This window comes from Streptomyces vastus (assembly GCF_039532825.1).
Classification (GTDB): Bacteria; Actinomycetota; Actinomycetes; order Streptomycetales; family Streptomycetaceae; genus Streptomyces; species Streptomyces vastus.
In genome coordinates this window covers 55,282-110,634 of the sequence record NZ_BAAASJ010000039.1, presented here as the reverse complement: position 1 = coordinate 110,634, position 55,353 = coordinate 55,282, and the positions used below count along the sequence as shown (strand labels likewise).

The following is a 55,353-nucleotide window of genomic DNA, read 5'->3' as shown; positions in this document are numbered from 1 at the left end:
CAGAACGCCGGGCGCGGGCGCCTGGACCGGCAGTGGACGGCCCCGGCACGCTCGGGCCTCTTCTTCTCCGTTCTGCTGAAGCCCGCCGAGGTCCCGGTCGAACGCTGGGGCTGGCTGCCGCTGCTCGCCGGGGTCGCCACGGCCACCGCGCTGTCCCGCACCGCCGGCGTGGACACGGCCCTGAAGTGGCCGAACGACCTGCTGCTCACCGTGGGTGGCGAAGAGCGCAAGGTCGGCGGCATCCTTGCCGAGCGCGCCGGAAACGACGGCGTCGTGCTCGGCATGGGCATCAACGTGACGCTCCGCGAGGACGAGTTGCCCGTCCCCACGGCGACATCACTCGCGCTGGCCGGATCCCCGGCCACCGACCGCGACCCGCTGCTGCGGGCCGTGCTGCGCTCGCTGGAGCGCTGGTACGTCGACTGGCGCGCCGCCGGCGGCGATCCCGCCACCTCCCGGCTCCAGGAGACGTACGCCGCGGGATGCGCGACGCTCGGGCGGACGGTACGGGCGGAGCTGCCCGGGGATCGCTCGCTGGTGGGGGAGGCGGTGGCGGTCGACGGGGACGGGCGGCTGGTGCTGGCCACGGGGGAAGGGGTGCAGCAGCCCATCGGGGCGGGGGACATCGTGCATCTGCGGGCGGAGGGTGAGAAGTGAGCGCGGAGCTGTGTTTCGGAGGGGCCATGAGGTGAGCGGTTCGACTGGTGGGGTACCCGAGCCCGACTGTTGAAACGGGGGCTTGACCGTGCCGTACGACTCTGGAGTGGGCCAAGGCGTACCGGGGCTCACCCGCGCAGGAGTGAGCCACAGCACACCTGCCGTGCTGTGTTTTCCCGGGGGACGCTGCGCCTGATAGCGGCTGCGCCGCGGGCCGGACCCCCGGCCGGAACGGCAGGTGGGCCCGCAGCGCAGGAGTGAGCCACAGCACACCTGCCGTGCTGTGTTTTCCCGGGGGGCAACCCCCGGACCCCCGGCCGGAACGGCAGGTGGGCCCGCAGCGCAGGAGTGAGCCACAGCACACCTGCCGTAGAGTTGAGGCCGGTCGAAAGTGACCGTGGCAGATCGGAAGGGCAGCAGGCGTGACCGTCGACGACACGGGCTCCGGCACGGGTGCACACCCCGCCTCCGACGGTGAGCCGGGGCGCAGCGCCGGTTCCGTCGCCGGCGCGTCGGCCGCGCGGGTCGACCGGGCCGGGGCACACGACCGGTTGGACGCGCACGTGGACGACTCCGGCGACGACCACGACCCGCTCGCACTCCGCCTGGAGCAGCTCATCCTCGGTGCCGAGCGGCGCTACACCCCGTTCCAGGCGGCCCGCAGCGCGGGTGTCTCCATGGATCTGGCGTCACGTTTCTGGCGGGCCATGGGCTTCGCCGACATCGGCCAGGCCAGGGCGCTCACGGAGGCGGACGTACTGGCGCTGCGGCGGCTGGCCGGTCTGGTGGAGGCGGGGCTGCTGAGCGAGGCCATGGCGATCCAGGTGGCCCGTTCCACCGGCCAGACCACCGCCCGCCTGGCCGAATGGCAGATCGACTCCTTCCTGGAGGGCCTGACCGAGCCGCCCGAGCCGGGCATGACCCGCACGGAAGTGACGTACCCCCTGGTCGAGCTGCTGCTGCCCGAGCTGGAGGAGTTCCTCGTCTACGTCTGGCGGCGCCAGCTCGCCGCCGCGACCGGCCGGGTCGTACAGGCCGCGGACGACGAGGAGATGGTCGACCGCCGCCTCGCCGTCGGCTTCGCGGACCTCGTCGGCTTCACGCGCCTGACGCGCCGCATGGAGGAAGAGGAACTCGGCGAACTCGTCGAGGCCTTCGAGACCACCTCCGCGGACCTGGTGGCCGCGCACGGGGGCCGCCTGATCAAGACCCTGGGCGACGAGGTGCTGTACGCCGCCGACGACCCGGGGGTCGCCGCCGAGATCGCCCTGCGCCTCATCGAGACCATGGCAAACGACGAGACGATGCCCGAACTGCGCGTCGGCATCGCCTTCGGCACGGTGACGACGCGCATGGGCGACGTCTTCGGCGCGACCGTGAACCTCGCCTCGCGGCTCACCTCGATAGCCCCTCGGGACGCCGTCCTGGTGGACAGCGCGCTCGCCGAGGAGCTGACGCGCACAGGTGACGCGCCCGCCTCCGAGGCGGAGGCCGCCGAAGCGGCTGCCGCGGCGGAGAAGGAGGGCGAGGAGCCACCGACGTACCGCTTCGCGCTCCAGCCGATGTGGCAGCGCCCGGTGCGAGGGCTCGGCGTGGTCGAGCCGTGGCTGCTGAACCGCAGGGATGGTTGAGCTTTAGCCGGGGTCGTCCAGGCAGAGGCCCACGATCGGTACGCACAGGTCCGGGTGGTCGCGGTCTGGGTCTGGGGTCGGTGGCTGGGGTGTCGGGGGCGACGGCTTTTCGCGGGCGGGCGGCTTCGCCGGCTTGGGTGCCGCGGTCGGGCCGTCAGGGGCGGCGGTACGGGAAGGCGTGGGTGGCGTCGCCGCGGGCGTGACGGTCGGGCGTGAGGCACGCTCGGGTTCGGAGCCCCCGCTCGGAGACGCAATGGCAGAGGGGGAGTTACGGGGCCTCGGGGCGCCCTCGGCCGCAGCCGATCCGGTGTCCGAGAACGGGACGGGAGTTCCCGTGGCCCCGACCGCCGTCGGCTCGACGCCAGCGGGCTCGATCTCGGCGGGTTCGATGTCCGTGGCCGTGACGCCCCCGTCCGTCCCGCCCGGCGGCTCCGGTGCGAGCCGCATCAGGGTCAGCGCCCCCGCCGCCAACGCCAGCCCTCCGACGGCGACGAGCATCCGCCGGGGCCGCGGCTTGCGATGACGCCCCCGAGACCGCTCCGCCCGGAACGGGGCCGCCTCGTGCACCGGTGTCTGCCCGTCGATCACCGGCTTGGTCCCCGCGTCCCGCATGTGCTCTCCCCGAAATGAACGCGCACCTGGGCGCGCTGTCGCGGTGCGCAGGTTATGCGCGCTGCGGGGCGGGTCGGTGGAGTTCGGTCCGCGTATCACCCGAACGATGTTGCTCCGCCGGCCGACCGGTTCAAAAACTGGGAGGAATCGCACATGTCACAGCCCCGCGCTCCTTACGGGGCGCGGACCTTCCCCCGGAGGGGCCCCGCTGGGATGATCAGGGGCGGAAGTTAACTCACGTTAACCAAGGAGGACGTCATGGCCGAGCGCAGCGCGGAGCAGCGGTTCGGGGAGTTCGTAGTCGTACGACGCCACGCCTACGTCGCGGAGCTCGCGCTCGACCGCCCCAAGGCCATGAACGCCGTCTCGACCGGGATGGCACGCTCGCTCGCCGCAGCCTGCGAGGCGCTGGCCGCCGACCGGGACGTACGCGTGGTCGTGGTGACCTCCACCCACGAGCGTGCCTTCTGCGTCGGCGCCGACCTGAAGGAGCGGAACTCGCTCACGGACGCCGAGCTGGTGCGCCAGCGGCCGTTGGCGCGGGCCGCGTACACCGGCGTATTGGACCTCCCGATGCCCGCGATCGCGGCCGTGCACGGCTACGCGCTGGGCGGCGGCTTCGAGCTCGCCTTGGCCTGCGACCTGATCGTGGCGGACCGTACGGCCGTAGTGGGGCTGCCCGAGGTGTCTGTCGGGGTGATCCCTGGCGGCGGCGGTACGCAGCTGCTGCCGCGCCGGGTCGGGGCGGCCCGCGCCGCCGAGCTGGTCTTCTCGGCGCGACGGGTGGAGGCCGCCGAGGCGCGGGAGCTGGGCCTCGTGGACGACCTCGTCGAGGCGGGCCGCGACCGCGAGGAAGCGCTCGCGCTGGCCGCGCGGATCGCCGCGAACTCCCCCGTCGGCCTGCGCGCAGCCAAACGCGCCCTCCGCCTCGGGCACGGCCTCGACCTGCGTACGGGCCTGGAGGTCGAGGACGCGGCCTGGCGTTCGACCGCCTTCTCGGGGGACCGCGCGGAGGGGGTCGCGGCGTTCAACGAGAAGCGCTCGCCGGAGTGGCCGGGGGAGTAGGAGGCGCCCTCGGACCGTCCGGAACCCCTGTTCGGCGCCCCGACATCCCAAAACACCGCAAACATCCTTAACCTGGAGTAATGGGCGGTGACGATATGCGGCTGAGGGCCGTGGTGGCGCTGGCGCAGGGCATGGCCGCCGCGCACACCCCGCAGGAGTCGTGGCGCGCGGCCGCCGTGGGGGCCTGTCATGCGCTGGCCGGGAGTTTCGCCGCACTGTCCGTGTGGGAGCGGGAACTCGGCCGGCTGCGGGTGCTCGTGAACGTGGGGGAGCGGGCGGCGGACGAGGAGGAGTACCCCGACGACGAGGCATACCCCGTGCACCAGTTCCCGGAGATCACGGAGTTCCTGCACGAGCGGTGGGCGGCAGGCGGCGGGCCCAACGCCTGGGTGGAGACGGCCGAGGGGCCGGCCGGGGGCCGCGCCGGGTACTGCCACCAGAGGGTCGCCGCGCTGCGCAGGCGCGGGCGCGGCTGCTGTGTCGTCGCGCCGATAGTGCTGCACGGCAGGGCCTGGGGCGAGCTGTACGTGGCCCGCCCGGCGGCAGCCCCCGTCTTCGCGCGCGCCGACGCCGACTTCGCCACCGTCCTCGCCTCGGTCGCCGCCGCCGGGATCGCCCAGACGGAACGCCTGGAGGAGGTCCGCCGGCTCGCCTTCACGGACGCGCTGACCGGCCTCGCCAACCGCCGAGCCGTGGACGTACGCCTGGACGAGGCCCTCGAGCGGCATCGTGCCGACGGCGCGGTCGTCAGCCTCGTGGTCTGCGACGTCAACGGCCTGAAGCGCGTCAACGACACCCGGGGCCATGCCGCGGGCGACCGGCTCCTGGAACGGTTCGGCTCCGTCCTCTCCCTGTGTGGCGCGATGCTCCCCGGCACGCTCGCCGCCCGCCTCGGCGGTGACGAGTTCTGCCTCCTGGCCGTGGGCCCGGCTGCCGACGAGGTCGTCCGCGTCGCCGATGAACTGTGCCGCCGGGCCGTCGAGTTGGAGCTCGGCGAGGGCGTCGCGTGCGGTGTCGCCTCCACCGGGGACCCCATCGGCGACGTCCGCTCGGCCCGCCGCCTCTTCCGCCTCGCGGACGCCGCGCAGTACCGGGCCAAGGCCGCCCGCGCCCCCAAGCCCGTCGTCGCAGGGCGCGAGGGCGGCCCCGAAGACCCCGTCGTCCGCCTCGCCGACCGTCCCCCGCCCGAGCTGCCCGGCGACCGGCGCCGCTTCAGGGGCAGGAACCCCGAGACCGGCCAGGGTCCCGGCCCGTTCGCCTACGGCGACGGCGACGGATAGAGCCACAGCCGCAGCAGGCGGCTCAGACGCGGCATCAGTACATAGGTCAGCGTGGGCAGCAGTACCGCCGGGAAGACCACCGCGCGCAGCGGCAGCGGCCAGCCGGTCGTGTGGGGCACCAGCAGCCACTGGACCAGCAGGACGAGCGGGTAGGCCGCGAGGAACGTGGTCAGCACCATCTTCCAGCGGGGCGGGGACTGCGCCGTCGTACCGGGCAGACTGAACCAGGTCTCCATCCCGGTCGTCGACTGCCGCTCGCCGCTGATCTCGGTGGCGATGCCCTCGATCCGTGCGTGCCAGTCCGCCCGCTCCCGCGACGTCAGCCACTGCGACAGCCGCTCCGGATCGGCGAAGTGCACCACCGCGTGGAAGCGGTGCCCGTCCTCGGGGCGCAGCCAGGCGACCCCCTGGTTCCCGGGGAACCGCGACGCGCTGCGGGTGATGCCATGGGTCCACCGCTCGAACTCGGCTTCCCTTCCGGGGCGTACCTTCCAGGTGAAGACGGCCGTGACCGGTTCGGTGCAGTGGGTGCTGTGGTCCGTACGGAGGGCGCTGTGGTTCATACGGACCCGCGTGCCACGGACTGCGCGCCTCATGCCTCGCGCAGGGCACTGTCAGGCTCCCCTGGGTCCTGTAAGGACCCGGCCCCGGCAGCGGTCGTGACAATTGGCGATTCACTCTCTAGGCTCCTGAATATGGATATGCATACTGTGGTGGTGGGGACGACCGGTGTCACCGCGGCCGACGTGCTCGCCGTGGCGCGGGGCGCGGCGCGCGTCGAGCTCTCCGAGGACGCCGTGGCGGCGCTCGGCGCCGCGCGCGAGATCGTGGACGCGCTGGCGGCCAAGCCGGAACCCGTGTACGGGGTGTCCACCGGCTTCGGCGCCTTGGCGACCCGGCACATCAGCCAGGAGATGCGCGCTCAGCTCCAGCGCAACATCGTCCGGTCGCACGCCGCCGGGATGGGCCCGCGCGTCGAGCGGGAAGTCGTACGCGCCCTGATGTTCCTGCGGCTCAAGACCGTGTGCTCGGGGCGTACCGGCGTGCGCCCCACCGTCGCCCAGACGATGGCCGACATCCTGAACGCCGGCATCACCCCGGTCGTGCACGAGTACGGATCCCTCGGCTGCTCGGGCGACCTCGCGCCGCTCTCCCATTGCGCCCTGACGCTGATGGGCGAGGGGGACGCAGAGGGCCCGGACGGTGTCGTACGACCCGCCGGGGAACTGCTCGCCACCCACGGCATCGAGCCCGTCGAGCTGCGCGAGAAGGAAGGCCTCGCCCTCCTCAACGGCACCGACGGCATGCTCGGCATGCTGATCATGGCCCTGGCCGACCTCGACACCCTCTACAAGTCCGCCGACATCACCGCGGCCCTCTCCCTCGAGGCGCTGCTCGGCACCGACAAGGTCCTCGCTCCCGAGCTGCACGACATCCGTCCGCACCCCGGCCAGGGCGCCAGCGCCGCCAACATGCTCGCCGTGCTGAAGGGCTCCGGCCTCACCGGTCACCACCAGGGCGACGCCCCACGCGTCCAGGACGCGTACTCCGTGCGCTGCGCCCCCCAGGTCGCCGGCGCCGGCCGCGACACCATGGCCCATGCCCGCCTGGTCGCCGACCGCGAGCTCTCCTCCGCCGTCGACAACCCGGTCGTGCTGCCCGACGGCCGCGTGGAGTCGAACGGCAACTTCCACGGCGCCCCGGTCGCGTACGTACTGGACTTCCTGGCGATCGCCGCCGCCGACCTCGGCTCGATCGCCGAGCGCCGCACCGACCGGCTCCTCGACAAGAACCGCTCGCACGGGCTACCGCCCTTCCTCGCGGACGACGCGGGCGTGGACAGCGGGCTGATGATCGCCCAGTACACGCAGGCCGCCCTGGTCAGCGAGATGAAGCGGCTCGCCGTCCCGGCCTCCGCCGACTCGATCCCGTCCTCCGCGATGCAGGAGGACCATGTGTCGATGGGCTGGTCGGCCGCCCGCAAACTCCGTACCGCCGTGGACGACCTGACCCGGATCATCGCCATCGAGCTGTATGCCGCCACCCGCGCCATCGAGCTCCGCGAGGGCCTCACCCCGGCCCCCGCCTCCCGCGCGGTCATCGACGCGGTCCGTGCGGCGGGCGTCCAGGGGCCGGGCCCGGACCGTTTCCTCGCACCGGACCTGGAGGCCGCCGACGCCTTCGTACGCGGGGGGCATCTGGTGGCGGCGGTCGAGCCGGTGACCGGCCCGCTGGCGTAGGAGTTCCGGGGGTCCCTCGGAAGGTGTGAGCGGGGGCACGTCGGCAGACCGTGCCCCCGCCGGGATCTGTGCTAGGGTTCGTAACGAAACGTTTTTGGTACCCATTAACTTTGTGCGCCTGAAAGGAATCCTCTCTCAGGCGCGTTTTGTTTTACCGGTCATTTCCGGATGGGGCCCACCTATCAGGAGAAATGACACATGGCAACTGGCACCGTGAAGTGGTTCAACTCGGAAAAGGGCTTCGGCTTCATCGAGCAGGAGGGTGGCGGCCCGGACGTGTTCGCCCACTACTCCAACATCGCCACCTCGGGCTTCCGTGAGCTGCAAGAGGGCCAGAAGGTCACCTTCGACGTCACGCAGGGCCAGAAGGGCCCGCAGGCGGAGAACATCGTCCCCGCCTAATTTTCAGGGACACGCTCAAATCGAGCCGGGGTCCGCACCTTCGGGTGCGGGCCCCGGCTCGTGCCGTCCGCGTGCCCAGGTGGTCCTCGAGGCCAGCCAGAGGAAGGAATTTCACATCAGCATGACTCGATTCGAACGCCCTGAACGACCCGCTGGTAAACGGCCGGCGAATTCTCGAGGTGCTCGCGGTTCCCGTGGCGCTCGCGGCGGGGCTCCCGCTGCTGCGAACGGCGGCGCCAGGAACGTACGCAAGAAGCCGTCGTCGCCCGCCACCCCGCCGCGGGAGTTCACGCTTCCGGTGTCCGTCACGCCCGCGCTGCCCGCCGTCGAGTCCTTCGACGCGCTGGACATGCCGCCCGCGCTGACGAAGACCCTGGCGGCTCAGGGCGTCATCGAGCCTTTCCCGATCCAGGGCGCGACCCTGCCCAACTCCCTTGCCGGGCGCGACATTCTGGGCCGGGGCCGGACCGGTTCCGGCAAGACCCTCGCCTTCGGTCTCGCGCTGCTCGCCCGCAATGCCGGCCGCCGCGCCGAGCCCAAGGCGCCGCTCGCCCTGGTCCTGGTGCCCACGCGCGAGCTCGCGCAGCAGGTCACCGATTCACTCACGCCGTACGCCACCGCCGTCAACCTGCGGCTCACCACCGTCGTCGGCGGAATGTCCATCGGCAGGCAGGCGGGCTCGCTGCGGCGCGGCGCCGAAGTGCTCGTGGCCACGCCCGGGCGGCTCAAGGACCTCATAGACCGCGGTGACTGCACCCTCGCCCGGGTCGGGATCACCGTCCTGGACGAGGCCGACCAGATGGCCGACATGGGCTTCATGCCACAGGTCACGGCGCTGCTGAAGCAGGTCGAGCCGGACGGGCAGCGGATGCTGTTCTCGGCGACGCTGGACAAGAACATCGACAAGCTCGTACGGATGTTCCTCTCGGACCCGGTCGTGCACTCGGTCGACCCTTCGGCCGGCGCGGTGACGACGATGGAGCACCACGTGCTGCACGTCCTCGACGAGACCGACAAGAAGGCCGTCGCCCTGCGGATCGCGGCCCGCGACGGCCGCGTGATCCTCTTCGTGGACACCAAGCGCGGCGCCGACCGCTTCGCCAAGCGGCTGCTGGCCAACGGCGTACGGGCCTCCGCGCTGCACGGCGGTCGCTCGCAGCCCCAACGCAACCGCACCCTCGACCAGTTCAAGAACGGTCAGGTCACCGCCCTGGTCGCCACGAACGTCGCGGCCCGCGGCATCCATGTCGACGATCTCGACCTCGTCGTGAACGTAGACCCGCCGACCGACCACAAGGACTACCTCCACCGCGGCGGCCGTACCGCCCGCGCAGGCGAGTCCGGCAGCGTGGTCACTCTGGTCCTGCCGGAGCAGAAGCGCGAGATGACCCGGCTGATGTCGGACGCGGGGATCAGCCCGCGGACGGTACGGGTCAAGTCCGGCGACGAGGAGCTGACGCGGATCACCGGCGCGAGGGAGCCGTCCGGCGTGCCTGTGGTCGTCGAGGTGCCGACGCCCGCGGCCGTGCAGCCGAAGGCGAAGTCCCGTCCGCGCAGGGGTGGTGGAGCGCGCCGGGGCGGCCCGCGTCCGCGCAGCCGAAGCTAGCCGTCTAGTACGCCCCTGACGCCCCGTCCCGCTCCCGCCGCACCGAATACACGACGAAGCCCGCGCCCAGGCCGAGGAACAGAGTTCCGCCGACCACGTACGGGGTCGTGTCGAAGCTGCCGGTGTCGGCGAGTTGCGTTTGGGCGGACTGGTCGGTGGAAGCCGAGTCGGTGGAGGCGGGCTTGGCCTGCGTGATGGTCGACGTCCGCTCTGCTCTGGCCTCCGCCGAGGGGCCGTCCCACGTCGCATTGGCGGACGGGACGAACCACAGGGCACCCAGGAGGGTGCCCGCGGCGGTGGCGGTCAGCAGCGATCGACGAGCGGCGGACACGGAGTATCGATCCCCTTGCGGTGCAGGCGAATTGGCCGTGAGGACCGATGCTAATGAAAGATGCGGGTCTCAGGAAAGTCACGGTACCTGTGCGCCCGGCGAACGGCCTCCGTGAGGGCACGGTGACGGTGCAGTGACGGAAGCCACTGTGACCCCGATTCGCCGGATCGGTACCGCAGCGAGGATGATGTCGCGGTGGACGAAAGAGTCGTGCTGGGCGATCAAAGCAAGGCCGCCTGACGCGATTTGGGGTAATCGTGACCCTGGGCGGCAACCGGACCCAGAGTTCTGTCGTCTCAGGGGTAGCGCTGACCGACACCCGCACCAGTCGTACGACGTCGTACCGACGTGGTGTGCCCCACACCGGCGACATAGGTGGAACGGAATGACTCGGTTCTAGCGTTTCTAGAAGTTACGGGGACTCTCAGGTGTCTTGGGGATTCGGCAACGATGGAGAAGCGTGTGATGACGAACAGTAAGCGGCGCAAAGGCCTGACGGTCGCGTCCGCACTGCTCGGAGGGGTGCTGGTGCTCTCTGCGTGCAGCGGGAGCGGTGACGACGGCAAGGCCGGCGCCGAGGGGGACGGCACCTCGCAGTCCAAGGTCGACGAGGCGGCGGCCGAGAAGAGCTCCGAGGCCGAAATCAAGATCACGCCGAGGGACGGCGCCGACAACGCCTCCATCAACAACGCCGCCAAGGTCACCGTGAGCAAGGGCACGCTCACCGACGTCACCATGAAGACCTCGGCCGGCGACGCCGTCGAGGGCGAGATATCGGCCGACAAGAAGAGCTGGTCGCCCAGCGTTCAGCTGGAACGGTCCACCACGTACAAGCTCACGGTCGCCGCCAAGGACTCCGAGGGCCGCACCGCCCACGAGAACGCCTCGTTCACGACCGTCTCCCCGTCCAACAGCTTCATCGGCACCTTCACGCCCGACGACGGCGCCACGGTCGGCGTCGGTATGCCGGTCTCGATCAACTTCGACAAGGAGATCACCAACAAGGAGGCCGTGCAGAAGGGGATCACGGTCACCTCCAGCAGCGGCCAGGAGGTCGTCTGCCACTGGTTCAACACCCAGCGCATGGACTGCCGTCCCGAGGAGTACTGGAAGAGCGGCTCCAAGGTCACCCTCAAGCTGGCCCTCGACGGCGTCGAGGGCGCGGAGGGTGTCACCGGCGTACAGCAGAAGACGGTGTCCTTCACGGTCGGCCGCAACCAGGTCTCGATCGTCGACGCCAAGACCAAGCAGATGAAGGTCACGCGCGACGGCAAGACCGTCAAGACCATTCCGATCTCCGCCGGTTCGCCCGAGAACAAGACGTACGAGGGCCAGATGGTGATCTCCGAGAAGTTCAAGGAGACCCGGATGAACGGCGCGACGGTCGGCTTCACCGACGACGACGGCAAGGGCGAGTACGACATCGAGAACGTGCCGCACGCCATGCGCCTGTCGACCTCCGGCACCTTCATTCACGGCAACTACTGGGGTGCCGACTCCGTCTTCGGCAACGTCAACACCAGCCACGGCTGTGTCGGTCTGAACGACACCGAGGGTGCGAACGACCCGAACACCGAGGGCGCCTGGTTCTACAACAACTCGATGATCGGTGACGTCGTGGTGGTCCAGAACACCGGCGACAAGACCATCACTCCGGACAACGGCCTCAACGGCTGGAACATGGACTGGGCGCAGTGGAAGGCGGGTTCGGCGATCTGACCGCCGGCTCCGCGGGCTGCGCGGCGCGGATGTGACGCGTCCGGTTCTTACGCGGTGGGCATAGACGGACGACGGCCCGCCGGGACCTCATGGTCCCGGCGGGCCGTTCGTGTTTGTGTGGGGGTATGACTGTTCAGACCGTCGAGTACATCCGGTACCGCATTCCCGAACAGCAGTCGGCTCAGTTCCTGGCCGCCTACACCCGTGCCGCCCGCCACCTCGCCGCGGCCCCCCAGTGCGTCGACTACGAACTGGCGCGCTGCGAGGAGGACTTCGAGCACTTCATCCTGCGGATCACCTGGACCTCGACCGAGGACCACCTCGAGGGCTTCAGGAAGTCGGAGCTGTTCTCCGACTTCCTCGCCGAGATCCGGCCGTACGTCGGCAACATCCAGGAGATGCGCCACTACAAGCCGACCACCGTACGCGGCACGGGCGCATCCGTGCCGACGCTGTACGCCTGGGCGGGCGGCGCCGAGGCCTTCTCGCGGCTCACCGAGGTGTTCTACGACAAGGTCCTGGGAGACGACGTCCTCGCCCCCGTCTTCGCCGGTCTCGCCCCCGAACACGCCTCGCATGTCGCGCTCTGGCTCGGCGAGGTCTTCGGCGGCCCGCCCGCCTACTCCGAGACGCAGGGCGGCCACGGCCACATGGTCGCCAAGCATCTCGGCAAGGGCATCACCGAGGCGCAGCGCCGCCGCTGGGTCAACCTCCTCCAGGACGCGGCAGACGAGGCGGGCCTCCCGACCGACGCAGAGTTCCGCTCGGCCTTCGTCGCGTACGCGGAGTGGGGGACGCGGCTCGCGGTGTACTTCTCCAGTCCGGACGCCGCGCCTCCGGCCGAGCAGCCGGTGCCGAAGTGGCATTGGGGGGCGGCTCCGCCGTATCGGCCTTAAGGACTTGTGCGACTGCAGCGGCCGGGGGCTACGCCCGGGGAGCGGTCCGGCCCACGTGCGTGGCATCCGTGCCCCAGCTCGCCAGGAGCCGTAGTGCGTCCGCCGAGGGGGAACCCGGCTCCGCGTGGTAGGTGATCAGCGACTGCTCGGCGTCGTCGACGATGCTGAACGTCTCGAAGGACAACGTCAGCTCGCCGACCAGCGGATGCCTCAGATGCTTGACGCCGTGGCTCTTCTCCTTGACGTCGTGCGTGGCCCACAGCCGCCGGAATTCCTCGCTCTTGACGGAGAGTTCGCCGACCAGGGCGGACAGCCGCGGGTCCTCCGGATGACAGCCGGCGTCCATACGCAGATAGCTGACCATGTCGGACTGCTTCTGGTCCCACTCCACGAACAGCTCGCGGTACGCGGGGTTCAGGAACACCAGCCGCGCCCAGTTCCGCTCCTGCGGCGGCAGCTCCGCCCAGTCGCCGAAGAGCGCCGCGGCCATCCGGTTCCAGGCCAGGATGTCCGAGCGGCGCCCCACGATGTACGCAGGGACACCGTCGATCGAGTCCAGCAGCTGCCGCAGCGCGACCCGCACCTGCTGGGCCCGCGCGGCCGGCTTCTTCTTGTGCTGCTTCGGCTTCGCCAGGTGCATGAGGTGCGCGTGCTCGGCATCGGTCAGGCGCAGGGCGCGCGCGATGGAGTCGAGCACCTCCGCCGAGACGTTCTGGCCGTTGCCCTGCTCCAGGCGCGTGTAGTACGCGACGGACACCCCGGCGAGCTGCGCCAGCTCCTCGCGGCGCAGTCCCGGCACCCGGCGGTGCCGCCCGAAGTCGGGCAGCCCCACGTCCTCCGGCTTCAGCCGGGCACGCCGGGTGCGCAGGAACTCGCTGAGCTCGGCGCGGCGGTCCAGGCCGGTGCCGGGCTCGTGTGCGGGGTCGGGCTGTGCGTCCATGCATCCAGTATTCACGCTCGATTCGCGGTCGTACGCACAGGAGCCTGACCCCGCCAGTGGTACGCACGGCGTGCGTACGCAGAACTGTGGTCTGGGTGGATGTTGAACGGTCCGGCAGGCTGGACGCCGTGCCCGGACGGAAAGAAGGCAGCCGGGCACGGAACCCTCGCTAGGAGAACCCCCGGCATGACCACTGTTGCCGCATACGCCGCACCCGCCGCCAAGGCTCCGCTGGAGCGCACCACCATCGAGCGCCGGCCGGTCGGCGAGTTCGATGTCCTGATCGACATCAAGTTCGCCGGCATCTGTCACTCCGACATCCACCAGGCCCAGGAGGGCTGGGGCGAGGCGATCTTCCCGATGGTCCCGGGCCACGAGATCGCGGGCATCGTCTCCGAGGTCGGCCCGGGCGTGACCAAGTACAAGGTCGGCGACCGCGTGGGCGTCGGCTGCTTCGTCGACTCCTGCCGCGAGTGCGACAACTGCAAGGCCGGTCAGGAGCAGTACTGCGTCACCGGCAGCGTCGCCACGTACAACGCCATCGGCAAGGACGGCGAGCCCACCTACGGCGGCTACTCGCAGAAGATCGTCGTCAACGAGAACTACGTCCTCCGCATCCCCGACGGCCTCTCCCTCGACGTGGCCGCGCCCCTGCTGTGCGCCGGCATCACCCTCTACTCCCCGCTCAAGCGCTGGAACGCCGGCCCCGGCAAGAAGGTCGCGATCCTCGGCATGGGCGGCCTCGGCCACATGGGCGTGAAGATCGCGCACGCGCTGGGCGCCGAGGTGACAGTGCTGTCGCAGTCCCTGCGCAAGCAGGAGGACGGCCTGAAGCTGGGCGCCGACCACTACTACGCCACCAGCGACCCGAAGACGTTCCAGGAACTGCAGGGCACCTTCGACCTGATCGTCTCGACGGTCTCGGCCCCGCTGGACTTCAACGCCTACCTGACGCTGCTGAAGACGGAGGGTGCGCTGGTGAACGTGGGCGCCCCCGAAGAGCCGATCTCCCTCAACCTCTTCTCGGTGATCGGCGGTGGCAAGACCCTCGCCGGTTCCATGATCGGCGGCATCCCTGAGACCCAGGAGATGCTGGACTTCTGCGCCGCGCACGGCATCGGTTCCGAGATCGAGCTGATCGAGGCGTCCGAGGTCAACACCGCGTACGAGCGGGTGCAGAGCAGCGATGTGCGGTACCGGTTCGTGATCGACACCGCGACGATCTGAATCGGTCACCTCCGGTCATCCCGCGCCCATCAGCAACCCGAAGCCAGGTAGCGTCTGTTCACGTCAAACGGAAGCTCATAGGCAGCCGACTCGTGACCTTCGTGGCGGAGAGTGGGGTGGGAGCGCAGACCGAGGGGAGACGCCACATGACGAAGCCGGCGACGGGCGATTTCGGTGCCGGCCACGTTGGAGTCGGCGACAGAGTCGGCCCCTACCGGCTGCTCAGAAACCTCGGCGCGGGCGGAATGGGCCGGGTCTGTCTGGCCCGCTCGGAGGGCGGGCGCACGGTCGCGGTCAAGCTCATCAAGCCGGAGCTGGCCGCCGAACCCCAGTTCCGCGAGCGCTTCCGGCTGGAAGTGGCGGCGGCGCGCAGGGTGAGCGACCGCTGGACGGCGCCGGTACTCGACGCGGACACCGAGGCCGAAACGCCTTGGGTGGCCACCGGCTACATAGCGGGACCCTCGCTCGAACACATCGTCTCGCCGCGCGGGCACGGCCCGCTGCCCGCCCCGTCCGTACGCACCCTCGCCTATGGACTCGCCTGCGCCCTGCTGGACATCCACGGGGCCGGACTGGTCCACCGGGACCTCAAGCCCTCCAACGTCCTGATCACCATCGACGGCCCCCGGGTCATCGACTTCGGCATCGCGCGGGCGCTGGACGCGGTGCCCGGCTCGACCCTGACCAGCTCGGGCATGCTGGTCGGCTCGCCCAGCTTCATGTCGCCCGAGCAGATCAGGGACGAGCCGGTGGGCCCGGCCGCCGATGTCTTCTGCATGGCCGCGGTGCTGGCGTACGCGGCGACCGGGCAGACGCCGTTCGGCGGTGGCGGCTCCGGCGGCGTGCACGCCGTGATGTTCCGCATCGCGCAGGAGGAGCCCGACCTGACGGGGATCGAAGAGCCACTGCGGGGTCTGATCGCCGACTGCCTCGCCAAGGATCCGGCGGCCAGGCCGACTCCCGAGGACGTGGCCGCACGGGTGCAGCCGGCGGCGACCGGCACCTCGTCACCGCCGTGGCTGCCCGCCCAGATCATCGCCGAACTGGGGCGCAGCGCCGTCGAGTTGCTCGACACGGATACGCCGGCGCAGGCGAGTGCGGCGGTAGCTCCGGCTCCGGGCGCGTCTACGCAGTCGCCCGCCACCCTTCCCGTGACTTGGGAGGAAACTCCCGTGTCGGAACGGTCGGAGTGGGGCACGCAGATCGTGTCGAAGCCGGACCTCGGGCCCCCGGAGTCTGCTCCGGATCCGGCTCCGTCGCCGCGCCCTCGGCGCGCGGGCAGGGGCCGGCGGGTCGCGATCGCACTGGCGGCCGCCGCCGTGGTGGCAGGAGCCGCGTTCGCCGCGTCGGCCACCGGTCTGCTGCCCTTCGGGGGCGGCTCCGGTGACGAGGGCGCATCCGAGGTGCCCGAGGCATCCGATGTGCCCAAGGAGTTCGTGGGCATCTGGGTGGGCGAGGTCGAGCGGGACGGGAAGCCCACCGGTCAGTACCGCCGGTTCGCCGTCTCGCCGGGGCAGTTGGGCGAGATCGTCGCCACCAGCATCAGCCTCGGCAAGAACTACGAGTGCAAGAGCGACGGCAAACTCACCGCCAAGCCGTCCGCCGGTAGCGGTGCGCCACTGCGGCTGGACACCAAGGTCGTCAGCAGCGTCCCCGCGGACACCTGCTCGGCCCTCGGCGAGCACGTCCTCTCCCGGACCGCCGGCGACTCCCTCCGCTGGGAAGCGGCGGGGCGAACCGCCGAACTGCACAGGGTCGAGGGCCCGGAGAAGCTCCCCGAATCACTGCTCGGCACCTGGCAGCGGCCCTTGGACGGCGGTGGCACGCAGCAGATGACCATCGAGCAGAAGCCGGTGGGCAGCCCGGCCGCCGCACTGGTCTCGGACGGCGCCGGCAACCACTGCGAGGCCGACATGAACCTGGTCTCCACAGGCGAGACGAACAGCCCGATCCGCTTCGCCCCACCCCAGGCCGACCGCGCGAACTCCACCGGCACCTGCCGCTTCGGCGGCTCCTCCACGGTGCGCCGCGAGGGCGACACAGTCGTACGCGTGCTGGCGGACGGCGAGCGGCTCACTTATACGCGGGGGTGAGAGGCGGCCCTGGGCAAGGGGTCTGTCCGGTCACCCTTCGGCCGGCGCCACACCGGTCGGGCACGAAACTCCTGTCCCTACGAGTCTGTGCTGTCATGTGACCCATGGGCGACGGCGATCAAGGTGCTTCTGCACGGTTATTGTCCGGTCGCCGACCGCCGCGGGGTACCCGCCGGTCAGCAGCCGCCACCGCCCCCGGCGTACGTCACACCTCCGCGCCGACCTGAGCCCGCAGGTCGTGGAACTGGCGGGTCTGCATGACGAAGTGCGCGGGCTTCCCCAGCAACATGTCGAACGGCCGGGTGAGCGGTCGCGGGCGGCCCCGGCCGCGCGTACGGACCACCAGACGGGTCCTGTCGCCGGGCGCCGATCGCAAGGTGGAAGCCCAGATCCCCTCCATGCGCGCCCAGGGCGCCTGTCCCAGCTGTACCAGCCTGCGCGGTCGCCTCCCATCTGCACCAGCCAGGCCCAGACCTTGTCGGGGGGCGCCGGAAGGGTCGTGGTCATCGTCGACGAGCTGTCGGCATCGGGGACGAGCTCGTCTCGGGTCGCGCCCCAGGCCAGCAGGTGCGGCCGGATTCGCAGCGCGTAGAGCGCCGGCGCAGCGAAGGCGCCGAGAGGGGGAGCGGACGGGCTCTCGGTCGGTGTCCACTCATGTCCTCAACGTCGCACCGCTGCCCACACGCCGCCACGCGCCAACGGAGCTGGGCCGGTCGGCTGGCGGCGTGCAGCAAACGGGCCAATTCTGTGTGTACCCCGTCGGCTCGTGGGATGGAGGCAGTACCGCTTACGCGCAGACCACGGCTTGGAGGAACAATGCCGATAGACGTTCGCAGGCTCGCACAGCACGGTACGGCCCTCGCATCCGCAGCTACGGCTCTGGTCACCGCAGCCGCCGTCCTCACCGTGGTGGCTCCGGATGCCGATGCCGCCCGTCCCCAGGGAGGGAAGGCTGCTGAGAAGAGGCAGATCGCCTCCTCGGTGCTGGGGGAGGACTTCAAATTCACCCTGACCGCGCTGCGCTCCACGACCGACCCGCTGCGCGCCTCGGTGCGCCTGAAGGTTTTCGTCCTGCGTGACGGTGTCTGGTCGCTGTCGGACCAGGTCCCCGTCGGAAATCCCGACAGCTGGTTCTGGTTCCCCCTCACTGGTAGGGGAGCGATCTGTGAGTTCTCGACTGCCAGTACCAACCCCGCGCCCATCGTGGTGAGTTTGCTGATCACCCCATCGGTCGGCTGCTCCCCGACGGAAAACTTCGAGCTGCGGGATGGGAAGTTCTCCGTGGAGCAGAGCAGGGCGCAGAAGCCGCGAGGCGCGGTGGACACCGGAGACGGCGGCATGGCCGGTGTGGTGGCCACAAGGCTCTCACCGGCTCGCTGACGCTCGGCTCGAGCAGCCTCCGACCTGGCACCGCGAGGGGGCGGCGGGAAGCAACCCGGTCAGACCACTCCGAGGGAAGTAACCGCGCCCTGCGGCGGCTCGATCGCTGTCGGTTGTTCTGGGGCTTGCCCGTCATGGACGCAGGTGGGTCAGCAGTTCGTCGGATGTAGGTGGGCCGGCAGTTCGTCTGCAGCAGAGTAGGACGCTCCCGGGGCAGTAGCTGTGTCGCCGAGTCGAGGTCGCCGTTGCCGCACGCCTCAGCACAGCTACTTGTCCGTTGCCTCCGGCGCCGGTGCGAGGGCGCACGCTTCAACTAACGCTGCCGGCTCGCGGGGTAGCAGGAGTCAGCTGATGACGCCGCTCACCGCAGTGTCCGGGAAACCGATGAGTTTGGTCTCGCCCCACGGTCTACCTCCCTGCATGCCCGACACAAGCGCGCGGAAAGGTACGTCCCCATGAGCAAGGTGGTTTTGAACGTCACCATGTCACTCGACGGCTTCATGGCCGGCCTGGACATCAGCGTCGAACATCCCATGGGCCGGGGTGGTCTGCGCCTGCATGAATGGATCCTGAACACACCGACCAGCGATGTGGACACCACGGTGGCACAGGAGGTTACGGCCTCGACAGGTTCCGTCGTGCTGGGCAGAAGGACATTCGATGTAGGCGTCGACGTCTGGCAGGACACGCCCCACCCTGTGCCGTGCTTCGTGCTCACGCACAACACTCGAAACCGGCGCGTCATGAAGAGCGGAACCTTCACCTTCGTCACCGGCGGCGTGAAAGAGGCGCTGCAGGAAGCGAAAGCGGTGGCGGGCGGGAAGGACGTCTTGCTGATGGGGGCGGACATAGCTCAACAGGCGCTCAGCGCGGGACTCCTCGATGAAATCAACCTTCAGATCGCACCGGTGCTCATGGGCGACGGACGCCGGCTGTTCGAGCATCTGGGAACGGAACGTATCGAGCTGGAACGGACCAGGATCCTCGCCTCGCCGCACGTCACACATCTGCGTTTCCACGTCGCTCAGGACCAGACCACGTCGGCGGGCGCGGCGCCGGACCAGGGCGTGGATGGCTGACACCCGCGCGCACCGATATCGACCACTCGATCGGGACTCGCGCGATCCGCTGAACGTGGCGAAGCCCATGCCTTGACCCACATCATCCGGTCTCGCTTCCCTGCGGCGGTGAAGCGGCCCCGGCGGGATGGTCCGGTCACGGGCGGGCGCAGGGCCCAGGGCTCTCGCTGGGGCCCGGGAGGGTCAGTCGCCGCGGCCCTCGACTGACGAGGCAACGTCGTCGAGATCCTTGGCGATGGCTCTGGTCACTGCCCGTGCGCCCACGCCGCCAAGAATCCTGGCGAGCAGGCCCATGACGCCGCCTGGTGCCACGGCACTGAACGTCATGCGGACGGTCGTCGCCGACGGGCCGTCCGCCCGCAGCAGCCACTCCGACACGTAACGGGTGCCACGAGATCGGGCCTCCACCACATAGCGCTCGGTCGGTTCGCTGGCGGTCACCCACATCTCCTCGGTGGCGTCCCTGCCGAACATGCGCCGGGTCTCCCGCCACCGCGTGCCGACGTCGAAGGTCCCGTCCGTGAGGATTTCGACCTTCGAGACGCTGCCGAGTACGCGATCCATGGCCCCGAGGTCGGTCAGAGCTTCCCACACACGTCTCTGGCCTGCGGCGATGCGCCGCTCCACGACCACGCTTCTGCCGGTCATGCCACCCATCGAAGCATCGGGCTCCGACAACTGCATCGGCTTCCCGCCGGCGTTCTTCCCGAACGGCACGGAAGCCGTATGGGAACTCGCGGAACATCTGTACGTGTGCATCGAGCAGCAGGTCAGCGACATGCAACGAGGCTTATGAAACCCTGAACTCGATCTGGCTGATGGCCGGTCCATCGCCGGTGACCTGGCCTTCACTGATCGCTTCCGTCCAGGAGCCCTCCGTTTGGAGTTTCGCCAAAACCATCGGAGAAAGACTGACCGTGATCTGGATGCCGCCCCCTGGTGCGGGCGCGCGGTCTATGCGGACTTCATCACTCATACCGACGACGCTACTTGCAACAGGCCGGTCAACATTGGCCGTTGAGCTTTTACCCAGGGTCGTGAAGGTATGGGCTGATCGCTCCTGCCAGCGGAATGTCATACGCCTATGTCATGTCTTTCAAGATTCTCGGCACATACCTACCGTTCAGCGTCGTCGCGACGTCTAGCGAGAGGTTCTCAGCCATCTGCCTTAGCGACGCCGATCGGGCCAGGACACGCCGGTCCCCACCGAGCCCGCTTCCCCAGTTCGTTTCGAACGGGTCACTTAGCTCGACCCCCGTCCCGGCGAGCCTGTGCTGCTATGCAGCGCCCCGAGCCGACGGCCAGCAGTCCGGCGGGCATGTCCGGTCAGTGGTGCGGGGCGCAGGGCTGTCGCGGGGGCCCCGGAGGGTCAGTCGCTGCGGCCCTGAACTGCCGAGGCAACGTCGTCGAGATCCTTCGCGATGGCTCTGCTCGCTGCCCGTGCACCCACGCCGCCATGCGGAGTTCGTACTCCGCCATCGAGGGCGGCTGGGCCGGCTCACTCCTGCGTCCGCGTGGCCTGGCGACGCCCGCGCCTACCTCTGACCGCCGCCGCCCCCGGCGGGGATACGACCACCACGGAAGACGCTGAACGGACATCTCAGGCTCGGCCCGGCGTTCGCGGCCGCGTGGCGGAGCAGGCCATTCCCTCTGTGGCGGAAAAGTGATGGCGTGTGAACTCCTTGTGTATTGCCGCAGGTTGACAGGGTTCGGGGAGGAGATCCACCATGTGGTCGCACTGTGGCGCATGTGACCAATGAGCCCAGTGAGTCTTCGACCACTCACCCCGGTACGGCCGGCCGCCGCGTGCTGCCCTGGTGCCGTCACCCGGGTCCTGCACAAGCCAAGATGGGATCCGCATGTCCATAGCGAGACGTGTCACCCTGCGGCGCCTGCTGGGGACGGGCGCCGCAGCAATCACCCTCTGCGCCGCCTCTGCCACCGGCGCCTGGGCCACCGGTACACCCGGCGGCGACGGCTGGAAGTCCGGCGACGGCTACAAGCCCGGCACCGGCGCGGGCACGAAGACCGAGACCGATCGCTGCCAGTTCTCCCTCGACGGGACCAACTTCTACGACTCGGTCAAGGTCGACGACCAGAACCTCAAGCCCAGCGACGACGGCAAGGTCCACGTCACGGTCCGTACCGCCGGTGACGCCACCACCTGCACCGCCTCGCTCGCCGCGTACCGCGCCCACGGAGCCACCTTCGAGACCTCCGGCCTGCAGGTCTTCCACGACTTCGACAGCGTGACGGTCAAGCCGGGCGCCACCGGTGCCCTCGACATCGCGGTGCCGGACGCGGGCTGCTTCGCGCAGATCGACCTGTACCGCGGCGCAGTCAAGTTCGACGGCCACTTCGACGCGAACGACGGTTTCGAGCACGGCGACCTGCCGAAGGGTCCGGACCGCCCGGTCATCAAGGACAAGCTGATCGCTGCATGGAACGGCGGCACGCAGGACTGCACGCAACAGCCGTCCGAAACGCCGGGCACCCCGACTCCGACGGCCCCCGAGCCCGCCCAGCCGCCGACGCCGACCACCCCGGCATCCGAGACGCCCCCGCCCGCCTCCGAGACTCCGTCGAGCCCGACCCCCTCCGAGTCCGAGTCGTCCACCCCGCCGGCCACGCCGACGCCCAACGGCTCCAATCCGCCCCTCGCCGAGACGGGGGGCAGCAGCGCCACCATGCCGCTCGCGGCCGGCGCCGTGGTGCTCCTCGCGGGCGGTGGCGCGATCACCATCGCGACCCGACGCCGCCGCGCGGCCAAGACCGGTTCCTGACCCCGCGGTTCCGTAGTGCGCCCGCAGTTCCGTAGTACGTCCGCCCCGGCGATGTCTCCCACGAGGCCGCCAGGGCGGACGTGATCTTCGCCTAATGAGGCCTGGGCCATTAACGAAGATCGGTCGGTTCGCTGGCGGTCACCCACATCTCCTCGGTGGCGTCCCTGCCGAACATGCGCCGGGTCTCCCGCCACCGCGTGCCGACGTCGAAGGTCCCGTCCGTGAGGATTTCGACCTTCGAGACGCTGCTGAGTACGCGATCCATGCCCCCGAGGTCGGTCAGAGCTTCCCACACACGTCTCTGGCCTGCGGCGATGCGCCGCTCCACGACCACGCTTCTGCCGGTCATGCCATCCATCGAAGCACCGGGCTCCGACAACTGCATCGGCTTCCCGCCGGCGTTCTTCCCGAACGGCACGGACCGCCACAACCTCGACAAGCCCAAAGCCCCTCATGGCGGAAGCGGACAACGACCCGGGGGACCCAAGCGGCCACGGCACTAGCCGTGAACGGTGTTGAGGACGGCGGCGAGCTTTTCCGGCGCGCTGATCATCGCCATGTGACCGGTGTCGAGGTCGATGACGTCCGCCTGGAGCAGCGCGATGGATCGCTGCTGGAGTTCCTCGACGTAGCACTGGTCCCGGGTGAGGTGCACGTACGTCCGCGGGAGGTCCCGCCGGTAGCCGCTCAGGTCCACGGGCTCGCTCAGCAGCGCGGCTGAATCGTCGGCCAGCCGGTCCAGGGCGGAAGCGGCTGTCGCCTCGTCCATGTCGTTGCACAGCATCGCGGCAGCACCCTCGCGGGTCTGTTGGTAGACCCCGGCGGTGATGGACTGCTCGACCAGTTCCCGTACGCCGGGATCGATCTGGTCGAGCACCCGGGATCCGTCGGGGGGTACGACGGCCGACACGAGGACGACCTGACGGATCCGTCCGGGTATGAGGTTCAGGACGAGCGGCACCGTGACTCCCGCGAAGGAGTGGCCGACCAGCACCACGTCCCGCAGGTCCTTCGCCTCGATGTCCTCCCGGACCGCGTCGGCGCAGTCCGCGAGAGTGACCGTGCCCAGTTCGACTTCGGCCCTCGTGCCGCGGCCAGGAAGGTCGACCGCCAGCGCATCCGCACTCAGGTGAGGAATCAACTCGTTCCAGCAGTCCGCGCCGAAGCCGGCGCCGTGAATGAGAACGAAAGACATGTGCGACCTCCTAGTCGATGACGCGGAACACTAACTGAATTCAGGTCAGTCACCTAGAGGTTCTGACGGCCCGCTGAGATGGGTGGTTCAGTCTTCGGGCTGGGCAGGTGCGCTCCATGGCGCGGGGGTTAATACCCGGCATCGGCAAGCCGGCGGGCAGTGAGCCGATCACCGCGAGGTCATCAACATCTGCGAGCTGCTGATACCGGTATCCCCCGTCCCGGCGAGCCTGTGCTGCCATGTGACCCATCGGTCGCACCCGACTGTTGAGCGAAGCGGCCCGTCATCCCCGTAGGTGGGCAAGGAGTTCGTCTCCAAGAGGGTATGGGCGTACCGGGGGCAGCAGTCGGGCGGCGGAGTCCAGGTCACCGCCGCTGACGAGGGTATGGATCTTGCGGGCGAGCGTGGTCACGTCGCGGATGGAGACCGTCCACTCGTCCGCGTAGCGTCGTGCGGCCTCCCCGGAGAGGCCCAGTTGCAGGGAGCGGTACGGCAGAGGCTGTAGGTGAAGGTCCCGCTCGGGGTCCCACTGCACGCGAGCGGGCGCACGCTTCAACTGACGCTGCCAGGTGACCCGGTCGGCGTGTGCCCCGCGGACGTAGCTTGACAGACACGCGTGGCGCAGCGCCCACTCGGAGCCGTCACGGCTGATCTCGACAGCGAGGACGGTCTCCTGCCCCGCTTTCGCGCCCCAGCCGTAGCGGTACATCATCCACAGGAACGACGGCTTGATCCACGTCAAGCCGCGTTCGTAGTCCTTTGCGTTAGTCGTTGACTGCGGCTGGAGTCGCCAGCATCACCTTCACGCCAGCCTCCTTGAGCGCCGCGAGGGTCGCATCATCCGACGACGCGTTGGTCACTACCGTATGCAGGTCTTCTGGGCCGCAGATCTTCACCATGCCCGTTCCCGGGAATTTGCCTTGATCGACGAGGAGCACAACCTTTTCACTGGCAGCGATCATGGCGCGCCGGGCGGGCACCTCGGCGACTGTGGTGTCCATGACCTGCCCACCGGGACGGACGCCGCAAGCGCCCATGAACAGCCAGTCAGCGTGCACTTGGCGGAGATTGTTCTCGGCCATGAAACCGTCCAGCGAGCGCGACTCGCGTATGACCATCCCGCCGAGCAGCATCAGGTCAATGCTGTCATCCTCGGCGAGTTCCTCGTAGACGACGAGATTGTTGGTGATCACCGTGAGTCGGCGTCCGTGCAGTTGGCGTGCCAGCCGGTAGACCGTTGTGCCGGAGTCGAGGATGATCGACTGGCCATCCTCAATCATCGTGGCCGCTTGGGCAGTTATCGCGTCCTTGGCGGTCACCCGAACCTCGGCGGCCTCGATGAAGGGCGGATAGGGCTCCTCGATGACCGCACCCCCATGAACACGGGTGAGCAGCCCGACCTCCTCCAGTTTGAGGAGGTCACGGCGGATCGTCGCAGCGCTGACATCCAGCCGACCAGAGAGGTCGGGATCATGAGGATGCTCGTCGCGTTGTTACGGCATCCGTCGGCGCGTCCTCTGACCGGGGCCCCGCTGTAACGGGAGCCCCGCTCGTAACGAGACCCGCTCGTAACGGGAGCCCCGCTTGTAACCAAAGCCCCGCCTGTAACTGGAGCCCCGCTTGTAACCGGAGCTCGAAAGAAGGACCAGAGGAGCACCTGCGGCAGGCAGAGTGGTGATCACCATCGGGCTCGGCCGGCCGCTGGCAGGTGAGCGGGTCACAGGTCCACGCCTGCGGCCGGTGAGCCAAAGGGTTCTCCGGATTAGGGCACGGCGTGGGAAGGCAACAGGTGGGTGCACTCCTCGCGGCGGGCAACCGCAGGGCCGGTTGGACGGGCACGGAATCGCTTGGACCCCTCGTGCGTTGAGGGGAATGAGTATGGGAAGCCGGTGGTGTGCGAGCCGAGCAGCCCGAGACCGAGCTGACAGATATTGGAGGGCCGCAATGGCTGCGCAGACGCAGAGGGCCGTGCTGGCGGGCGGATGCTTCTGGGGGATGCAGGACTTGATCCGTCGGCTCCCGGGTGTGACGGCGACCCGGGTCGGATACACCGGGGGTGACGTGCAGAACGCGACGTACCGTAACCATGGCACGCACGCGGAGGCCATCGAGATCGTTTTCGACCCCGAGAGGACCGACTTCCGCACGCTCCTGGAGTTCTTCTTCCAGATCCACGACCCGAGCACCAAGAACCGTCAGGGCAACGACATCGGCCTCAGCTACCGCTCGGCGATCTACTACGTGGATGACGAGCAGAAGCGGATCGCTGAGGACACGATCGCGGATGTGGACGCCTCCGGGCTGTGGCCGGACAAGGTCGTCACCGAGGTCGAGCCGGTCGGCCCCTTCTGGGAGGCCGAGCCCGAGCACCAGGATTACCTGGAGCGTTACCCGGACGGCTACACCTGCCACTTCCCGCGCCCTGGATGGCGGCTGCCCGCCCGCGCGGCGGGCTGACTCGGGGAGGGCAAAACAACGGCACAGCGATCCCGGTTGAACTCTGCCGTATGGAGGAAGCAAAGACTGGCCTGACAATCACGGCGATCCGGCAGCGGAAAATGTGCTCTAGGAACGGTGGGCAGCTGCGGTGAACGGCTGGTGCAGGAACATGCGGTCTCCTCGGCGGTGGGTCCAGTGAGTGAACGTACGGGGCCGGTCCGGAATTCCAACTGGGGTGTCAGCGCGGCAGCGTCGCCGGGCTCCCTCCGTTCGCCTCGTATCCCGCGACCGCCAGCGCCCGGTATACCGCGTAGTCCGCCGCCGGGTCCGGCGTCAGCGTCCACGGCAGCGCCCCTACGTGGCCGTCGACATGCACGAGCTGGTTCATCGCCTCGGCCCAGCGCTCGCTGCGCACGAGGAAGAACACCAGGAGATGGCGTACGTGGGCGAGCATCGGATCGTCCGGGCGGGCCGCGTGCACCGCGTAGAGCGCGCCGTGGATCGCTTTGGTGACTACCTCGCTCTGGTAGAAGCTCTGGACGAGGTTGACTTCCGGCAGGTGCTCGAAGACCGCGAAGAGGGGCATCGCCGCGAGCAGCGACCCCTGCGGGGCGCGCGCTGCCGCCGCCTCCGCAAAGGCGTACGCCACCTCGCGCGAGCCGTGCCACTTCTCGCACCAGTAGTGCAGCGCCGCCAGATGCGCTCCCATGTGCGCGGGAGAGCGGTCGAGGATCTTCAGCCAGAGCTTTTCGAACTCCGCCTGTGGATAAGCCAGTCCGCGCGCCACGGAGAGCTCGATGATGTACGGGATCGGGTCACCGGGGGAGAGCAGCGCCGCCTCGTCGCAGGCCGACTTGGCCTCCTCCATGATGATCCGGAACTCGTCCGTGCCCGGCGTCGACGTACGCCACGCCTGCTGCACCAGGAACTCCGCATGCACGGCCGCGCCGCCCGCGTCCTTGGGCTTCTCGGCCCGCCAGACCCGCAGCCACTGCCCGCCGGGGCTCTCGCTGACCCCGCCGGGGCGCTGGTGCAGCTCCAGCGACGCTGCGCCCGCGAAGGCCTGCACGCGCTGCCAGCGCAGCTCGCCGTCTGTCTCCGTGCCGGCGAGGAGCTGTGACGCTCCCCGGTAGTCCTGGCTGCGCTGCACCAGGTCCAGGACCTCCAGCAGGTCCTGGTCGGGGCCGGGCATGCGGATGTCCAGCTCCTCCTGGCGCAGGAAGCCGTAGTTCGCCGGGTCGGCGGCGTCCGGGTCGCCGGGAGCGACCTGCTGGATACCACCGGCACGCCTGCGCATCAAGATCGGCCCGAGGACGAAGCCCATCATGACCAGCGCCATCAGGACCCAGAGAATCTCCATGTCTCAAGCGAACCAGACGCGTCCGACAATTGGCCAACGTGGTCGGCAGTTCCTGTGGAAAACCGGCGGTCGCACCGCCGCCCAGGCCCTGCCACAGCTTCCCGCCGTCACAATCCGCGCGGGCGCACTACCCTCGGTGCCCATGAGCGACAGGCACATCAGCCAGCACTTCGAAACCGTGGCGATCCATGCGGGGAACACCGCCGATCCCCTCACCGGCGCGGTCGTCCCGCCGATCTACCAGGTCTCGACCTACAAGCAGGACGGCGTCGGCGGGCTGCGCGGCGGCTACGAGTACAGCCGCAGCGCCAATCCGACCAGGACGGCCCTGGAGGAGAACCTCGCCGCCCTGGAGGGAGGTCGCCGCGGACTCGCGTTCGCGTCCGGACTGGCGGCCGAGGACTGCCTGTTGCGTACGCTGCTCAGCCCTGGCGACCACGTGGTCATCCCCAACGACGCGTACGGCGGTACGTTCCGTCTCTTCGCGAAGGTCGTCTCCCGGTGGGGTGTGGAATGGTCGGTCGCCGACACCAGCGATCCCGCCGCCCTACGGGCCGCCGTCACCCCCAAGACCAAGATCGTCTGGGTGGAGACGCCGTCCAATCCGCTCCTCGGCATCACCGACATCGCCGCGGTCGCCCAGATCGCGCGCGAGGCGGGCGCCAGGCTGGTCGTCGACAACACCTTCGCCAGCCCTTACCTCCAGCAGCCGCTCGCGCTCGGCGCGGACATCGTGGTGCACTCGCTGACCAAGTACATGGGCGGCCACTCGGACGTCGTGGGCGGCGCGCTCGTCGTGAACGACGAGGGGCTGGGCGAGGAACTGGCGTACCACCAGAACGCGATGGGCGCGGTCGCAGGTCCCTTCGACTCCTGGCTGGTGCTGCGCGGCATCAAGACGCTCGCCGTACGGATGGACCGGCACAGCGAGAACGCCGCCCAGGTCGCCGAGATGCTCAGCAGGCACGCGCGCGTGACGCGCGTTCTGTACCCGGGCCTTGCGGAGCACCCCGGTCACGAGGTTGCCGCCAAGCAGATGAAGGCGTTCGGCGGCATGGTCTCCTTCCAGGTCGCGGGCGGCGAGGAGGCGGCCGTGGAGGTCTGCAACCGCGCCAAGGTGTTCACCCTGGGCGAGTCCCTGGGCGGCGTCGAGTCCCTGATCGAGCACCCTGGGCGCATGACACACGCGTCCGCGGCCGGCTCGGCACTCGAGGTGCCCGCCGATCTCGTGCGCCTCTCCGTAGGCATCGAAAACGTCGACGACCTCCTCCAGGACCTCGCACAGGCCCTGGGCTGAGCGACTGGCGACTCGCGAGGCCCTACCAGCCGGTGAGCGGTGGAGTCACCTCCGACGGCGGCTCCACCCACGGCCGGGCCATCGACGCCCACACCACGAAGGTCACGGCGGCCGCGAACAGCAGCAGCCACAGCAGCCGCCGGGCCGTCTTCTGTCGGCGCAGCATGCGGCTGCCGCGCCGCACGACGTCCGCGTGCAGGTTGGGCGGTACGGGGGGCGGTGCGTCCTCCAGGATGCGACGGACGGCGTCCTCCCTGCGGTCCATCGGGCTCATGAGGGCACCACCTTCGCCACCGCCGGAGCCGCCTCACGCGGCGGATGCAGCAGGTTCGCCACCGCGCGGGCACCGATCGCCCGTACGCGCTCCAGGGGCAGCCCGAGCAGCGCCGCCGTCTGCTCCTCGGCCACGCCCTCGAAAAAGCGCAGGACCAGAACCAGCCGCTCCTGGGGAGCGAGACGGTGCAGTACGCCGCCGGTGTTCGGCCGGCCACGAAGGTGGGACCAGCCCAGGGCGCCGTACTGATGCCAGGCCCCGCGAGCGAAGCGCAACGCAAGCTGCTGCCGGGTGCGGTCGTACGGGTCCTCGCCGCGCAGCCGGTCCCAGGAGGCGTACGTATGGGCCAGGGACGCCGTGAGCAGGCGCCGCGCGCGCGGGTTGTCGTCCGGCGACTCCGCCGTCAGGAGTGTGGCCGCATGCAGCAGCCGCCCTGCCGCGCCCGCGACGAATGCCTCAATCTCCCGGGCCCGGCGGGCGCCTTGGGACGCCTGCCGTTCTCGCACCGCGCCTCCCGACTCTGGGAAACCGGGCCCCTGGGGCGTACGGCGAGGAAAATCGCGTACTACAGGGACCCGATCTCATCTGAGGCCAGGCACGGCCCCTTGGTCAAGAGGCCGACACGATGCGGGGGCGGTCAGGAGGGTGAGGGCGCCTCTACGGAGGTCCCTTCCACCGACGCCGCGGCCATCCGGGTGGAGAGCGCGCCGTTGAAACGCGTGAGGAGCGTGCAGAACGCCTCCCGCTCCTCCGGCGTCCAGTCCTCGGTGAGTTCGGCCATCAACTGCCGCCGGGAGGAGCGGACTTCCTCCAGGCGGGAGAGCCCGCGCGGCGACAACTGGAGCACCACGGCGCGCCCGTCCTCCGGGTGCGAGGTGCGCTTGACGAGCCCGGTGTCCACGAGCGGCGCGACCTGACGGGTGACCGTCGAGGAGTCGATGCCCATGCTCGCGGCGAGCGCCTTGACGCCCATCGGGCCCTCCTTGTCCAGGCGGTTGAGCAGCAGATACGCGGCGCGGTCCATGGAGTTGCGGACCTGGCCGACCCCGCCGAGCCGGGTCTGTTCTGCACGGCGGGCGAACACCGCCACCTCGTGCTGGAGCGATTCGAGAAGACCGGTTTCACCGACGGTCGTCATGTCCATCGACATTTCTGGTGTTGTGGGCATGGCCGGGGGCTCTATTCATGCGTGGGGCTGGGTTGGGGGACAGAGTACGCGGACGGCGGGCGGGCCGTACCGGCGCTGCGCAAACCTATGCCGGAGCTTGGTCACAGCCCGTGGGGCGGGGCGTGAGCTGCGAGACTGTTGGTCATGAGCTACAGCACGGCTGACTCCTTGCCGACGGTGACCCTCGACGATGTCCGCGGCGCCCAGAAGATGCTCGCGGGCGTGGCGCGGGTGACCGCCATGGAGGGCAGCAGGCATCTGACCGGGCTGGTGGGCGCGCCCGTGCACTTCAAGTGCGAGAACCTCCAGCGGACGGGTTCGTTCAAGCTGCGCGGCGCGTACGTGCGGATCGCCGGACTGCTTCCCGAGGAGCGCGCCGCGGGCGTCGTCGCGGCGAGCGCCGGCAACCACGCCCAGGGTGTCGCCCTCGCCTCCTCCTTGCTCGGAGTGCGCTCCACGGTGTTCATGCCGACCGGCGCCCCGCTGCCGAAGGTCGCCGCAACCCGCCACTACGGCGCCGAGGTGCGACTGCACGGCACGGTGGTCGACGAGACGCTGGCCGCCGCCCAGGAGTACGCGGCCGAGACGGGCGCCGTGTTCATCCACCCCTTCGACCACCCCGACATCATCGCGGGCCAGGGCACGGTCGGTCTGGAGATCCTGGAGCAGTGCCCCGAGGTGCGCACGATCGTCGTCGGGATCGGCGGCGGCGGTCTCGCCGCGGGCATCGCGATCGCCGTGAAGTCGCTGCGGCCCGACGTGCGGATCGTGGGCGTGCAGGCGGCGGGCGCGGCGGCATACCCGCCCTCGCTTGCGGCGGGGCGCCCGGTGTCCATCGACAACCCGGCGACGATGGCCGACGGCATCAAGGTGGGGCGTCCCGGCGACGTGCCGTTCCGGATCGTCGGCGACTTGGTGGACGAGGTCCGTACGGTCTCCGAGGACGCCTTGTCCAGCGCCTTGCTGCTGTGTCTGGAGCGGGCCAAGCTGGTCGTCGAGCCGGCCGGCGCGAGCCCCGTCGCGGCGCTGCTGAGCACGCCCGAGGAGTTCGAAGGGCCGGTCGTGGCGGTACTGTCCGGCGGAAACGTGGACCCGCTGCTGATGCAGCGCATCCTGCGGCATGGCATGGCCGCGGGCGGCCGCTACCTCCAGGTCCGGCTGCGGCTGACGGACCGTCCCGGCGCCTTGGCCACACTCCTCGGGGTGTTGTCAGTGGTGGACGCTAACGTCCTCGATGTGAGCCACGTACGGACCGATCCGCGGCTCGGGCTCACAGAGGCGGAGGTGGAGTTGCACCTGGAGACGAAGGGTCCGGAGCACTGCGCCGAGGTGGGGAAGGCGCTGCGCAAGGCCGGTTACACGGTCATCGACTGACTCCGCGGTCCGGCAGACCGCAGTCCTTCAGACGGGCATCCGTGAGACCGGTGTGCAGTCCGTCAGACCGGCGTCCGAGCTCAGGATCCCCAGTTATCCACAACCTGGGAAAATCCGTTGAGAGACGCGATACATCGCGTTATGGTGTGTCTGTCGCCACTCATGGCGGAACCAAGCGCGCAAACCCAGTCTTTCCGAAGAAACCTCAACGACGTGGAGAACTCACATGCCAGGCGCCATCTACGCCGAAGGCCTGGTGAAGACCTTCGGTGACGTAAGGGCTCTGGACGGCGTCGATTTCGATGTCCCGGAGGGCACCGTGCTGGGCCTGCTCGGGCCTAACGGCGCGGGCAAGACCACCGCGGTCCGCTGCCTGACCACGCTGCTGCGCCCCGACCGGGGCAAGGCGGTCGTCGCAGGCATCGACGTGCTCAAGAACCCCAACGAAGTGCGGCGCTCGATCGGCCTGTCCGGCCAGTTCGCCGCGGTCGACGAGTATCTGACCGGCCGCGAGAACCTCCAGATGGTCGGCCGGCTCTACCAGATGAAGGCGAAGGACGCGAAGGTGCGGGCGGGCGAGCTGCTCGAGCAGTTCAATCTCGCCGACGCCGCCGACCGCCCCGCCAAGACGTACTCCGGCGGCATGCGCCGCCGGCTCGACCTCGCGGCGGCGCTCGTCGTCTCGCCGCCGGTCATGTTCATGGACGAGCCGACGACCGGCCTCGACCCGCGCAACCGCCAGCAGCTGTGGGAGGTCATCAAGCGACTGGTCTCCGGTGGTACGACCCTGCTGCTGACCACCCAATACCTCGAAGAGGCCGACCACCTCGCCCACGACATCTGCGTCGTGGACCACGGCCGCGTCATCGCCCGCGGCACCTCCGACCAGCTCAAGGCCCGGACCGGCGGCGAGCGCGTAGAGGTCGTCGTCCACGAGCGCGAGCACATAGCCACCGCGTCCGAGGTGCTGCGGGGCTTCGGCAAGGGTGAGACGACCGTCGAGGAGCACACGCGCAAGCTGACCATGCCCGTCACCGGCGGCGCGAAGCTCCTCGCGGAGGTCATCCGCGAGCTGGACACCCGCGGTATCGAGATCGACGACATCGGTCTGCGCCGCCCCACCCTCGACGACGTCTTCATCTCCCTGACGGGACACCTCGCCGAGGCCGAGGACGAGGAGAACGGCGGGGCGCAGGACGCCAAGGGCCGCAAGACCAAGCCGAAGCAGGAGCCGGTGCAGGACAAGGACAAGGGCAAGGCCAAGAAGGAGGCCGCCTCATGAGCGTCGTCAGCGATACTGTGCGCGTCGCGCAGCCGGGGAGTGCCATCGGCCAGTCCGTGCGGGACTCCCTGGTCGTTGCCCAGCGCAACCTCATTCGCATGAGCCGCATCCCCGAGATGGTGATCTTCGGGCTCATCCAGCCAATCATGTTCGTGGTGCTGTTCAGTTACGTGTTCGGCGGCTCCATGACCATCGCGGGATCCAACAACCCGGACAGGTACCGCGAGTTCCTGATGGCCGGCATCTTCGCGCAGACCGTCACCTTCGCCACCGCGGGCGCCGGAGCGGGCATCGCCGACGACATGCACAAGGGCCTCATCGACCGCTTCCGCTCCCTGCCCATGGCGCGCGGAGCCGTCCTGACCGGCCGCACACTCGCCGACCTGGTACAGACGGCGCTCACGCTCCTCGTGCTGGCCGTTGTCGCCCTGCTGGTCGGCTGGCGCACCCACACCAATGCCGGGGAGGTGCTCGGTGCCTTCGGGCTGCTGCTCCTTGCCGGGTACGCGTTCACCTGGATCGGCGCACTGATAGGCCTCTCCGTGCGGACGCCGGAGGCGGCCACCTCCGGCGGGCTGATCTGGCTCTTCCCGGTCACGTTCGTCTCGAACGCTTTCGTGGACACCAGTCAGATGACGCCCTGGCTGCGTCATGTCGCCGACTGGAACCCGTTCAGCGCCACCGTGCAGGCCTGCCGCGAGCTGTTCGGCAACCCGGGAGTCTCGCAGTCGGACGCCTGGCCCATGCAGCACCCGGTCTGGGCTTCGCTGATCTACTCGATCGCGATCATCGTCATATTCCGGACGCTGGCCGTGCGGAAGTACCGCTCGGCGACGGCGTGACGCGGGAGGAAACCCCCGGCCACGAGGAGCCCCCGGCACGAGGGAGGCCTCGGCCGGGGGCTCGGCTCGGACTCAGGATGTGTACGGCTTGGCCTCGAGGATCTTCACCGAGGCGAGCTTGCCGTTCGGCAGTTCGTACTGGGCGTCCTCGCCGACCTTCTTGCCGTTCACGCCGGAGCCCAGCGGAGACTGCGGCGAGTACGTTTCGATGTCCGCGCTCGCGTATTCGCGCGAGGCGAGCAGGAACGTCACCGTGTCGTCCTCGTCACCGTCGAAGGCGATGGTGACGACCATGCCGGGCGCGACCACACCATCGGCCGCCGGCGCCTCGCCGACCTTCGCGTTCTCAAGGAGCTGGGTCAGCTGGCGCACCCGGAGCTCCTGCTTGCCCTGCTCCTCCTTGGCCGCGTGGTACCCGCCGTTCTCGCGCAGGTCGCCCTCCTCGCGCGCGGCCGCGATCTTGGCGGCGATCTCCGTGCGCGCAGGACCAGACAGGTACTCCAGCTCGGCCTTCAGCTGGTTGTACGCCTCCTGGGTCAGCCAGGTGACGTTCTCGCTGGTCTGGGTCACAGGTGCTCCTCGTAGGTACTGGGAATACAAAGCATCGCCCTACCCAGAAGAATGTTCCTCCAGGGGAGGGCGAAACCACGAGCCTAACAATTCAGCGGGCGAAGGGGGAGGACATAAGCCATCAGAATCGCATCAACGCAGGTCAGCTCCTACGTATTCCAGTCGGCGCGAACGGATCGAGCCCCGGCGCCACCGGTGCGCACCGAGCCCGCAGTCAGTCGGCGTGGCAGCCGAGCAACTCCGCGGTGGTGCCCGGAGAAGTCGTACGCAGCGTGACGACCTTGTCGATACGCGTGGCGTTCTGGTCGAAGCGGAAGTCGCGGCGGCCCACCTCCGCGCCGTCCTCGGCCTGCGAGCGGATGGTGCAGTAGCCCTCGGCGTCCGCGTCCTTGCGCACCTCCAGGTGCACCTTGACCGAGTCGGCGGAGGTGTCGAAGGAGATCACTTCGGCACTGATCTTGTTGCCGCCCACGTAGTAGTAGGCGAACCAACCGATGAGGATCAGGAGGGCGACCCCCAGGACACTGCCGATGATCTTGAGCTTGCGGTCGGCGCGCTCGTCCCCGGAGCGGCCGTAGCGGCCCTCGGGCAGGTGCGTACTCGCCGTACTCATGATCGTCCTCTCTGCGGAGGGCAAAGGGCCGGACCCCGGAATTTTTCGCCCCCGATTTCGGTCACTATAGAAGCGGCCGATCGCGCCCATACACACGGGGGCGCCGACTGACGAGGATTGTGATTTGACTGACCAGCTGCGACTGATGGCCGTACACGCCCACCCCGACGACGAGTCGTCGAAGGGCGCGGCCACCATGGCGAAGTACGTGTCCGAGGGGGTGGACGTGCTGGTCGTGACCTGCACGGGCGGGGAACGCGGCTCCATCCTCAATCCGAAGCTTCAGGGCGACAGGTACGTCGAGGAGAACATCCACGAGGTACGCAAGAAGGAGATGGACGAGGCCCGCGAGATCCTCGGCGTCAAGCAGGAGTGGCTCGGCTTCGTCGACTCGGGACTGCCCGAGGGTGACCCGCTGCCGCCGCTGCCCGAGGGCTGTTTCGCGCTGGAGGACGTCGACAAGGCGGCGGGAGAGCTGGTCCGCAAGATCCGCTCCTTCCGCCCGCAGGTGATCACCACCTACGACGAGAACGGCGGTTATCCGCACCCCGACCACATCATGACCCACAAGATCTCGATAGTGGCGTTCGAGGGGGCGGCGGACACCGAGAAGTACCCGGAGTCGGAGTTCGGCCCCGCCTACCAGCCGCAGAAGCTCTACTACAACCAGGGTTTCAACCGCCCGCGCACCGAGGCGCTGCACAACGCGCTGCTGGAGCGCGGCATGGAGTCCCCGTACGGGGACTGGCTGAAGCGCTGGGACGAGTTCGTGCGCGCCGAGCGCACGCTGACGACGCACGTCCCGTGCGCCGACTTCTACGAGATCCGCGACAAGGCCCTGATCGCACACGCCACGCAGATCGACCCCGACGGGGGGTGGTTCCGCGTCCCGATGGAGATCCAGAAGGAGGTCTGGCCGACGGAGGAGTACGAGCTCGCGAAGTCCCTCGTCGATACGTCCCTCCCCGAGGACGACCTCTTCGCGGGCGTCCGGCAGTCCTGAGGGACAATGCCTGACATGAGCGCAAGCGCAAGCCTGGCAATGACGCACCTTGTCCCCCTCGCGGCAGAGGTCGACGAGGACAAGGTGACCCCTGGCGTCCTCGGCTTCATCGTCTTCGCGGTGATGGCGGTGGCGGTGTGGGGGCTTATGAAGTCGATGAACCGGCACATGGGGAAGGTCGACTTCGAGGAGGAGAAGGACCCGAAGGGGGACGCCTCCGACGCCTCCGACAAGAAGGCCGGTTCCGGGGGGAAGGCCTCGCCCGCCAAGGGCTGAGAGCTCAGCGGCATGGTCTGGTGCAACGTCACGGCTTCATGGCACCCACTGGGTGTCATGAAGTCCCTGAGCCGTCCCCACCCAACATGGACCCGACCCTACGAAGAACGACCCGCCCCTACGAAGACCGGGCCGTCACCGCCACCCCCATGACCTCCCGCGCATGCCGGCTCGGCACCATCCCCAAGCGCCACGCCTGCCAGCCCGCGTCCAGGTCGACGCCCCGTTCCAGCAGCAGCTGATACGCCTCGATGTAGTCGTCGAGCTTCCCGTCGCGGGACGGGTGGTCGGTGCGTGAGAGCTGGGTCAGCTCCTCCTGGGCCACGGCTGTGCCGATCTCGATGCCGCCCGGGGATGCGTAGGGGAGCAGGGTGCAGCGCAGGAAGCGGGCCCAGTCCTCGCCCCGCCGGTCGCCGTACGACGCGAACAGGCTCGCCGCCTCGTCGCACAGCGAAAGGGCGGACTGCGTACGGGTGTTGCCCGCGTCCACCACGGCCAGCTCCAGGCACGTCCACGCCTCGCCGTGGGCGACGCCGATGCGCTGGAAGTCCGCCCGGGCGTCCACCAGGAGCTGGCGGGCGAAGCCGGAGTTGCGCAACGAGCCCGTCTGGGCCGCCCGTTGGTCGCGGGTCGCCCGGGCCGAGTGGTGACGGGCGCACGCCAGGCCGTACACGTCCCGGATACGGGAGAACATCGTCCGCGAACGCTCCAGTTCCCGCACCGCCTGGTCCAGGTTGCCCGACTCCTCCAGGGCCTGGCCCAGGTAGTAAACCGTCCATGCCTCGCCCCGAGCATCCTCGTTGTCACGGTGGCGGGAGATCGCCTGGCGGAGGCCGTCCACGGCGGAGGACGGGTCGCCGTCGACCAGGCGGGCGCGAGCCAGCTGAGTCAGGGCCCAGGCCTCGCCGCGGGGGTCACGGGTGCGGCCGTACAGATCGAGGGCCTCACGGAGTTCCGCCTCCGCACGCGGTACGTCGCCCATGCGCAGGCCCAGCTGGCCGAGCTGGAAGTGCGCCCAGGCCTCACCGTGCAAGGACTCGCCCTGGCGGTGCAGGACCAGCGCCTGCGTAAGGAGATCCAGGGCCGCGGCGAGACGGGCCCGGTCCCGCTCCACGGCCGCCAGCGCATGCATCGTCCAGGCCCGGTCCGCCGCGAGCTGGGGAGAGGCCTGGAGGTCCATGGCCTCCTGGAGCTTCGCCGCCGCCTCCGTGAGATTGCCCTGGTGGTGCAGCGTGATCCCGAGCGAGCACAACGCCCTTGCCGCGCCCGCATCGTGGTGCGCCTCGAAGTAGAGGTCCACCACCGAAGCCAGCTGCGTACGCGCCTTGTCGAGCTCGCCGAGCTGACGGGCCGCGATACCCGTACGCCACTGGACCGAACGCACCAGCAGCCCCTGGTCCACAGCCTGCGTCAACTCACTGATCTCGCCCAGCCGGTAGAGGTCGCCGCGCAACAGGCAGTAGTCACACAGCGCGCCGAGCAGATTCAGTACGGCCGCCTGGTCCACGCCCTCCGCGTGCCGCAACGCCGCCGTGATGAAGCTCGACTCGTCATCCAGCCAGCGCAGCGCCGCATCCAGCGAGGTGAAGCCGTGCGGGCCGACCGTGTCCGCGCGCGTCGACGTCTTGCCGTCGACCAGGCGAATCACCGAGTCCGCCAACTCGCCGTAGTTCACGATGAGTCGTTCCTGCGCGGCCGTACGCTCCGCCGGCTCCTCCTCGTCCAGCAGGCGGGCCTGCGCGAAGGCACGGACCAGATCGTGCAGACGGTAACGGCTGCCCCGTACATGATCAACGAGACCGGCCCGCGACAGCGCCTCCAGATGCCGCGTCGCCTCCGCCTCGTCCGTCGCCAGCAGGGCGGCCGCCGCCGCCGCACCCAGGGACGCGCGGCCCGCCAGCGCCAGACGCCGCAGCAGCCGCCGGGCCGTGTCCGACTGGTCGCTGTAGCGCAGCCACAGCACCCGTTCGACCGGCTCGACCGGACCGTACGCATCGAGATCCGTGGCCAGCTGACGATGCGTACGCGGGCCGAGTGAGGAGCCCGCGATCCGCAGCGCCAGGGGCAGGCTGCCGCACAACTCACGTACCCGGTCGCAGGATTCGGCGTCGTACGGACCCGACGCGTCCTGCGCAGCCGCCTTCAGCAGCTCCTCGGCGCCGGCCGAGTCCAGCGCTTCCACGGGAAGCTGGTGCACCCAGGCGGGGAGGTCGGCCGGCAGATCGAGCGGTTTGCGCGCCGTGACCACGACAAGGCTGTCGGAGCGCTCCGGCACAAGGGTCCGTACCTGCTCCGCGTCGCTCGCGTCGTCCAGCACGATCGTCACCGGCAGGCCGGTCAGATGCTGGTGGTAGAGCTCGCTCAGCCGCCGCACCTGCTGCTCAGGCGAGGAACGCTCCCGGAACAGCAACTGCTCGCGGGACGCGCCGAGCCGGTTGAGCAGGTGCAGCAGCGCGTCACGGGTGGACAGCGGCGGCTCCTCCGGGCTGTCGCCCCGTAGGTCCACCACGCACGCGCCCCGGAACTGGTCCTTCAGCGCGTGCGCCGCACGGACGGCGAGCGTGCTGCGGCCCGAGCCCGGCGCGCCGTGCAGCACGACCACCGTCGGCTTGGTCTCCGTACTCGCGCGAGCCGCGTGCACCCACTGCGCCACCCGCCCCAGCTCCTGCCTGCGACCCGCGAACGGGCCTTCCGGCTCCGGGAGTTGATCGAAGGACCGCTCCAGCACGCTGCGTCTGCGCGCCGCCGCGCTCTTGTCCGTACGCCGCAGCTGCGGCGCCTGCCGCTTGGGACCGGTCGACGCGCTGAGCACCCGCTGCTGGTCCAGGAACGGGCGGATACCACGCACCTCCAGCGCCGTCAGCCACTGCAGCCGCAGCTGCTCCGGCCCACCCGGCTGCCCCAGGGCCCCGGCCCGGCGACTCGCGGCCGGCAGATGCGAAGCGGTCACCTTCGCCACCGTCGCCGCGGCGCCCGCCACACCGGCCACGGCTCCGGCACCGAGCGCCGTCCCCGCACTCGTGCCGAGCGCCAGGTCCGCCACACTGGCCGCGACGGCGGCAACGACCGCGACCAGCAGGGGAGTTCCGGCACCCTCGCGCGCATACCGCTGCCCGAACGTCAGCCGCCCGGCCTCCGCCTCGTCCAGCGCCTTCGTGTACGCCTCGTACTCCTCCGCCGCCGTCCCGGCGATGGCATCCAGCGACCCACGCGCCCGCGAAAGCAGCACACTCCCGTCGGTCCGCCCGCCCGACCGCCGAACCTCCTCCTCCACGGCCCGGGCCAACAGCCGCTCGGCTTCAGCCCGATGGCTGTCCCGCATGTCAGGTCCCCCTCCGCCAGCAATGGCTCTTCTTGGTCAAGTGTCCTGCGGATGGGGCGGTAAGGCGAGATAGCCTGCGGATTCCTGAGGGCTCCTTGAGGTTTCGTGTGTATCGCCGGTTTCTGGAAACGGGAGTTCACTTCGGTTGGCATCGTCATCCCGATGGTGGGGATCCTCGTCACGGTGCTGGTGAGGTGGAACCCTGAGGCCGGGCCCCCGGGGCCGGCCTCTTCTGTGCCCAGCTAGGGCTGATGTGCGACACCGTCTGGAGGAGCGCGGGAGCGCCTGCTCCAGCCCTGGAGCCCATGCGGTGGCGCCGGATGTCGGGAGAGACGGCCTTCGACGAGAAACAGAAGATCACCGTGGCCGTCTTCGATGACTTTGTGTCTGGTGTTGGGCGGACCGAGTGGTCGGTCCGGGTCAAGCGACCTGAAGCGAGGGCCTGAGCCGGGGCCGGGTCACGGACGTCAGGCAGGATGGGAGTATGTCGAACCGACTGGCCCACGAGACGTCCCCGTACCTCCTCCAGCATGCCGACAACCCCGTCGACTGGTGGCCCTGGTCGGCCGAGGCCTTCGAGGAGGCGCGGAAGCGCGGTGTACCGGTGCTGCTGAGCGTCGGCTACAGCAGCTGCCACTGGTGTCACGTCATGGCTCACGAGTCGTTCGAGGACCAGGAGACCGCCGACTACCTCAACGCGCACTTCGTGAACATCAAGGTCGACCGCGAGGAACGCCCCGACGTGGACGCCGTATACATGGAGGCCGTGCAGGCCGCGACCGGGCAGGGCGGCTGGCCCATGACCGTCTTCCTCACCCCGGACGCCGAGCCGTTCTACTTCGGGACCTACTTCCCGCCCGCGCCGAGGCAGGGGATGCCTTCCTTCCGGCAGGTGCTGGAGGGCGTGCACAGTGCCTGGGCCGACCGGCGGGACGAGGTTGCCGACGTTGCCGGGAAGATCGCGCGGGATCTCGCCGGGCGGGAGATCTCATACGGGGACACGACCGTGCCCGGTGAGGAGGAGCTGGCGCAGGCGCTGCTCGGGCTCACGCGGGACTACGACGCCCAGCGCGGCGGGTTCGGTGGAGCGCCGAAGTTCCCGCCGTCCATGGTGATCGAGTTCCTGTTGCGGCATCACGCGCGGACCGGGGCCGAGGGTGCGTTGCAGATGGCCGCCGACACGTGTGAACGGATGGCTCGCGGGGGGATCTACGACCAGCTCGGCGGAGGGTTCGCGCGGTACTCCGTGGACCGTGAGTGGGTTGTGCCGCACTTCGAGAAGATGCTCTACGACAATGCGCTGCTGTGCCGCGTGTACGCCCACCTGTGGCGGACTACCGGCTCCGATCTCGCTCGTCGCGTCGCCCTGGAGACCGCCGACTTCATGGTCCGCGAACTCCGTACGAACGAGGGCGGGTTCGCCTCCGCGCTGGATGCGGACAGTGACGACGGTACGGGGAGGCATGTCGAGGGCGCGTACTACGTGTGGACGCCTCGGCAGCTCGCCGACGTCCTCGGCGATGAGGATGCCGAACTCGCCGTGCAGTACTTCGGCGTGACCGAGGAAGGCACGTTCGAGGAGGGCGCTTCCGTACTTCAACTTCCGCAGCAGGAGGGCGTGTTCGACGCCGAGCGGATCGAGTCCGTGAAGGAGCGCCTCAGTCGGGCCCGTGCCGAGCGGCCCGCTCCCGGCCGTGACGACAAGGTGGTCGCGGCCTGGAACGGGCTCGCGATCGCCGCCCTCGCGGAGACCGGTGCGTACTTCGGCCGTCCCGACCTCGTGGAGGCCGCTCTGGGTGCCGCCGATCTTCTCGTACGTCTGCATCTGGACGAGCGGGCCCGGCTCGCCCGTACGTCGAAGGACGGTCAAGTCGGCGCGAACGCGGGGGTGTTGGAGGACTACGCGGATGTTGCCGAGGGGTTCCTTGCGCTCGCCTCGGTGACCGGTGAGGGGGTCTGGCTGGAGTTCGCCGGGTTCCTGCTCGACCATGTGCTGGTGCGGTTCGTCGACGAGGAGTCGGGAGCCCTGTACGACACGGCCGCCGACGCGGAGAAGCTGATCCGCCGCCCGCAGGACCCGACCGACAGCGCCACGCCCTCCGGTTGGAGCGCGGCGGCCGGTGCCCTGTTGAGCTACGCGGCCCAGACCGGCGCCGAGCCCCATCGCACCGCCGCGGAACGGGCGTTGGGCGTCGTGAAGGCCCTCGGCCCGCGGGCGCCGCGTTTCATCGGCTGGGGGCTCGCGACCGCGGAGGCCCTGCTCGACGGGCCGCGTGAGGTGGCCGTCGTCGGACCGGCGGACGCCCCGGCGACCCGGGAACTGCACCGCGCCGCCCTGCTCACCACCGCGCCCGGTGCGGTCGTCGCGGTGGGCACCCCCGGCAGCGACGAACTCCCGCTCCTCGCCGACCGCCCGCTGGTGGAGGGCGAACCGGCGGCGTACGTCTGCCGCCGGTTCACGTGCGACGCACCGGTGACGGACGCGGGGTCCCTCCGGGAGAAGCTGGTTTCTTAGCGCCTCCCAAATTCCGAAACGGCGCGCGTCACGATCGCCTCAAGACGGTCGTGGTGCGCGCCCCGCCAGTACACGCGCCCACACTCCTCACACTGCGCGAAGACGTCGTACGACTGCTGCGTGCCACCTTCGAGCCGGTCGGCGATCTCGTCCTTGACGGCTTCGTTGAGGAGGCCGTTGCAGGCCGTGCAGCGAGTCCACGGCTTCAGCTCGGGCTCGAACCGCCCCAACACGTCCCGGAGTTGGTCATCGGGCCGCGTGCTGTAGACGAACGCGCCGGCCCACAGCTCGCGCCGCCGCAGCAGACCACGGTCGCGGCTGAGCATCACGCGCCGCTCGGCCGCCGAGCGGGCGGCGAGGGCCGGGTCGCCGATGTCGGTCGACTCGTACGCGGCGTCCACGCCCAGCAGCCGCAGCCGCCGGGCGAGCGTCCCGAGATGCACGTCGAGCAGGAATCGCAGCGGCGCCCCCGGTACCCGCTGGGGTCGTGCAACGGCCCGCACCTCGACGGACTCGCCCGCCCCGGGCACGTACGACACGGACACCTCACGCCCGTCCACGACGAGCGCCCCGACCTCCGTCAGCGGCACACCCAGCGACTCCACGACGTGCCCCAGCGTGGAGACTCCGTCGGTGACGACCTCGGTGGCCCCGGCCCGCCGTGCCTGCGGCACGAACATGCCCAGCTCGGGGGCGAAATCGACGTGGATCTCGGGTCCGTTCATCGCTTGGGGAGGTCCTTGAAGGTGTCGAGGGTGCGGTCGAGCAGGTCCAGCAGATCGCCCTGGTGGTCGTGTTCGGTCCAGTAGATGGCCGCTTCGAGGAGCGCGCCCATCAGCCCCATCGTGTAGACCCGCACCTCCAGGTCGTTCTCGTGCCGCCCGGTGCGCTCCGCGATCGCCCGGCACATCAGGCGGCCCGTGACGGACATGCTCTCCATGACCCGGGACCGCACGGCCGGGACCTCCGTCATCAGCCGGAGGCGCAGCTTCATCTCGCGCTCCGCAAAGGTCGGGTCGTCGGCGATCGCCATGGTCATCGACTGCCGGATGATGAACCGCAACGAGTCCAGCAGGCCCTCGTCCTCCGGGCGCGCCCGCAGCAGGTCCTCCGCCAGGGGGTCGTACTCGTCGGTGAGGACGATGTCCTCCTTGGTCGGGAAGTACCGGAAGACGGTGCTCGGCGAGACCTCCGCGCGCTCCGCGATCTGCTCCACGGTCGTCGCGTCGTACCCCTGCTCCTCGATCAGCTCATAGGTGGCGTTCCTGATCGCGATACGCGTCTTGAGCTTCTTGCGCTCCCGCAGGCTCATGTGCCGGGCGGCTTCGGGGAGGGAGGTTCGTGCCGTGGTCATGCCCGTCATTGTCCGCCATCGGACTCGGTACGAGCCATGACCGGGGCCTCGCCCTCCGTGGCCTCCTCCGCCTTGGCGGGCCGTACGTTCGGCAGCAGCGCCGCCGTCAGCAGGGCGGTCACGAGCGCCGCGATGCCGCACACCACCAGGACCGTGCCCATGCCCTCCACGTACGCGGCGTCGGCGGAGCGGGCGAGGCCGGGCAGGCCGAGCCGTTCGGCGATTGCGTGCGCGCCGGTCAGCGACTCGCGCGCCGCGTTCGCGGCCTCGGCCGGGAGGCGCGAGGTGTCGATCCGGTCGCTGTAAGCACTGGCGACCAGGCTGCCGAGCAGCGCGATGCCGATCGCGCCGCCCACCTGCCGCAGCGTCATCAGCAGCCCGGATCCGCTTCCGGCTTCATCGCGGGGGATCCCGCCGAGCGCCGCGTCCATCGCGGGCACCATCGCGAGGCCGAAGCCCAGTCCCGCGATGGTCAGCCAGAGCGCAGTGAACCCGTAACCGCTGTCCGCCTCGGTGCGTGAGCCGAGCAGCGCGGCGAAGCACAGCACGGCCAGGCCCGCGGTGACCACCGGGCGTGGCCCCATGCGCTGCACCAGCGGCGTGCTCATCCTGGCGGAGACCATCAGCCCGCCCATCATCGGCAGCAGCCGCAGCCCGGTGCCGAAGGCGTTGCTGCCGCCGACCTCCTGGAGGTACGTGGGCAGCATGAACAGCAGGCCGGAGAAGACGAAGGTGCCGAGCGTCGCGGCGAGACTGTTGAACAGGAAACCGCGGTGCCCGAGCAGCTTCAGATCGAGCATGGGCCGCACCGCCCGGCGCTCCCGTACGACCAGGGCGGCCAGCAACATCGCGGACAGCGCGAACGAGCCGAGCACCAGCGGGCTGCCCCAGCCGCGCTCGGGAGCCTCGATGATGCCGAAGACCAGCGCACCGAGACCGATCGCGCTGTACGCGGTGGACAGCACGTCGACGCGCGGCGATGCCGGGTCACGGGACTCCGGCAGCAGGAACAGGCAGGCGGCGACGCCCATCGCGACCATCGGGATGTTGATCAGGAAGATCGAGCCCCACCAGTAGTGGTCGAGCAGCAGCCCGCCGACGAGCGGCCCGAGCGGCATGCCCGCGGCCATCGAGGCGGTGACGGCCGCGACCGCCTTGCTGCGCTCCTCGGGCCCGAACATCGACGGCAGCACGGACAGCCCGAGCGGGATCACCAGCGCGGCGCCCACACCCATGACCGTACGGGCCGCGATGACCAGCTCGGGCGTCGAGACGAGGGTGCCGAACAGGGCGCCGGCGAGGAACACCAGGAGCCCCGCGATCAGCATCCTGCGCCGGCCGAAGCGGTCGCCCAGCAGTCCGGCGGGCAGCATCAGCGCCGCGAACACGACGACATACGAGTCCACGATCCACTGGAGCTCACCCGTGCTCGCCTCCAGCTGCTCGGCCATCGTCGGCAGCGCGACGTTGAGGATCGTCAGATCGAAGCCGAGGACGAGCATGCTCGCGACGAGGGCGCCGAGGGCCCACCAGCGGCGGGGGTCGGGTCGGGTCTCAGCCCGTGGAGTGACAGCAACCATGAAATGAGAGTAACTCTCAAAAGGGGTCAGCTGTCAATGAGTGGGTACGAGTACGCCATGAGTACGCACGAGTGAGCACGCAAAAGTGGCCGCGGCTCAAGAGCCGCGGCCACTGAAGGCAAGGTCGACGGGGACTATCCGTGCTGATACGCCACGATCGAGATCCCGATGTAGTGCGCCACGAACGCCACCAGCGTGAACGAGTGGAACACCTCGTGGAAGCCGAACCACCGCGGTGACGGGTCGGGGCGCTTGAGGCCGTAGATCACGCCGCCCGCGCTGTAGAGCAGCCCGCCGACGATCACCAGCACGAGGACGGCGATCCCGCCCGTGCGCATGAAGTCGGGGAGAAAGAAGACGGCCGCCCAGCCCATCGCGATGTAACACGGGGTGTAGAGCCAGCGCGGGGCGCCGACCCAGAACACCCGGAAGAGGATGCCCGCCGTGGCCGCGGCCCAGATGCCCCAGAGCAGCCACTGCCCCTTGGCGGCGGGCAGGAGCAGCATCGTCAGGGGTGTGTACGTCCCCGCGATGATCAGGAAGATGTTCGCGTGGTCGAGCCGGCGCAGTACGCCGTCGGCCCGCGGCGACCAGTCTCCCCGGTGGTAGACGGCGCTCACGCCGAAGAGCAGGCAGGCGGTCAGGGCGTAGATCCCGCAGGCTATGCGTCCGCGCGTCGATTCCGTGAGCGCGGTCAGGGCCAGGCCGGCGACGAGCACGGCCGGGAACATCCCGGCATGCAGCCAGCCCCGGAGCTTGGGCTTGACCGGATGTGGGAGGTGGGAGAGCGCGGCGGAGACGCGGCCGGCGGCCGGCGAGTCCAAGGGCGCGTCGGAGGCGGACGCAGTCATGAGGCGAATCGTACCTACGGAACCGTAAGTCCTGAATCAGTTCGGCCCTGTGATAAGGGCCAAGTGGCTTTCCTCTCACCGAGGTTTGAGGGCGGGGCGACCCGGCCTGCTACGGCGAATTGGGGGCAAATCAGACAATGGGCGGGGAACCCCCGGGGGGAATCGCGTGGCGATGGTCACGTCTGCTCAGGTGTGAGGCGCTCTGGACATATGCGCAAACCCATCGGATGATCATATGAGTGCGGTCGGCACCGGATGAGCGCCATGATCCAGACGTACAGCATCCGGGCCGCGGCCCCCAAGGGGCACTCGACAACAAAAACCCTCATCTAGGAGCAATCGTGGCGCGCGACATCGCGGCTCCCCCTGCCGTTCCCACCAACCACCAGGAACTGATCTCGTGGGTCAACGAGATCGCGGAACTCACGCAGCCGGACAACGTGGTCTGGTGTGACGGCTCAGAGGCGGAATACGAGCGACTGAGCGAGGAGCTCGTCCGTAAGGGCACCTTCAAGAAACTCGACCCGATCAAACGCCCGAACTCCTACTACGCGGCCTCAGACCCGACCGATGTCGCCCGGGTCGAGGACCGCACCTTCATCTGCTCCGAGAAGGAGGAGGACGCGGGTCCGACGAACCACTGGAAGGACCCCGCCGAGATGCGGGAGATCTTCGCCGGTGAGCAGGGTGTCTTCCGGGGCTCGATGCGTGGCCGGACCATGTACGTCGTGCCGTTCTGCATGGGCCCGCTGGGCTCGGACCTCTCCGCGATAGGCGTCGAGATCACCGACTCCGCGTACGTCGCCGTCTCCATGCGCACGATGACGCGTATGGGCCGGCCGGTCCTGGACGAGCTCGGCTCCGACGGCTTCTTCGTACGTGCTGTGCACACGCTCGGGGCGCCGCTGGAGGAGGGCCAGGAGGACGTTCCGTGGCCGTGCAACTCCACCAAGTACATCTCGCACTTCCCCGAGACCCGCGAGATCTGGTCGTACGGCTCCGGATACGGCGGCAACGCGCTGCTCGGCAAGAAGTGCTACGCCCTGCGCATAGCCTCCGTCATGGCCCGCGACGAGGGCTGGCTGGCCGAGCACATGCTGATCCTGAAGCTGACGCCACCGCAGGGGGAGTCGAAGTACGTCGCCGCCGCCTTCCCTTCGGCCTGCGGCAAGACCAACCTCGCCATGCTGGAGCCCACGGTCCGTGGCTGGACCGTCGAGACCATCGGCGACGACATCGCCTGGATGCGCTTCGGTGAGGACGGCCGTCTGTACGCGATCAACCCCGAGGCCGGTTTCTTCGGCGTCGCGCCCGGCACCGGTGAGCACACCAACGCCAACGCGATGAAGACGCTGTGGGGCAACTCCGTCTTCACCAACGTCGCGCTGACGGACGACGGTGACATCTGGTGGGAGGGGATGACCGAGGAGACGCCCGCCCACCTCACGGACTGGAAGGGCAACGACTGGACGCCCGAGTCCGAGACCCCCGCCGCCCACCCCAACGCCCGCTTCACCGTCCCCGCCTCCCAGTGCCCGATCATCGCGCCCGAGTGGGAGGACCCGAAGGGCGTGCCGATCTCGGCGATTCTGTTCGGCGGCCGGCGTGCCACCGCGGTCCCGCTGGTCACGGAGTCCTTCGACTGGAACCACGGCGTGTTCCTCGGCGCGAACGTCGCCTCCGAGAAGACGGCCGCCGCCGAGGGCAAGGTCGGCGAACTGCGCCGCGACCCGTTCGCCATGCTGCCGTTCTGCGGCTACAACATGGGCGACTACATGGGGCACTGGATCGACGTCGCCAAGGACAAGGACGCGTCCAAGCTGCCGAAGATCTACTACGTGAACTGGTTCCGCAAGAACGACGCGGGCAAGTTCGTGTGGCCCGGATTCGGTGAGAACAGCCGTGTCCTGAAGTGGATCGTGGACCGGCTGGACGGCAAGGCGGAGGGCGTCGAGACGCCGATCGGCATTCTTCCGGCGAAGTCCGCCCTGGACACGGAGGGTCTGGACCTCTCCGAGTCCGAGCTGGACTTCCTCCTCACGGTCGACAAGGACGTCTGGCGCGAGGAGGCGGCCCTGGTCCCGGACCACCTCAACACCTTCGGCTCGCATACGCCGACGGAGCTGTGGGACGAGTACCGGGCGCTGGTGAACCGCTTGGGCTGAGCCCGGGTTGGGTTCGCCCCCGCCGCCCTTACCCGTCCCATCCCGGGGTCGGCCCCGGAGCCCCGCTGGGGGCTGCGCCCCCAGACCCCCTTCGGGGCTCCGCCCCGGACCCCGTTCGGGGGCCGGCCCCCGGACCCCCGGTCCTCAAACGCCGGACGGGCTGATTTTCCTCCGGACCGGATCAATTTCAGCGGGACGGGCTGATTTTCTTCCGAACCGGATCAATTTCGGCCGGGCCAGCTGACTTTCAGCGGGGGCCAGCTAATTTGCTGCCGGACCGGCTGAATTCAGCCCGTCCGGCGATTGAGGACGAGGCCGCCAGGCCGATGCGGGTCCAGGGACGCAGCCCCTGGTGGGTTCTGGGCGAAGCCCAGGGGACGGGAATGGGTAGGGGCGGCGGGGGCGAAGAACCCCCCGAACCGGACCCGCCGCCTACGACCGGTCCTCCAAGTACCGCGTATGCGACTCCTGACGACGAGCCTCCACCTCCCGGAGGCTCGTCGTCAGCGTCTCCATCTCGCCCTGCAGCAACGCGAGCTGGCGCTCCAGATGCCGCTCCGGCGGTTCCGCGCCGGGAGTCAGGCGGGTCCACCAGCGGGCACGCACGTAGGCGTCCACCGCCTCCGGAACGTCCTGGCGCACCGTCCGGGACAGAGCGTGCACGCCCTCCGGATCCTGGGCGAGGACCTTCATGACCCAGCCGGGAGCGAGCAGGGCTGCGAGGAGTTCCGTCAGCTCGGTGAGGCGGCCGGAGGCCGCGGGCGGGAGTTCGACGTCGGCCAGGTAGTCGCGCAGCTTGGCGAAGTCGTCGCGCAGCTCGTCCAGCTGCGCCGACGGGTCGGGGAAGTCCGGCAGTGGCGGGCGTTCCGGCGGGGCGATGAGCGCGCCCGCGCCGTACAGACCCGCGACCACGACCGGCCAGTACGCGCCCGCCAGCCCCGTGAACGTCAGCCCAAGACCCACAACGCCCAGGGCACTGCCCGTGAGGTTCTTCCGGGACTCCAAGTACGCGAAGAATTTACTGATAGCCACGGATCTCCTCGAAAGCACCGTCGAGCGAACCCTTCTGGGCGTCGAAGAGACGGCCACCGGTCAGCTCTGCGATGTGCTCCAGCTCGGCCCGGTCGGAGTCCCCGAAGAGGATCGGGAAGACGGGAATCTCCCGCTGCTCGCCGGGCAGCCCGGCGTAGAAGCCGTCGAACTCCTCCGGCCCCGCCCCCACCGTGTTCTCGCCGTCCGTCATCAGCACGATCGACGTGAACGTGTCGTCGTCGGCGCCCAGATGCTCGTACGCCTTCTCCAGCGACGTATAGATCGCCGTGTCCCCGGAGCCCGTGAGCGCCTCGGTGTCGCGGCGGATCCCGTCGAGACCCGTCCGCGGGTCCTCGGGCCGCACCACATGCGTCCGTACGCTCTTGACGGCGGAGCCGAACGGCATCAGCGTCACCTCCTCACGGTCGCGGAAGTCGCCCGTCAGGGCGGTGAGCGCCTTCTTCAGCTTCCCCAGGCGGCCTCCCTCGCGCATCGAGCCCGAGGTGTCGAGGACGTACACCGTGCGCGAGGGCCGGCGCAGCTTGTTCTCGTACGCGTCGAGGAGCCCGTCGGCGACGGACTTGCTGCCGGGGAACGGGAGTTCACGGCGGCGGCTCGGGTCGAGCCACGGCGCGGGCGTTACGGAGGCGACGACCGGACGGCGACCCGTACGTTCCGTGATGTGCTGCTGGACGTCCGGGGCGCGCAGGGCGTCGGTGAGGCGACGGACGGTCTCGCGGGTGCTCTGGTCGGTGGCGGCGAGCGAGGCGAGCGGGTAGTCGGCCGTGACCACGCCGTCCTTGGGGCGGATCACGGTGAGGTTCTCCTCCACACCCCTCAGGGTCATCAGCACCGACTCGTAGTTGAGCAGCGCGTCGACGGTGCCGCGACGGGCGTACGCGGATGCGAGCCAGCGGGAGGAACCCGACGTCAGCTCCTGCCCCTTGAAGAACTCCGCCAGCTTGGGGGTCGCCCTTTCCACATCCGCGTCCGTCAGCGCGGACTGGGCGCCGGAAAGGCCCGAGGCCACCGAGATCAGTGCGGAGAAACCGGAGTTGGAGCGGGCCGGATCCGTCATGCCGTACGTCAGATCACCGGCCGCCACCGCCTGGTGCACCTGTGACCAGGTCAGGTCCTCCGGCTTCCAGCCCAGCCGGCGTACCGTCTCCGGCTTCATGCCGATCGCCACCGGGCTGGACATGATCGAGGTCTGCGACACGACCTTCTTCGCGGCGCCCGCGTCCAGGCGCAGATAGTCGCTGGAGGCCAGCCACGCGGCGTCGTACGCGCCGTCCGCCTTGCCCGAGGCGAGCCGGTCGACCGCGTCGCGCGTGCCCATATAGGTGGGGACGACCTTGATGCCGGTGTCCTCGCGGATGTCCTCCAGTACAGGGCCCATGTCGGACAGCTCGCTGGAGGCGAGGACGCGGAGGGTGCCGGGTTCGGCCTTGGCGGGCTGCCCGGGCTTCTCGGAGCTCTCGCCCGATGTGCACGCGGTGACCGCCAGCAGCAGGACGGCGGCCAGCGCGGTTTGGCGACCTCTCACGCGAGCCCTCCTTCCAGCGCGCCCTGCGCACGGGACCGCTCCAAGTACGCGGAGGCCTGCTGGAGTTCGGAGGTCAGGGACTCCACCGTGGCGGCCATCGTCTCCGTGGCCTGGGCCTTGTAGTTGTCGATCGTGTCGAGGGTCCGGTAGATCTGCTGGAAGGCGCTGCGGAGCGTCTCCGCCCCCACCGCCGGGTCCGCTGCGATGCGTTGGATCTCGCCGGACTGCGTGGCGAGCATCTCCGCGTTGCCGCGGATCAGCTCCTCCGTCGTGCCGCGCAGCGCGTTGACCTGCTCGACGACCTTGCGCTGGTTGTCCAGGGCGGAGGCCAGCATCACCGAGATGCGCAGCGCGGACACGGTGGTGGTGGCCGCGCGGTCGACGCCCTTGATCAGTTCCTCGTTGTTGCGGCGTACGACATCCATGGCCAGGTAGCCCTGCGCGCACACCGCGAGCTGGGTGAGCAGGTCCTGGTGCTTCTGGCGCACCGGGAACAGGACGTCGGCTCGGAGTGTGTCGGCCTGCGCCGGATCCGTGGCCTCGACGCCGGCGATGTGCCGCTCGACCGCCTCGTCCAGGGCCTGCGTCAGGACGACGTACTCCTGGAGCTTGCCCATCGTGTCCCAGAGGCGGACGCGTTCGGTCTGCAGGGCGGCGTTGTCGCGGCGCAGCTCGTCCTGGCCGCCGCGCAGGGAACCCACGATCTTGTTCAAGGTGCCTTGTGCGGAGGCGTACTTGGCGACGTGGTCGCGCAGCTTGTTGCCGCCGGGGAGCCTGGACAGCAGCTTGCGGCCCTTGCCCGCGGGCAGGTCGCGCGGGTCCAGGTCCTCGACCGTACGCCGGAGTTCGACGAGCGAGGACGAGACGCGGGACTGGGCGTCCTCGCCGTTCGAGGGCAGGCTGCGGATGGTGCGGTCCAGCATGCGGTTGGACTGCGCGGACGCGGAGCGCATCTCGCCCGAGCCGAGGGCGACGATCTCTCCGATCTTCCCCGCGAACTCGGGGGAGCGGGCGTCGAGGGCGGCGAGCCCGCCGACGTACTCCTCCGCCTTGCGCGCCATGTCCGTACGGACCGACTCGTCGACGGGTACGAGCCCGCCGGCCTTCTCCTTCGGCACGGCCGCGACGGGCTCGGGCGGAGTGAGGGTGAAGTCTTCGTTGTCGCTGGTCACTTGCTGTTTCCCCCTAGCCCCGGGCCTGGCGTGCCATCTCGTGCAGCACCTTGGAGGCGGGCACGGGCGCCTGCCGGACGCCGGTCAGCTTCTGATTGAGATACGTGGTGTGGGCGGCGGTCGCCGCCGCGAACTCCGCGCTCGCGTCCTGCGGGCGGAACCCGTGCCGCACCGCCAGCTTGCGCAACTCCTTGTCGGTGCTGAGGAGTTCACCGAGCGAGCGGCCCTCTTCTGTGAGGGGTACGACGGTGTGGTCGCTGTTGGCGGTGGTGTCCGGGTAGAGGACGGTCAGGTCGTCGACGGACTCGCCCCGCATGAGCAGGGAGGCGACCTGGGACTCGTACACGAGGACGAGCGGATTGCCGACCCCGCTGACGAAGTCCCGGAACGCCGCGTCCGAGCTGGTCTGCTGCGCGCCCTGGACGCTGATCAGCTTGCGCATCAGGGGCGCGGTCTGGTCCACGGCCGAGGTGTCGGCGGCGACACGGCCGCCGGCGGCGACGTACGAGGCGGCCGCGAGGTAGAGCGCGCCGGAGTTCGAACTGGTCGGGTCGGTGGTGGAAACGAACAGCGTGCCCGTCAGTTCGCCGTACCTGTCCGCGCCCTTGAGCTGCTGCCAGGTCTTGTTGTCCTGTGCGGCCTTCAGATAGGCGGTCATCTTCAGGGTGCCGTTGCCCTTGCCGGCGGTCGCGATGCCGTTCGCGGCCAGTACCTCGGCGGCGTTGCGGTGCGCCACGACCACGAGGGGCGAGTAGAAGGGGCGCGGCAGTGGCTGCCGTACGCCGTACTTCTTCGCCAGTTCCTCGGCGGGCGCCTGGCTGCCCGGAAACGCGAAGTCGTATCCCTTCAGATCCAGGCCCTCCATGGCCCAGGAACCCGACGTCTCCGTCTCCACGGTGTAGCCCTTTGCAGCGAGGGCCTTCACCACGTCGGGATCGGTGAAGAACTCGGCCTTCTCCGACCCGATCACTCCTCGCACGGTCTTCGTTGCCGTGCTCTTGTCCTGCCCTTCGCGGCCCGCGACGACGGCTGCTGCTACTCCGCCGATCAGGAGTACCGCGAGGACGACTGCGACGATTCTTCTCACACCGGGAGAGTGCGCGCGGAATCCAAAATTCCCCGGCGAAAGGGATGAACAGGTGGTGACTTACCGGTCCCGGTATCGCTCCCGGGCTGCCAGGGGGTGGGCGGGGGTTTCTTTTCCCCAGCCCCGCCCCTTCCCGAAACTGGGGGCTGCGCCCCCAGGCCCCCACCCCCTGGCGGGGGGCGCGAGCAACCACAACGCACCCGCAGCGTCAAACGGCCCAAGCGAACGCAGTGCCATGGCACCCGGCCCGCGCGTCGCTGCGGGTGCGCGCGGACCGGGGCCGATCAAGGGGAGCCCGGAGGGCTCAGTGGGCGGCGAGTTCGTGAGCGCCGGAGGCGATCGCGGCGCCGTGCGCGTCCATGCGCTCCGCCGCGAGGATCGCCGCCGCCGTATCCGCCCGCGACGCCGCCACGACAAGCGCACGCCCGGCAAGGGCATGCGCACGCTCGTGCAGCGCGACAAGACGCGGCTTGTGCAGGCCTGCAGACGTGCGGACCGGCGGCCGGCCGCCCCGCAGTCGCGCCACCTGCCGAGCCAGCCGCTCCGCGGCCACGTCAAGGTCGTCGGACGGCGAGAGGCCGCGCAGCTCATCCGTCACCGCGAGCAACGCCGCGAGATGACCGGCGAGCTGGATGTCCAGCTCTTCCTCCCGCGACCGGTGCGGAAAGTCGGCGGAACGGGGCGGCGTGTGGACCGACTTGGTGCGGATCGGTTCGTACATGGGGGACGGCCTCCTGTGCTCTGACAGGAAGCCATCCTAGCTTGGATTCTGTCTAAAGTTGAGTCGGTTCGCAGAAGAGATTCAGAGGATCACGGAGCGTCACGGCTGGCTGTAGCCGTCGAGGAAGTTCCCGATCCGCGTCACCGCGTCCGTCAGATCCCGCGCCGTCGGCAACGTCACCACCCGGAAGTGATCGGGCTCCGGCCAGTTGAACCCCGAACCCTGCACCACCATGATCTTCTCGGCCCGCAGCAGATCCAGCACCATCTGCCGGTCGTCCTTGACCTTGAACACCTTCGGATCGAGCCGCGGGAAGAGATACAGCGCTCCCTTCGGCTTCACGCACGTCACGCCCGGAATCTGCGTGAGGAGCTCATGCGCCACATCGCGCTGTTCCCGCAGTCGCCCGCCGGGCAGCACCAGGTCGTTGATCGTCTGCCGGCCGCTCAACGCGGCGACCACACCGTGCTGACCGGGCATGTTCGCGCAGAGCCGCATGTTCGCCAGGATCGTCAGCCCCTCGATGTACGAGTCGGCGTGCGCCCGCGGCCCGGAGATCGACATCCACCCCACCCGGTAGCCCGCCACGCGGTATGCCTTCGACATCCCGTTGAAGGTGAGCGTCAGCAGGTCCGGGGCGATCTTGGCGGTCGAGGTGTGCGTGGCGTCGTCGTAAAGGATCTTGTCGTAGATCTCGTCGGAGCAGACGAGCAGGTTGTGCCGGCGCGCGATGTCCGTAAGGCCGCGCAGCATCGCCTCGTCGTACACCGCGCCCGTCGGATTGTTCGGGTTGATGATCACGAGCGCCTTGGTCCGGTCGGTGACCTTCCGCTCGATGTCGGCGAGGTCAGGCATCCAGTCGGACTGCTCGTCGCAGCGGTAGTGCACGGCCGTACCGCCGGACAGGGACACCGCGGCCGTCCACAGCGGGTAGTCGGGCGCCGGTACGAGGACCTCGTCGCCGTCGTCGAGCAGGCCCTGCATCGCCATCACGATCAGCTCGGAGACGCCGTTGCCGATGAAGACGTGCTCGACGTCCGTCTCGATGCCGAGGGTCTGGTTGTGCATGACGACTGCGCGACGTGCAGCGAGCAGGCCCTTCGCGTCGCCGTAGCCGTGCGCCGACGACACGTTGCGGAGGATGTCCTCGAGGATCTCGGGCGGGCACTCGAAGCCGAACGCGGCCGGATTCCCCGTGTTCAGCTTCAGGATGCGGTGACCGGCCGCCTCGAGTCGCATCGCCTCCTCGAGAACCGGGCCCCGGATCTCGTAACAGACGTTGGCGAGCTTGGTCGACTGGATCACCTGCATGTCCGCGAGCTTACGGCCGTGTAACGCTCGGTGGGGCGTGTTTTCCACCACGCGAGACGTGGCGCTTTGGGTGGATATCGGTCTCAGTTACACCGCAGGCCCCTCTTTTCTCTACAATCCCCCACCATGTTCCGGACACAGAGCGCGGCAGAAGTACGCACGACGCCTATGCCGCGAATAGGTCAACCGGTGCGTACGACGTGAACGACGCATACCGGGAGAACGTCGAAGGCCAAGGCGCGCCGCCTGTGTACTACCCGTACGGCGACACGGCTCCGCCGTACGACGCGTGCGCGGACCCGGCGGTCGCGCACGGGTGGCAGAACGCGTACGACAACACGCTCCGCATCGAGCCCACGGCGGACGTGGAGGATGCGGGGGACGCGGGGCATACGGGGGGCGCGGATCTCCCCGAGGACGTAGGGCGTCACGAGCGGCTGATGCGTCGCCGCCGGTTCCGGTTGAAGAGACGTTTGGCCGTGGCCGCCGGTGTGGCCGGCATCGGGATCTTCGCCGTCGCGATCTCCGGACTCTTCGGTTCCGAGTCCTCCGGGAAGGGGGACCAAGAGGCGCCGAAGGCCCAGCCGTCCTCCTCGGCCACGGACGGACGGGGCTCGACCGCCCCGTTGGTCGACGACCCGTCAGGAGCATCACCCAAGGCCTCGGACGGCTCGTCCTCCGAAACGCCGGACAAGGTCTCGGTGAGCCCCTCACCGAGCGACTCCCGTTCCGCCGGATCCGGTGACTCCGGCGAACCCGCCACAGGGACATCCTCGACTACGGCCGCCGCCCCCACGAGCGAGCCGGGCAAGGCGAATGGCAACGCCGGTCGGGGGCAGGGAGCCACCAAGCGCCCCAAGTAGCGGTAACCGCTGGGCCGTACGGCGTGAACCGACCCCAACCGGCGGCGTGATACAACTCCTTGCTCATACGCCCCTCTACGATCACAATGCGCATGACAATGCATCGGGCGGCCGGAAATTCTCCGGTCGCCCAAGTCGTAAGAGGGGACCCCCACATGAGAAAGCCTCTCGTCGCCGCGCTCAGCGCCCTGGCGCTTGCC

Annotated in this window: 52 protein-coding genes and 2 pseudogenes (2 of these 54 cut by a window edge); 26 read left to right on the top strand and 28 right to left on the bottom strand. The window is 69.5% G+C overall.

Annotated features, from left to right (window positions below):
* Both ABD357_RS20060 and ABD357_RS20055 read left to right on the top strand, forming a co-directional pair.
* Positions 1–657: the 3' portion of a biotin--[acetyl-CoA-carboxylase] ligase gene (locus tag ABD357_RS20060; RefSeq protein ID WP_344391743.1), read on the top strand. It extends 246 nt beyond the left edge of the window; the window shows 657 of its 903 coding nt (coding positions 247–903); the start codon falls outside the window, past its left edge; its stop codon occupies positions 655–657.
* Positions 658–1,079: 422 nt separating this feature from the next.
* Positions 1,080–2,288, top strand: a complete 1,209-nt coding sequence (locus ABD357_RS20055) for an adenylate/guanylate cyclase domain-containing protein (protein WP_425584933.1) — start codon at positions 1,080–1,082, stop codon at positions 2,286–2,288.
* Positions 2,289–2,291: 3 nt separating this feature from the next.
* Here ABD357_RS20055 and ABD357_RS20050 read toward each other — a convergent pair whose 3' ends face one another.
* A complete protein-coding gene (locus ABD357_RS20050; protein ID WP_344391742.1) occupies positions 2,292–2,900 on the bottom strand; it encodes a hypothetical protein in 609 nt (202 codons plus the stop codon).
* A gap of 258 nt (positions 2,901–3,158) precedes the next feature.
* Between ABD357_RS20050 and ABD357_RS20045 the strand changes: the two genes are divergently transcribed.
* Entirely contained in the window at positions 3,159–3,965 is an 807-nt protein-coding gene (locus tag ABD357_RS20045) for an enoyl-CoA hydratase-related protein (protein WP_344391741.1), read from the top strand.
* A gap of 80 nt (positions 3,966–4,045) precedes the next feature.
* Complete coding sequence (locus ABD357_RS20040; protein WP_344391740.1) at positions 4,046–5,245, top strand: GGDEF domain-containing protein; 1,200 nt, start codon at positions 4,046–4,048, stop codon at positions 5,243–5,245.
* On the opposite strand, the gene ABD357_RS20035 is transcribed toward ABD357_RS20040, so the two are convergent.
* Entirely contained in the window at positions 5,224–5,808 is a 585-nt protein-coding gene (locus ABD357_RS20035) for an antibiotic biosynthesis monooxygenase (RefSeq protein WP_344391739.1), read from the bottom strand. The two genes, ABD357_RS20040 and ABD357_RS20035, sit on opposite strands and share 22 nt — an antisense overlap.
* Before the next feature lie 138 nt (positions 5,809–5,946).
* On the opposite strand from ABD357_RS20035, the gene hutH reads away from it, so the two are divergent.
* The 3 genes from hutH (at position 5,947) to ABD357_RS20020 (ending at position 9,493) form a co-directional block, all read left to right on the top strand.
* Positions 5,947–7,485 (top strand): histidine ammonia-lyase, encoded by a 1,539-nt coding sequence (gene hutH / locus ABD357_RS20030; protein ID WP_344391825.1) that lies wholly within the window; start codon positions 5,947–5,949, stop codon positions 7,483–7,485.
* Between the two features lie 198 nt (positions 7,486–7,683).
* Positions 7,684–7,887, top strand: a complete 204-nt coding sequence (locus ABD357_RS20025; protein WP_003991681.1) for a cold-shock protein — start codon at positions 7,684–7,686, stop codon at positions 7,885–7,887.
* 121 nt (positions 7,888–8,008) lie between these two features.
* Positions 8,009–9,493 (top strand): DEAD/DEAH box helicase, encoded by a 1,485-nt coding sequence (locus ABD357_RS20020; RefSeq protein WP_344391735.1) that lies wholly within the window; start codon positions 8,009–8,011, stop codon positions 9,491–9,493.
* 4 nt (positions 9,494–9,497) lie between these two features.
* Here ABD357_RS20020 and ABD357_RS20015 read toward each other — a convergent pair whose 3' ends face one another.
* Complete coding sequence (locus ABD357_RS20015) at positions 9,498–9,824, bottom strand: LPXTG cell wall anchor domain-containing protein (protein WP_344391734.1); 327 nt, start codon at positions 9,822–9,824, stop codon at positions 9,498–9,500.
* Between the two features lie 465 nt (positions 9,825–10,289).
* Here ABD357_RS20015 and ABD357_RS20010 point away from each other — a divergent pair, with 465 nt between their 5' ends.
* Both ABD357_RS20010 and ABD357_RS20005 read left to right on the top strand, forming a co-directional pair.
* Complete coding sequence (locus ABD357_RS20010; RefSeq protein WP_344391732.1) at positions 10,290–11,543, top strand: L,D-transpeptidase; 1,254 nt, start codon at positions 10,290–10,292, stop codon at positions 11,541–11,543.
* A gap of 125 nt (positions 11,544–11,668) precedes the next feature.
* Entirely contained in the window at positions 11,669–12,439 is a 771-nt protein-coding gene (locus ABD357_RS20005; RefSeq protein ID WP_344391731.1) for a group II truncated hemoglobin, read from the top strand.
* Between the two features lie 28 nt (positions 12,440–12,467).
* On the opposite strand, the gene ABD357_RS20000 is transcribed toward ABD357_RS20005, so the two are convergent.
* Positions 12,468–13,379 carry a helix-turn-helix transcriptional regulator gene (locus tag ABD357_RS20000; protein WP_344391730.1) on the bottom strand — a complete coding sequence of 304 codons (912 nt, stop codon included), beginning with the start codon at positions 13,377–13,379 and terminating at the stop codon, positions 12,468–12,470.
* Between the two features lie 186 nt (positions 13,380–13,565).
* Here ABD357_RS20000 and ABD357_RS19995 point away from each other — a divergent pair, with 186 nt between their 5' ends.
* Together ABD357_RS19995 and ABD357_RS19990 are read left to right on the top strand one after the other, a co-directional pair.
* Positions 13,566–14,606 (top strand): NAD(P)-dependent alcohol dehydrogenase, encoded by a 1,041-nt coding sequence (locus tag ABD357_RS19995; RefSeq protein ID WP_344391728.1) that lies wholly within the window; start codon positions 13,566–13,568, stop codon positions 14,604–14,606.
* A 146-nt stretch (positions 14,607–14,752) separates the two neighbouring features.
* Positions 14,753–16,699: a serine/threonine-protein kinase gene (locus tag ABD357_RS19990; protein WP_344391727.1), complete on the top strand. Its 1,947-nt coding sequence runs from the start codon at positions 14,753–14,755 to the stop codon at positions 16,697–16,699.
* 205 nt (positions 16,700–16,904) lie between these two features.
* Here the strand turns inward: ABD357_RS19990 and ABD357_RS19985 are convergent, their stop codons facing one another.
* Positions 16,905–17,075, bottom strand: a complete 171-nt coding sequence (locus ABD357_RS19985) for a hypothetical protein (RefSeq protein ID WP_344391724.1) — start codon at positions 17,073–17,075, stop codon at positions 16,905–16,907.
* Positions 17,076–17,515: 440 nt separating this feature from the next.
* Between ABD357_RS19985 and ABD357_RS19980 the strand changes: the two genes are divergently transcribed.
* Together ABD357_RS19980 and ABD357_RS19975 are read left to right on the top strand one after the other, a co-directional pair.
* On the top strand, positions 17,516–18,079 hold the full coding sequence (locus ABD357_RS19980) for a hypothetical protein (protein WP_344391722.1): 564 nt from the start codon (positions 17,516–17,518) through the stop codon (positions 18,077–18,079).
* 455 nt (positions 18,080–18,534) lie between these two features.
* Entirely contained in the window at positions 18,535–19,158 is a 624-nt protein-coding gene (locus tag ABD357_RS19975; protein ID WP_344391720.1) for a dihydrofolate reductase family protein, read from the top strand.
* A gap of 183 nt (positions 19,159–19,341) precedes the next feature.
* Here the strand turns inward: ABD357_RS19975 and ABD357_RS19970 are convergent, their stop codons facing one another.
* The gene (locus ABD357_RS19970) at positions 19,342–19,806 is read right to left on the bottom strand and encodes an SRPBCC family protein (RefSeq protein WP_344391719.1); all 465 of its coding nucleotides are present in this window, start codon (positions 19,804–19,806) and stop codon (positions 19,342–19,344) included.
* On the opposite strand from ABD357_RS19970, the gene ABD357_RS19965 reads away from it, so the two are divergent.
* On the top strand, positions 19,805–19,954 hold the full coding sequence (locus ABD357_RS19965) for a hypothetical protein (RefSeq protein WP_344391718.1): 150 nt from the start codon (positions 19,805–19,807) through the stop codon (positions 19,952–19,954). The genes ABD357_RS19970 and ABD357_RS19965 overlap by 2 nt on opposite strands.
* On the opposite strand, the gene ABD357_RS19960 is transcribed toward ABD357_RS19965, so the two are convergent.
* Positions 19,949–20,236: a hypothetical protein gene (locus ABD357_RS19960; RefSeq protein ID WP_344391717.1), complete on the bottom strand. Its 288-nt coding sequence runs from the start codon at positions 20,234–20,236 to the stop codon at positions 19,949–19,951. The two genes, ABD357_RS19965 and ABD357_RS19960, sit on opposite strands and share 6 nt — an antisense overlap.
* Positions 20,237–21,017: 781 nt before the next feature.
* Between ABD357_RS19960 and ABD357_RS19955 the strand changes: the two genes are divergently transcribed.
* Complete coding sequence (locus tag ABD357_RS19955) at positions 21,018–21,941, top strand: LAETG motif-containing sortase-dependent surface protein (protein WP_344391716.1); 924 nt, start codon at positions 21,018–21,020, stop codon at positions 21,939–21,941.
* Between the two features lie 118 nt (positions 21,942–22,059).
* Here the strand turns inward: ABD357_RS19955 and ABD357_RS19950 are convergent.
* From ABD357_RS19950 to ABD357_RS19935, 4 genes and pseudogenes are all read right to left on the bottom strand, one after another.
* Positions 22,060–22,290: pseudogene (locus ABD357_RS19950) on the bottom strand (SRPBCC family protein); the annotation flags it as partial.
* A gap of 150 nt (positions 22,291–22,440) precedes the next feature.
* Positions 22,441–23,136: an alpha/beta fold hydrolase gene (locus ABD357_RS19945; protein WP_344391715.1), complete on the bottom strand. Its 696-nt coding sequence runs from the start codon at positions 23,134–23,136 to the stop codon at positions 22,441–22,443.
* Between the two features lie 283 nt (positions 23,137–23,419).
* Entirely contained in the window at positions 23,420–23,878 is a 459-nt protein-coding gene (locus ABD357_RS19940; protein WP_344391714.1) for a DUF4291 domain-containing protein, read from the bottom strand.
* A gap of 22 nt (positions 23,879–23,900) precedes the next feature.
* A pseudogene (locus ABD357_RS19935) lies at positions 23,901–24,602 on the bottom strand (DeoR/GlpR family DNA-binding transcription regulator); the annotation flags it as partial.
* Positions 24,603–25,080: 478 nt separating this feature from the next.
* Between ABD357_RS19935 and msrA the strand changes: the two are divergent.
* Entirely contained in the window at positions 25,081–25,593 is a 513-nt protein-coding gene (msrA, locus tag ABD357_RS19930) for a peptide-methionine (S)-S-oxide reductase MsrA (protein WP_344391713.1), read from the top strand.
* Between the two features lie 220 nt (positions 25,594–25,813).
* Here msrA and ABD357_RS19925 read toward each other — a convergent pair whose 3' ends face one another.
* The gene (locus tag ABD357_RS19925; protein WP_344391712.1) at positions 25,814–26,935 is read right to left on the bottom strand and encodes a hypothetical protein; all 1,122 of its coding nucleotides are present in this window, start codon (positions 26,933–26,935) and stop codon (positions 25,814–25,816) included.
* 142 nt (positions 26,936–27,077) lie between these two features.
* Here ABD357_RS19925 and ABD357_RS19920 point away from each other — a divergent pair, with 142 nt between their 5' ends.
* Complete coding sequence (locus tag ABD357_RS19920; protein ID WP_344391711.1) at positions 27,078–28,232, top strand: cystathionine gamma-synthase; 1,155 nt, start codon at positions 27,078–27,080, stop codon at positions 28,230–28,232.
* A gap of 22 nt (positions 28,233–28,254) precedes the next feature.
* On the opposite strand, the gene ABD357_RS19915 is transcribed toward ABD357_RS19920, so the two are convergent.
* The 3 genes from ABD357_RS19915 to ABD357_RS19905 form a co-directional block, all read right to left on the bottom strand.
* Positions 28,255–28,506: a hypothetical protein gene (locus tag ABD357_RS19915; RefSeq protein WP_425584932.1), complete on the bottom strand. Its 252-nt coding sequence runs from the start codon at positions 28,504–28,506 to the stop codon at positions 28,255–28,257.
* A complete protein-coding gene (locus ABD357_RS19910; RefSeq protein ID WP_344391709.1) occupies positions 28,503–29,012 on the bottom strand; it encodes a sigma factor-like helix-turn-helix DNA-binding protein in 510 nt (169 codons plus the stop codon). Before ABD357_RS19910 ends, ABD357_RS19915 begins: the two co-directional genes overlap by 4 nt.
* Before the next feature lie 131 nt (positions 29,013–29,143).
* Positions 29,144–29,656, bottom strand: coding sequence for a MarR family winged helix-turn-helix transcriptional regulator (locus tag ABD357_RS19905; RefSeq protein WP_344391822.1), 513 nt, complete (start codon positions 29,654–29,656; stop codon positions 29,144–29,146).
* Between the two features lie 162 nt (positions 29,657–29,818).
* Between ABD357_RS19905 and ilvA the strand changes: the two genes are divergently transcribed.
* From ilvA to ABD357_RS19890, 3 genes are all read left to right on the top strand, one after another.
* A complete protein-coding gene (gene ilvA, locus ABD357_RS19900) occupies positions 29,819–31,048 on the top strand; it encodes a threonine ammonia-lyase (protein WP_344391708.1) in 1,230 nt (409 codons plus the stop codon).
* Positions 31,049–31,274: 226 nt separating this feature from the next.
* A complete protein-coding gene (locus tag ABD357_RS19895) occupies positions 31,275–32,330 on the top strand; it encodes an ATP-binding cassette domain-containing protein (protein WP_344391706.1) in 1,056 nt (351 codons plus the stop codon).
* A complete protein-coding gene (locus ABD357_RS19890) occupies positions 32,327–33,172 on the top strand; it encodes an ABC transporter permease (protein WP_344391704.1) in 846 nt (281 codons plus the stop codon). The genes ABD357_RS19895 and ABD357_RS19890 overlap by 4 nt, the downstream gene beginning before the upstream one ends.
* Before the next feature lie 72 nt (positions 33,173–33,244).
* On the opposite strand, the gene greA is transcribed toward ABD357_RS19890, so the two are convergent.
* Both greA and ABD357_RS19880 read right to left on the bottom strand, forming a co-directional pair.
* Positions 33,245–33,742 carry a transcription elongation factor GreA gene (gene greA / locus ABD357_RS19885; protein ID WP_344391702.1) on the bottom strand — a complete coding sequence of 166 codons (498 nt, stop codon included), beginning with the start codon at positions 33,740–33,742 and terminating at the stop codon, positions 33,245–33,247.
* A gap of 214 nt (positions 33,743–33,956) precedes the next feature.
* Positions 33,957–34,355 carry a DUF4307 domain-containing protein gene (locus ABD357_RS19880; protein WP_344391701.1) on the bottom strand — a complete coding sequence of 133 codons (399 nt, stop codon included), beginning with the start codon at positions 34,353–34,355 and terminating at the stop codon, positions 33,957–33,959.
* A 124-nt stretch (positions 34,356–34,479) separates the two neighbouring features.
* Here ABD357_RS19880 and mca point away from each other — a divergent pair, with 124 nt between their 5' ends.
* Positions 34,480–35,358 (top strand): mycothiol conjugate amidase Mca, encoded by an 879-nt coding sequence (gene mca / locus ABD357_RS19875; RefSeq protein ID WP_344391699.1) that lies wholly within the window; start codon positions 34,480–34,482, stop codon positions 35,356–35,358.
* A 6-nt stretch (positions 35,359–35,364) separates the two neighbouring features.
* Entirely contained in the window at positions 35,365–35,634 is a 270-nt protein-coding gene (locus ABD357_RS19870; RefSeq protein ID WP_328769025.1) for a hypothetical protein, read from the top strand.
* 118 nt (positions 35,635–35,752) lie between these two features.
* Here ABD357_RS19870 and ABD357_RS19865 read toward each other — a convergent pair whose 3' ends face one another.
* Positions 35,753–38,956, bottom strand: coding sequence for an AAA family ATPase (locus ABD357_RS19865; protein ID WP_344391698.1), 3,204 nt, complete (start codon positions 38,954–38,956; stop codon positions 35,753–35,755).
* 484 nt (positions 38,957–39,440) lie between these two features.
* On the opposite strand from ABD357_RS19865, the gene ABD357_RS19860 reads away from it, so the two are divergent.
* On the top strand, positions 39,441–41,471 hold the full coding sequence (locus ABD357_RS19860; protein WP_344391697.1) for a thioredoxin domain-containing protein: 2,031 nt from the start codon (positions 39,441–39,443) through the stop codon (positions 41,469–41,471).
* Here the strand turns inward: ABD357_RS19860 and ABD357_RS19855 are convergent.
* The 4 genes from ABD357_RS19855 to trhA all read right to left on the bottom strand — a co-directional run bounded on the left by ABD357_RS19855 (position 41,468) and on the right by trhA (position 45,256).
* On the bottom strand, positions 41,468–42,196 hold the full coding sequence (locus ABD357_RS19855) for a Mut7-C RNAse domain-containing protein (protein WP_344391696.1): 729 nt from the start codon (positions 42,194–42,196) through the stop codon (positions 41,468–41,470). The two genes, ABD357_RS19860 and ABD357_RS19855, sit on opposite strands and share 4 nt — an antisense overlap.
* Complete coding sequence (locus tag ABD357_RS19850; RefSeq protein WP_344391695.1) at positions 42,193–42,825, bottom strand: TetR/AcrR family transcriptional regulator; 633 nt, start codon at positions 42,823–42,825, stop codon at positions 42,193–42,195. The genes ABD357_RS19855 and ABD357_RS19850 overlap by 4 nt, the downstream gene beginning before the upstream one ends.
* 5 nt (positions 42,826–42,830) lie before the next feature.
* Entirely contained in the window at positions 42,831–44,405 is a 1,575-nt protein-coding gene (locus ABD357_RS19845) for an MFS transporter (protein WP_344391694.1), read from the bottom strand.
* 134 nt (positions 44,406–44,539) lie between these two features.
* Positions 44,540–45,256 (bottom strand): PAQR family membrane homeostasis protein TrhA, encoded by a 717-nt coding sequence (gene trhA, locus ABD357_RS19840; RefSeq protein WP_344391692.1) that lies wholly within the window; start codon positions 45,254–45,256, stop codon positions 44,540–44,542.
* Between the two features lie 341 nt (positions 45,257–45,597).
* Between trhA and ABD357_RS19835 the strand changes: the two genes are divergently transcribed.
* Entirely contained in the window at positions 45,598–47,421 is a 1,824-nt protein-coding gene (locus tag ABD357_RS19835) for a phosphoenolpyruvate carboxykinase (GTP) (protein ID WP_344391691.1), read from the top strand.
* Positions 47,422–47,853: 432 nt separating this feature from the next.
* Here ABD357_RS19835 and ABD357_RS19830 read toward each other — a convergent pair whose 3' ends face one another.
* The 6 genes from ABD357_RS19830 to ABD357_RS19805 all read right to left on the bottom strand — a co-directional run bounded on the left by ABD357_RS19830 (position 47,854) and on the right by ABD357_RS19805 (position 54,290).
* Positions 47,854–48,453 (bottom strand): hypothetical protein, encoded by a 600-nt coding sequence (locus ABD357_RS19830; protein WP_344391690.1) that lies wholly within the window; start codon positions 48,451–48,453, stop codon positions 47,854–47,856.
* Complete coding sequence (locus ABD357_RS19825; RefSeq protein ID WP_344391689.1) at positions 48,440–49,999, bottom strand: substrate-binding and vWA domain-containing protein; 1,560 nt, start codon at positions 49,997–49,999, stop codon at positions 48,440–48,442. Before ABD357_RS19825 ends, ABD357_RS19830 begins: the two co-directional genes overlap by 14 nt.
* Positions 49,996–51,171 (bottom strand): toxic anion resistance protein, encoded by a 1,176-nt coding sequence (locus tag ABD357_RS19820; RefSeq protein WP_344391688.1) that lies wholly within the window; start codon positions 51,169–51,171, stop codon positions 49,996–49,998. The genes ABD357_RS19825 and ABD357_RS19820 overlap by 4 nt, the downstream gene beginning before the upstream one ends.
* A 13-nt stretch (positions 51,172–51,184) precedes the next feature.
* The gene (locus ABD357_RS19815) at positions 51,185–52,258 is read right to left on the bottom strand and encodes a substrate-binding domain-containing protein (protein WP_344391687.1); all 1,074 of its coding nucleotides are present in this window, start codon (positions 52,256–52,258) and stop codon (positions 51,185–51,187) included.
* A gap of 304 nt (positions 52,259–52,562) precedes the next feature.
* Positions 52,563–52,979: an SCO4983 family protein gene (locus tag ABD357_RS19810; RefSeq protein WP_344391685.1), complete on the bottom strand. Its 417-nt coding sequence runs from the start codon at positions 52,977–52,979 to the stop codon at positions 52,563–52,565.
* Positions 52,980–53,078: 99 nt separating this feature from the next.
* A complete protein-coding gene (locus tag ABD357_RS19805) occupies positions 53,079–54,290 on the bottom strand; it encodes a pyridoxal phosphate-dependent aminotransferase (protein ID WP_344391683.1) in 1,212 nt (403 codons plus the stop codon).
* A 200-nt stretch (positions 54,291–54,490) separates the two neighbouring features.
* On the opposite strand from ABD357_RS19805, the gene ABD357_RS19800 reads away from it, so the two are divergent.
* A complete protein-coding gene (locus ABD357_RS19800; protein WP_344391681.1) occupies positions 54,491–55,153 on the top strand; it encodes a hypothetical protein in 663 nt (220 codons plus the stop codon).
* 155 nt (positions 55,154–55,308) lie between these two features.
* Positions 55,309–55,353: the beginning of a S1 family peptidase gene (locus ABD357_RS19795; protein WP_344391680.1), read on the top strand. Its footprint extends 897 nt past the window's final position; 45 of the gene's 942 nt are visible here — the first part of the coding sequence; the start codon lies at positions 55,309–55,311; its stop codon lies off the right edge, out of view.

Excerpts from the sequence above, each read along its gene's own strand:
- ABD357_RS19925 (WP_344391712.1), bottom strand. The coding sequence starts at position 26,935 with ATGGAGATTCTCTGGGTCCTGATGGCGCTGGTCATGATGGGCTTCGTC.
- ABD357_RS20020 (WP_344391735.1), top strand. The coding sequence starts at position 8,009 with ATGACTCGATTCGAACGCCCTGAACGACCCGCTGGTAAACGGCCGGCG.
- ABD357_RS19920 (WP_344391711.1), top strand. The coding sequence starts at position 27,078 with ATGAGCGACAGGCACATCAGCCAGCACTTCGAAACCGTGGCGATCCAT.
- ABD357_RS19850 (WP_344391695.1), bottom strand. The coding sequence starts at position 42,825 with ATGACCACGGCACGAACCTCCCTCCCCGAAGCCGCCCGGCACATGAGC.
- ABD357_RS19810 (WP_344391685.1), bottom strand. The coding sequence starts at position 52,979 with ATGTACGAACCGATCCGCACCAAGTCGGTCCACACGCCGCCCCGTTCC.
- ABD357_RS19970 (WP_344391719.1), bottom strand. The coding sequence starts at position 19,806 with ATGACCGGCAGAAGCGTGGTCGTGGAGCGGCGCATCGCCGCAGGCCAG.
- ABD357_RS19855 (WP_344391696.1), bottom strand. The coding sequence starts at position 42,196 with ATGAACGGACCCGAGATCCACGTCGATTTCGCCCCCGAGCTGGGCATG.
- ABD357_RS19845 (WP_344391694.1), bottom strand. The coding sequence starts at position 44,405 with ATGGTTGCTGTCACTCCACGGGCTGAGACCCGACCCGACCCCCGCCGC.
- ABD357_RS19915 (WP_425584932.1), bottom strand. The coding sequence starts at position 28,506 with ATGAGCCCGATGGACCGCAGGGAGGACGCCGTCCGTCGCATCCTGGAG.
- ABD357_RS19860 (WP_344391697.1), top strand. The coding sequence starts at position 39,441 with ATGTCGAACCGACTGGCCCACGAGACGTCCCCGTACCTCCTCCAGCAT.
- ABD357_RS19955 (WP_344391716.1), top strand. The coding sequence starts at position 21,018 with ATGTCCATAGCGAGACGTGTCACCCTGCGGCGCCTGCTGGGGACGGGC.
- ABD357_RS20040 (WP_344391740.1), top strand. The coding sequence starts at position 4,046 with ATGGGCGGTGACGATATGCGGCTGAGGGCCGTGGTGGCGCTGGCGCAG.
- ABD357_RS19805 (WP_344391683.1), bottom strand. The coding sequence starts at position 54,290 with ATGCAGGTGATCCAGTCGACCAAGCTCGCCAACGTCTGTTACGAGATC.
- ABD357_RS20010 (WP_344391732.1), top strand. The coding sequence starts at position 10,290 with ATGACGAACAGTAAGCGGCGCAAAGGCCTGACGGTCGCGTCCGCACTG.
- ABD357_RS20005 (WP_344391731.1), top strand. The coding sequence starts at position 11,669 with ATGACTGTTCAGACCGTCGAGTACATCCGGTACCGCATTCCCGAACAG.
- ABD357_RS19895 (WP_344391706.1), top strand. The coding sequence starts at position 31,275 with ATGCCAGGCGCCATCTACGCCGAAGGCCTGGTGAAGACCTTCGGTGAC.
- ABD357_RS20000 (WP_344391730.1), bottom strand. The coding sequence starts at position 13,379 with ATGGACGCACAGCCCGACCCCGCACACGAGCCCGGCACCGGCCTGGAC.
- ABD357_RS19890 (WP_344391704.1), top strand. The coding sequence starts at position 32,327 with ATGAGCGTCGTCAGCGATACTGTGCGCGTCGCGCAGCCGGGGAGTGCC.
- ABD357_RS19880 (WP_344391701.1), bottom strand. The coding sequence starts at position 34,355 with ATGAGTACGGCGAGTACGCACCTGCCCGAGGGCCGCTACGGCCGCTCC.
- ABD357_RS20035 (WP_344391739.1), bottom strand. The coding sequence starts at position 5,808 with ATGAACCACAGCGCCCTCCGTACGGACCACAGCACCCACTGCACCGAA.
- ilvA (WP_344391708.1), top strand. The coding sequence starts at position 29,819 with ATGAGCTACAGCACGGCTGACTCCTTGCCGACGGTGACCCTCGACGAT.
- ABD357_RS19980 (WP_344391722.1), top strand. The coding sequence starts at position 17,516 with ATGCCGATAGACGTTCGCAGGCTCGCACAGCACGGTACGGCCCTCGCA.
- ABD357_RS19990 (WP_344391727.1), top strand. The coding sequence starts at position 14,753 with ATGACGAAGCCGGCGACGGGCGATTTCGGTGCCGGCCACGTTGGAGTC.
- ABD357_RS19905 (WP_344391822.1), bottom strand. The coding sequence starts at position 29,656 with ATGTCGATGGACATGACGACCGTCGGTGAAACCGGTCTTCTCGAATCG.
- ABD357_RS19965 (WP_344391718.1), top strand. The coding sequence starts at position 19,805 with ATGCCACCCATCGAAGCATCGGGCTCCGACAACTGCATCGGCTTCCCG.
- ABD357_RS19995 (WP_344391728.1), top strand. The coding sequence starts at position 13,566 with ATGACCACTGTTGCCGCATACGCCGCACCCGCCGCCAAGGCTCCGCTG.
- ABD357_RS20025 (WP_003991681.1), top strand. The coding sequence starts at position 7,684 with ATGGCAACTGGCACCGTGAAGTGGTTCAACTCGGAAAAGGGCTTCGGC.
- ABD357_RS19960 (WP_344391717.1), bottom strand. The coding sequence starts at position 20,236 with ATGACATTCCGCTGGCAGGAGCGATCAGCCCATACCTTCACGACCCTG.
- ABD357_RS19865 (WP_344391698.1), bottom strand. The coding sequence starts at position 38,956 with ATGCGGGACAGCCATCGGGCTGAAGCCGAGCGGCTGTTGGCCCGGGCC.
- ABD357_RS20050 (WP_344391742.1), bottom strand. The coding sequence starts at position 2,900 with ATGCGGGACGCGGGGACCAAGCCGGTGATCGACGGGCAGACACCGGTG.
- ABD357_RS19945 (WP_344391715.1), bottom strand. The coding sequence starts at position 23,136 with ATGTCTTTCGTTCTCATTCACGGCGCCGGCTTCGGCGCGGACTGCTGG.
- hutH (WP_344391825.1), top strand. The coding sequence starts at position 5,947 with ATGCATACTGTGGTGGTGGGGACGACCGGTGTCACCGCGGCCGACGTG.
- trhA (WP_344391692.1), bottom strand. The coding sequence starts at position 45,256 with ATGACTGCGTCCGCCTCCGACGCGCCCTTGGACTCGCCGGCCGCCGGC.
- msrA (WP_344391713.1), top strand. The coding sequence starts at position 25,081 with ATGGCTGCGCAGACGCAGAGGGCCGTGCTGGCGGGCGGATGCTTCTGG.
- ABD357_RS20045 (WP_344391741.1), top strand. The coding sequence starts at position 3,159 with ATGGCCGAGCGCAGCGCGGAGCAGCGGTTCGGGGAGTTCGTAGTCGTA.
- ABD357_RS19870 (WP_328769025.1), top strand. The coding sequence starts at position 35,365 with ATGCCTGACATGAGCGCAAGCGCAAGCCTGGCAATGACGCACCTTGTC.
- ABD357_RS19975 (WP_344391720.1), top strand. The coding sequence starts at position 18,535 with ATGAGCAAGGTGGTTTTGAACGTCACCATGTCACTCGACGGCTTCATG.